Consider the following 53,077-nt stretch of genomic DNA (forward strand, 5'->3'; position numbering starts at 1 on the left):
GTCCACGGCATATTCTTGCATGACCGCATAATTCATCACGAGCGGCAAGCCGTAGATGAAGCCTTCCTCAGCGATGTTCTTGGCCTCTAACAGCCTGGGCCAATCGGCATTGTTCTGCGCAATTGCCGGGGTGGACTTCGCCATGGCTACGGTGAGCGCGCTCATTGCAGCAGAGCGAAGCAGATCGCGTTTCGTAAACATCAAAACAACTCCTTCCGGTTCACAGCTTGTAATCATGCACGTATAGGTAGCAGGAAACTGATAGCGCCCTGTGCGATGGTTGGCTATGCAAAAAGCGGTCAATCCAATGCGCGCCCAATGATAGGCTCCGCGATCCGGGGATGTTTAGATGCCCGGATGTCGCAGCGCTCATGCGGGCTACGAGCAACCTAGGCCGAGATGTCGACCGCCTGGCCGGCCTTGCCGGCGTTCTTCTGGAACGCCTGCTCGATCAGCTCCTTGATCTTCTGCTCGACCGCGGCGCGCTGATCCGGCGTCATGTTCTTGAGGTCTTCTTCCGACATGCCCATGCTTTTGAGGATGTTCGCACGCATCCGGTCCATCGGGCTCATCTGCGCGTATTTGAGAAACTTCTGCTCGACGGTGTCGCCGAGCGAGCTGCCGCCGGTGGCGTCGGCGGTCAGCGGTTTCTTCAATGTGCCAGTCGTCATGCTGGCGGTGACCGATCCAAGGGCCGAGATCGACGTCATCTGCGCGCGCAGTCCCCGTTGCAATGCTGCAATCGTGGAGCAAATGACGTGCCATCCGTTGCAGCCGTGATTTCAAGGGGATCGCGACGCCGCCACGCGCCTACGACGCGCCGCGGGCAGCTTCTGCCGGGTGAAGTTTGCCGGTTGCGGCCTTCAAGCTATGGTGTGCACGATCACGGGACCCGCAACCCCGGTTGCGGCCTTCAGGCTATGGTATGCACGATCACGGGACCCGCAACCGCGGTGGCCTGCCCAACCAGCAATGGGCCGAGATTGTCGTCGATCCAGGCCAGCGCGCGGCGGTTGGCCTCTTCGGCGCCGGCATGGTTGTTGAAGACGCTGATCGCGGTAACCGTATCGTCGCCGGCATAGACCACGTAATAGGCCATGAAGCCTTCGACGTCGCTGATGATCGGGATTGCGCCTTCCTTGATCCGGCGCGCGAGTTCTTCGGCGCTACCAGTCTTCGCCTTGGCGTGACGGATGGCGGCATACATGCGTTCCTCCTTCCGGCTGCATCGATCGGGCTGCGCTTCGCGCATGCGCGATCGTACGCCGGACCGGGTGGCGACGCCATCGGGATTGCGGACGGATTAGCTGAAACGCCTGCTCACGACCGTGCGCCGGTCGGGGAGTTTTGGCAGCCTCGCCACACCCGCGCGCGTTGTCGTGGTCCTTGGGCCGGGGGCGGGCTCCGGCTCCTGTTGCTGCAGAAACAGCGTGGCTTCGAACAGCACGCCGGGGGCCTGCTTGGCCGTGCCCGAGCACACCGCCCGGTTGCCGTTGAACGAGCCGGTCAGCTGCGCCTCGACCTCGTCGCATCCGAACACGGTCGTGAACGGGCCGTCGGCATAGCGGTGCGTCGTCAGCGTCGCCGTAAAGCGGTCCTGATCGAGCTGATAGGTGCCGCCATAGGTGAACATGGCGTCGCCGCCCGAGATCCTGCCATTTGCGAGCTGGACTATTCCGGTGCCTTCGCCCTGCGGCGTCCGGAACCACGCCGCATATTTTCCATCTCTTTGCATGACCGTCATACAAACAGAAAACCCTGCGTTGTCGTCTCCCTACGTTGCAAGCGCCGGGACTTCTACTATGCGCTGTTGCGAGGGTTAACGAACCGACAAGGCGATGGCGCGACTTTCGTGAAGCGGTATCGGACTGGCGCGCGGCGACCGCGCCGGCGCACGCCACCGGTCACAAAAAGCCACGGCCCTCGCCAGGGGAGCTAGCGAGGGCCGTGTTGGTACACCGCGCCGCGCCTAGGTTCGCGACGAGATGTGGGAGCTCGTAAAAAGTCCTACTCAGGCATGATCCGTTTCCAACCGGTTTCCACTTTGCGGGATCAGGCCGTTAGAAGGGCAGCAGCACGTCGAGAACCTGTTGGCCGTAGCGCGGCTGTTGCACGTCGGTGATCTGGCCGCGGCCGCCATAGGCGATGCGGGCCTGGGCGATCTTCGAGGAATCGATGGTGTTGTCGCTCTGGATGTCCTCCGGGCGCACGATGCCGGCCACGATCAGCTCGCGGATTTCGAAATTGACCCGGATCTCCTGCTTGCCCTCGACCACGAGATTGCCGTTCGGCAGCACCTGGGTGACGACCGCGGCGACGTTGGTCTGCAACGCTTCCTGACGGTTGACCGAGCCCTTGCCGTCGCTGGAGGCCGTGGAGTCGGCGGTCAGGATGCGGCCGGGCAGGATCTTGTTCGGCTGCGTGATGGTCTGCGAGCCCAGGAAATTGGTGACGCCCGAGTCTTCCGAATTGGTGCGGCTGCGCTGGGTCTCGTTGGCGATCGCGGCCTTATCTGTGAAGTTCACCGTGATGGTCAGGATGTCGCCGACGCGTGCGGCGCGCTGGTCCTTGAAGAAGGCGCGGGAGCCGCTGCGCCACAGCGAGTTCGGGCTGTAGGAGGCGACCTCGGGCTTCGGCATCGGCATCTGCACCGGCTTGTAGCCGGGCTGGGTGGTCGGATTGTCGATCGACGACAGCTTCGGCTGCTCGCCGATCTGGGAGAGACGGTCGATCGACGAGCAACCGCTGGCGATCGTTCCGAGTGCGAACAGCGCACCGGTCAGGACGAGGCGGTTGATGCGGTACTGGGACATGAACTTTACTCGGCGTTTGGTGCGACTGAACTCAGCTTGACGGAAGCGGAATTGGACTCGGTGGCGTCGGCGGTCGGCGCCGCGCGCGGGGTCGCGACCGAGATCGAGACCTCGCCGCGGCCGGTGACGACGCCGGAGACGGCGCGCTTGGACTGCAGATTCATGACGCTGACGGTGTCGCCCTCGGCGCCGCCATCCATCGCCTTGCCGCGGATCGTCAGGTAGAGGCCGGCGGTGCGGTAGATCAGCGTGACATTCTGGTCGCGGGTGACGAGATCGGGCTTGGCGAGGTCGGCGACGCGCAGCGCCTGGCCGGGGCGGAGCTGGCGGCGGACCTGCATGCCGACGGCGCTGTCGCGCACCGCCGCGTCGTTGCCGATTTCGGCTTTCGGGCGGCGCTCGACAATCACGTCGGAGGCCTTCAGCACGTCGCCGCGCTCGACATTGCGCGTCAGCACGGCGGCCTCGATGGTTTCGATCGCGGTTCCGGTGAAGCGCAGCTTCGACGGCGCGGCGCCGGCGTCGTTGCCGATCTCGAAGGTCAGGTCGAAACGCGTCGAGCGCGGGTCGTAGCGCACGGCGATCGGCTGCATCACGCCGGTATTGGTTGCCTCGAGGCGGATGTCGCCGGGATCGCGGTCGAAGGTCAGCGCGATGTTGCCGGCCCTGCCGAGTCCGTGGCGGCCCTCCAGCGCGCGCGACACCTGCTGCTCGATCTCCTTGCTGTCGATGGTGCGCGCCAGCCGGGTGACGGTGATCTCCTTCAGCTCGCGGGTATCGACGCCGATCACCTGGTGCGAGCGCAACACGTTCAGTACTTGCGCGACCGGCAGCGTGCCTGTCGTGCCGAGGTCCGGCGCGCGGTAGACCGCGACACTGCCGGCGGTGCCGGCATTGTCGATGAGGTCGCCGACCCGCACGATGTCGTCGGCGACCGTGATGCTGGCGCGCAGCGTCGGCACCGCGACGGTCTCGCGGCGGCTTTGCGCGGCAGCCGAAGTCATCGAGGCTGCAAGAAGCGCGGCTGCGATCAGGAGTGAGCGGGCAATCATCGACATCATCCTCAGCGGAACAGGTTGGAAGTCGACTGCATCATCTGGTCGGCGGCGGAGACCACCTTGGAGTTCATCTCATAGGCGCGCTGCGCGGCGATCAGGTCGGAGATTTCCGAGACCACCTCGACATTGGCCTGTTCGAGGCTGCTCTGCTGCATGTCGCCATAGCCGTCGGTGTTGGCGGTGCCGTCCTGCGGCTGGCCGGAGGCCGGCGTTTCCTGGAACAGGTTGTCGCCGATCGGCATCAGGCCGGCCTTGTTGATGAAGCGGGTCAGGCCGATCTGGCCGATGTTGGTCGATGCGGTCTGGCCCGGCAGCGTCACCGAGACCTGGCCCTGCGCATTGATGGTGAGGCCGGATGCGTTCTGCGGGATCGTGATCGTCGGCTGCAGCAAATTGCCCTGCGCGTTGACGATGCGGCCCTGATTGTCCATCTGGAACGAGCCGTCGCGGGTGTAGGTGAAGGTGCCGTCCGGCATCAGGATCTTGAAGAAGCCTTCGCCGCGGATCGCGATGTCGAGATCGTTGCCGGTCGGCGACAGCGTGCCCTGGGTCATCATGCGCGGGGTGCCGACGGTCTTCACGCCGCCGCCGAGGTCGATGCCCATCGGCATGATGGTGTTCTGGTCGGAGGCCTGCGCGCCGACCCGGCGCACATGGTCGTAGATCAGGTCCTGGAACGCGGCGCGCTGCTTCTTGTAGCCGGTGGTGCGCAGGTTCGCGATGTTGTTGGAGATCACCTGAACGCTGAGTTCCTGTGCCGCCATTCCGGTCGCAGCTGTATAAAGTGCGCGCATCGGTCAATCCCCCGGATCAATTCGGCACGTCGGCGAGCTTCTCGATCGCCGATTTGTGCAGGTCGCTCTGCTGCTGCAGCAGCGAGGCGATTTGGGTGTAGGTCCGCGTGATCTCGATCATGCGGCTCATCTCGACGACGGAATTGACGTTCGACTTCTCGATGAAGCCCTGGCGGATCTGCGCCTTGCTGTCCGGCAGCGCCTGCGTGCCTTCGCCCGGTGCGTAGAGGTTGGAGCCTTCCTTCAGCAGGCGCTGGGCCTGCGCGAACGAGACGAGGCGCAGCTTGCCGCGGATCGAGTCGAGGCGGGAGGTGCCCTCTAGCACGGTGATGTTGCCGTCGGCGGCGATCGAGACGTCGTGGTCGGTCTGCTGGAAGGTGATCGGGCCGGCGGTGCCGAGCACCTGGTAGCCCGAGGCGGTGACCAACTGGCCGCGATTGTTGATCTGCAGGCTGCCTTCGCGGGTGTAGCGCTCGCCGCCCGGCGTCTGCACCACCAGGAAGGCATTGCCGTCGATCGCGACGTCGAGCGGGTTCTTGGTCTCTTCGGTCGGGCCCTGCGAGAAATCGTGGAAGGTCGCGCGGTCCTGCACGAAGGAGACGCGGCGGTCGGAGGACGCGAAATTGTCCTCATGCGCGTTCGAGGACAGATATTCCTGGAACAGCGACCGGTCGGCCTTGTAGCCGTTGGTGTTCATGTTCGCGATGTTGTTGGAGACGACATCCATCTGCCGTTCCAGCACCATCTGCTTCGATAGGCCGACCAGAAGGGTATTCTGCATCGGTGGTTCTCCCCTGTGAGGCGATCCGAATGCAGGTTCTCCCAAACCTTCACGCCGGACCCGTCGGTAACCATTGGGTTCTCCCAAACCCTCGGGTCACGTCGTCCTCTCAGCGAAAGCCGTGCCAACTTGAAATAGCGTGTTATTTGAACGGCTTAGGTGTTTGGCAGTGGCGCGCAAGGGGCGGCAGAAAGGTCTTGTTGACCATGTTTGCCCGGCAGTTTTTTCCTAGTGGATGGTAAATCCTAAGCTTCCGTTAACCATTATGACCCTAGCGTTGCCATTATTGGGGCGCGTGTGCGCCGGCGGCATTTGTATCGCGTCTTCAAGCCAGGGCTGGTGCCAATCGCGTTCGCATCCTTCTGGGTGAAGCGAGCGGACGATGGCGGACGAGGAAAAGACTGAGAGCGGCGAGGGCGCGGCCGCTCCGAAGAAAGGCAAGCTCAAGCTGATCATTGCCGTCGTCGGCTTCCTCGTCGTGCTCGGCGCGGGCGCCGGCGGCTGGTTCTTCTTCATGCGCGGCCACGGCGAGGAGCAGCACGCCGAAGCGCCGCCGCCGAAGCCGCCGAGCTTCGTCGACGTGCCGGACATGCTAGTCAATCTGGTCGGCGCGCCCGGCGAGCGCGTGCAATATCTCAAGCTGAAGCTCGTGCTCGAGGTCAAGGAAGAGAAACAGGTCGAGGCGATCAAGCCGGCGCTGCCGCGCGTCACCGACCTGTTCCAGACCTACATGCGCGAGCTGCGCCCGAGCGACCTCAACGGCTCGGCCGGCCTGTTCCGCCTCAAGGAAGAACTGACCAAGCGCGTCAATCTCGCGCTGGCACCCAACCAGGTCAACGCGGTGCTGTTCAAGGAAGTCGTGATCCAGTGACGGGGTGGATGTAAAGCCATGGCCGGCAACGACCAGATGGACCAGGACGCCATTGCGGCCCAATGGGAAGCCTCGCTCGATTCCGAGGATCCCGAGGCGGCCGCGGCGGAAGCCGCCAAGAACGAGCTCACCGAGAACATGGCGCTGCAATGGGCCGCCATGGTCGAGGACGGCAGCCGCGACTTCGGCGGCAAGAACACCAATGGCGAGCGCGTGCTGTCGCAGGAGGAGATCGACAATCTCCTCGGCTTCACGGTCGGCGACGTCAGCCTCGACGACCATTCCGGCATTCGCGCCATCATCGATTCCGCGATGGTGTCCTACGAGCGTCTGCCGATGCTCGAAATCGTGTTCGACCGCCTGGTGCGGTTGATGACGACCAGCTTGCGCAATTTCACCTCCGACAACGTCGAAGTCTCGCTCGACCGCATCACCTCGGTGCGCTTCGGCGACTACATGAACTCGATCCCGCTGCCCGCGGTGCTCTCGGTGTTCAAGGCGGAGGAGTGGGAGAATTTCGGCCTCGCCATGGTCGACTCCAACCTGATCTATTCGATGATCGACGTGCTGCTCGGCGGCCGCCGCGGCCAGACCCAGCTCAAGATCGAGGGCCGGCCCTACACCACGATCGAGACCAACCTCGTCAAGCGGCTGGTCGAGGTGGTGCTGTCGGATGCCGAGCAGGCGTTCCGGCCGCTGTCGCCGGTGACCTTCACGATCGACCGGCTCGAGACCAACCCGCGCTTTGCCGCGATCAGCCGCCCGGCCAATGCCGCGATCCTGGTGCGCCTGCGCATCGACATGGAAGACCGCGGCGGCAATGTCGAATTGCTGCTGCCCTACGCCACCATCGAACCGATCCGCAACGTGCTGTTGCAGATGTTCATGGGCGAAAAATTCGGCCGCGATCCGATCTGGGAAGGCCATTTCGCCACCGAAGTGGCGCAGGCCGAGATCTCGGTCGACGCGGTGCTCTATGAAGCCGATATCCCGCTGAAGGAGCTGATGAAGCTCAAGGTCGGCGACACCCTGCCGCTGGATATCCGCTCCGACGCGCTGGTCTCGGTCCGCTGCGGCAACGTCACCCTGACGGAAGGGCGCATGGGCCGGGTCGGCGACCGCGTCGCGATCCGCGTCACCAAGAATTTGCGTAAACCCCAAACCACCTTCGCGATGTTCGAGAAGGCGGACGAGCGGACCAAGATGATGGAGGCACCATGAGTCATGTGCTTGGACTAGCAATCGAGAGTCTGGTAGCCGTGCTGCTGATGCTGACGATCGGCTATTGCTGGCTGCTCAACAAGCGCCTGCAGCGGCTGAAGGCCGACGAGCATTCGCTGAAGGCGACGATCGCCGAACTGATCACCGCGACCGAGATCGCGGAGCGGGCGATCGGCGGGTTGAAGCACGCGGTGCGTGACGTCAACGAGAACCTCGGCAACCAGCTCGATGCCGCGACGCAGATGTCGGGGCTGCTGAAGAGCCAGCTGGCGGAGGGCGACCACGTGGTGCGCCGCCTGTCCAAGATCGCGCTGGCCGCGCGGCCGTCGGAGCCCGCGCATGCACCGGCACAGGCGGCTGCGCCCGCCGCGCCAGCGGCGCCGGCGCCCAGGGTCTCGGCCGCGCACGCGGTTGCCGCGGCGGCTGAAGCCTTCACCGAGCGCAGGAGGGCCGGCGGCCTCGCTGCATGAAGTTGCTTCGTGACATCAGAGTGATGCCCGTGGTGCTGGTCGCGATCTTCGGCCTGATGGTGCTGAAGGTCGCCGGCCTCGTGCTCGATGGCGGTTACGTGTTTGCCGACGATACGCCGCCGGCCGGCCAGTCTTGGGCGCAGCAGAACTTCAACTTCCCCGGCGCCGGCAAGGCTGCGGTTGTTGACAGCAAGATCAAGGGCGATCCCGGCGACATCACGGGATCGGTCGAGCACAAGGAGGCCAAGAAGGACGAGGCGCCGAAGCCGGCCGCACCGGCCGCGGAGCCGTCAAAGCCCGATGGCGTTGTCGTCAATCTGGATGCACCCGCGCCGGTGTCGGCGTCGGAGCGCGCGATCCTGGAACGGTTGCAGTCGCGCCGCCAGGAGCTCGAGACGCGCGCGCGCGAGGTCGAGATCCGCGAAAGCCTGTTGAAGGCCGCCGAGAAACGCATCGAGGCCAAGGTCGAGGAGGCCAAGGCCAATGATGCCAAGGCGAATGCCGATGCCGCGGCAAAGGCGGAAGCCGATGCCGCGCGTTTCAAGGGCATCGTCACCATGTACGAGAACATGAAGCCGAAGGACGCCGCGAAGGTGTTCGATCGTCTGGAAATGAACGTGCTCTACCAGATTGCCTCGCAGATCCAGCCGCGCAAGATGTCCGACATCCTCGGCCTGATGCAGCCGGAAGCCGCCGAACGGCTCACGGTCGAACTCGCCCGCCGTGCCGGCGGCGACAAGTCGGCCTCGACCGACGACCTTCCCAAGATCGAAGGCAAGATGCTCACGCCGAAGACGAATTGACGGGTGCTATCGGGAGGTCCGTCAATTGGCGCTGGCCCGCTCAGCCGTAAGCCAGATCCGACTTAACGCCGGGTTGCCTGCATCTCATCCAGATCATCGCGATGAGGGTCGCACACATGAACGGACCGACGGGCACGAGTGCGACCGGATAGGTAAACCCCGCCAGGACAAGCACGCCGAACCCGATCCGGAGTTCGGAGCGATTCGAGAGCAGCGAGCCACGTTCGGCCATGGGCGCGTTCATGAGAAAGATGAGCGCGAGAGCCAGGAGCGCCGTATCGTAGATCGCGAAGTAGGGAGAGACGAGCAATGTTGCGACGAGCAGGCTCGCGGCCTTGACGGCGAAGCTGACGTTGCGGCGCCATATGATCAGCATCCACGTCGCGGCTGCCGCAGCGACCGCAACGTGCAATGCCATGGCCGATCCGTAGCCAAAGCCGGCAAACCGAAGCAAGCCGTAGACGCTCTGCAGCTTGTACCAAGCCAGTGTGCCGGTGAGATGGAACTGCGTCGTCGCGAAGATGGCTGCCTCACGGAACCCCTCAAAAGTGTCCCAGCCGAAGGTAAGCCCGGTGAGCAGCATGAGCACCGGTACCACCAAACTGGCTGTGATGAAGACGGTCCAGCGTCCAGTAGCTATCAGAACGAGGGGAAGCAGGACGCCATATTGCGGCTTGAAGATCAGCAGCGCGATCAGGAAGCCACTGACGATCGGACGCCTGTCCAGCGTCAGCAGAATGGCGCCGAGCAGCGATGCCGCGAGCAGGGAGCTCTGGCCGACAATGAAATCGTAAAGAACGGCCGGCACGGCGAATGCCAGCAGCAGTACGGCGAAGCGCGGCCGAATGGCGTAAACAACGACCGCCCAGCATAGCAGCTTTGTGGTGCTCCAGATCCAGAACGCGGTCGGAAACGGCAGCAGTGCCAGCAGTGCCGCCGCAAAGAAAAAAAACGGCGGGTAGAAAAACGGTATCGGCACCTCGTAAACGGGGAACGGAGCCTGGTTCAAGCTGGGGTGTATTTGAATGATCGCTTGCCGCAACCGCGGCCAATCGTAGGCGGTGGCGGCATGGCCATCGAGAGCCATCTGCCCCGCGCTCCAAAAGCATGAAAAGTCGAGCCCGGTCGCGCCGGTACCGTCAACGACTTTCGGTAGCACGCAGTACAGGGTAAAGCCCAACACGATGAGGCAGGCAATGGCCAACGCACGGTCGTATCCGCTGCGCTCCACACGGGCGCGCGCCATTCCAAATCCGTTCATGAAACTGCCAGAAACTAAGAATTGCTTGAAATGTAAGCGTTTGTATACCGCAACTGGCGGTGGCGCAAGCGAGTGGCCGATCTCCATGCGGCGTTGGGTTAATCGCCAGGAGTTCCGCGCATGCCCGGTGGATCGGGGGTGATCCTCTCGATGCAAAGGCGGAAGCCGACGCCATCCGCTTCAGGGATATCGTCATCACGTACGACAAAGGTGCAGTCGGAGGCGCTGCAGCGCCATGTGCCGGCTGGCAGACGGGGATGTTCGCTGTCTCCGGTCATGCGGGCTCGACGGGATCTCAGCGAAGCCAAACGCGTATCGACGCCGAGAGGTGTCTGATTGCGATCTTATCCCAATGCGAGATGCGGAGATCTTTTGCGCTCTGCCCGATGGGCACGATCGCCACCGGGCACCCGGGTTATGGTAGCCTTAACCGGTAGCGTTAAGTTGCAACCGATTTGTCATTCTGGAATTGAAGTCGCTATGTCTCAAGGTGGTGTTTCAGGAATTGCCGATGCTGAAAGACATGCCATGGCTCACCGCGCCGCGCGCCCGACTGTACGTGAGTGGCGTCGCTATTGTGCTGGTGCTGACCCTTGCGAGGTCGCTCTTGCTGTTTTACCGCGATGGCGGCTATGGCGCGAATAATTTTCTGCTCGGCTCGGACTTCCTGACGTTCTGGGCGGCCTCGCTCCAGGTGTTAGCCGGGCATCCCGCCGAGGTTTATGTACCCGAATTGCATCTGCTTGCGGAGGCTCCATACCTGCGAGAGGGCTACGAGGCGTTCTTCTATCCGCCGACGATGCTGCTCTTGTGCGTGCCGCTCGCGCTCGCGCCGTATTTCGTCTCGCTGTTCGTATTCATTGGTATGACGGCGGCGTCGTTCGCCGCGGTGATCTGGCGTATCTTGCGAACGCCCTGGTGCCTGGTCGCGATCCTCGCCTATGCGCCGGTCTATCTTAATGCCGTGGCAGGGCAGAACGCCTTTCTGACGGCATCGATCCTTGGGTGCGGTCTCAACATCATGGACCGGAGGCCAAAGCTCGCGGGCGCGATCCTCGGGCTGATGGTGATCAAGCCGCATTTGGCGCTGGCCGTGCCGATCGCCCTGATCGTCACAGGTCGCTGGCGCACGCTGATCTGGGCAGGTCTGTCGTCGATTTCGCTCGTCGTGCTGTCCGTGCTGCTGTTCGGCCTGGATACGTGGCTCAACTTCCTCGACGTCTCTCACTCGGCCCGACAGGCTCTGGAGAACGGCGACGTCGAGTTTTCATTGCTGCAGAGCGTGTACGCGACAGCGCGCCTGCTCGGGGCCGGCGTCAACACGGCCTTTATCATTCACGGCCTCGTGGCGCTGGGCATGACGTGTGTGCTGGTCTGGATGTTGCGTCAGAACATCAGTGCTGCGACCGAACGCTCGATCATCGTGCTCGCCTGCCTTCTGATTACGCCGTTCTGCCTGTTCTACGACATGCTCATCATGGCGCTGCCGCTGGCCTGGATGCTCCGCGAATGGTTGAAGGTCGGCTTTCCGGCCTGGTCGAAAATGGTGCTTGGCGTGACGTTTCTCGCGCCGATGGTCTTCTACCTACCTGTCCTCTATCAACTGTCGGTCGTGAAGCCGCTGCCTTTTGGTTCTCCGGTCATCATCCTGTTCTGTTGGTTGCTGGTCCGGGAGAGCACGCAGACGCGGCAAGCGGCGCATGGCGAGCGAGAGGTCGCGGCGGTCTGAGTTCGGAGCACCTCACTTTGCGCTAGGTCGCCAATCGCCGCGCCGGCGGCGACAAATCGGCCTCGACCGACGACCTTCCCAAGATCGAAGCCAAGATGCTCACGCCGAAGACGAATTGACGGGGCTGCCGTCAGGTTTTCGGGAGTGGAGACCGGTGCAGATGGACAATCTTCCAATCCGGGCCTTGCTTCGCGATCACGAATGTGACGCGGCCGAGGCTGCTATAAGGCTGGCCATCCTTCATGACCCCGGAGATGGTGTCGAACCCGGCGAGCACCACCGTCCTCTCGTCGATCAGGAGAGTCTCCGCGCTTTGCAGCGCCACGGTGTTGGGGCGCGAATTGAGGATTGTCGTTTTGAAGTATTTGCGGATTTGCTCCGGCGTCGTCATGACGACCTTGCCGAACGTTCCGATCATGGTCGCTTCCGGGGCATAGAAACTGACGATACCCTCAAGGTCGGCGTCAGCGAAGGCTTTGCTCCAGCGCTCAACGAGCTGCGCTGCGTCCTCCTTCGGATCGGCTTGGGCAATCGAGACACTCATTAAAAGAGCAAGAATTGATAGTGGCTTTCGCATGGGTGATCCTCTCAAAAGAATTATTGCAGAACAATCGGAAATCGAGTGAGGCAGCAGGGCTGCTTCCGCGTTGCGATAAATCATTAATGCCAATCAACAGGGCGGCTGGCCGCTTCGATGTCCGTCCGGCCGAGTTCGCCAAGTCGCCCCGATCCGGTGCAATGGACCAGCGGGCACAAGGCTTCCGCAAATCGCCGGCCTGATGGTCGCGATCCTTCGCCGACATAGGCGGAGCAGGGCGGCTTGTGGCCCCCCTTCTTGTGGCCCCTTGGCGTACATCCGCGCCGAACGCTTTCAACGCCATTGCAACAGAGCCATCGCAGACATTGCCAAATTGCTTGATGCGAGTCTAGCATTGGCGTGGGGAAGGCGAGCGCGACTTCGCTGTTTTGGAGCCTTCCGTGATTGCGGTCGCATGGACCGCGGCCTTAGTTGATTGATTGAATTGCTCATTTGTGCCGGGCGCGAAGCTGCGCCCGATCAGACATTGAATTTTTAGTCACCAAGAAATTTCGAGGAAACCAATATGCGTAGCCTGTTCATGATGCTTGTCGTCATCGCCACCACCAATCTGGCATGGGCCCAATCCGAACTGGTCAAACGGGGCGACTACCTCGTCAACGGCATTCTGGCTTGCGGCAATTGCCACACGCCCAAGGGACCGAACGGCGACGTTTTGGAGAAGGCGTTTTCGGGCGGAGGATACTGGGACGAGCCTCCGTTCACGGTGCATGCCGCCAACATCACGCAAGACAAGGAAACAGGCATCGGAAACTGGAGCGATGCCGATATCAAGAAACTGCTGCGGACCGGGCAAACCCCAAAGGGTGTGCATACCGCGATGGTCATGCCGACCAGCTTCTATCACATCCTGACGGAAAATGATCTCGACGCGGTCATTGCATATCTGCGTACGATTACGCCGGTCCACAACAAGGTGCCCGATCCGATCTACAAGGTCCCTCAAGTCGAGAACGTTCCGCCGGGCGGCGAGAACGCGTTCGCCGAACCGATGATGAGCGACAAGGTGCAGAAGGGATTCTACCTCGTCACGATCGCGCATTGCATGGCGTGCCATACGCCGATTGGACCGAGGGGACGAGAATACAAAAGCAGCCTTGGCACCGGTGGCGTCAAATTTTCCGGGCCGTGGGGAATCTCGGTCTCACGCAACATCACGCAGAACAAGACGAATGGGATCGGCACATGGAGCGACGACGAGATCAAGCGTGCGATCACCGAAGGTGTCAGCCGCGACGGCAGCCGTCTCGGTCGACCGATGGGATACCACTACTACGCCCGGATCAGTCCCGATGACCTCGATGCCATCGTGGCGTATTTGCGCACGGTACCGGGCAGCGCGGAGTAAGCCTCGTTGCAAGGACAAATCCTGTCCGGTCACAGTCGCGCAGCGGGCCTTTGGCTGACTCCAGTTCTGCGAGGATAGCCCGCACCGCTATCTGCGCAGCTAGGCGGCGCTCGGAACAAGCTTCAGCTTCAAACCGAGCGCTTTTGTCGCCTTGTTCAGGGTTTCAATAGTCGGATTGCCGCCGGGCCGGAATGACTTGTAGATCACTTCGCGGCTCAAGCCAGTTTCGCGTGAAAACTGCGATACGCCGCGAGCTCTGGCGATGTCGCCGATAGCTGTCGCGATGAACGAGGGATCGTCCTCTTCCAGCGCCGCTTCGAGATAGGCGATCTGCTGCTCCAGCGTCTTCAGATGATCCTTGATGTCGAACTTGGTCGTCTTGAGCGGCATCTCAAATCTCCTTCACCATCTTCTGGGCCGCCTTGACGTCCTTGCTTTGGGTTCGCTTGTCGCCACCGCAGAGCAGGAGCACGATGGTTTTGCCTCGACGCGTGAAATACACCCGGTAGCCGGGGCCGTAATCGATCCGCATTTCGCTTACGCCTTCGCCCACCGATTTAACATCGCCTGGATTTCCGAGTTCGAGACGCCGGATGCGTGCGCCGATCCGGGCGACCGCTTTCATGTCGGCTAGCGAGTTGAGCCAGTGCGCAAAAGCGTCGGTCTGAACGACCTGGATCATGTGTATTATCATACACGACGCGGTCGATTTGTCAACTATAGTACACAGCCATTCCGTGGCAGCGGCCGGGTCCGAAACAATCCGTTGACGTTAACAGGTCCTTAACGCCGCCCGATCCAAGATCGGGAGGCGTGGGCGAGGGCGCTTCGCGCTTGGTATGGCTGGGGTCCCGAGAAGACGTTTCGAGATGGCGCGAACCGCTGCCGCTGGAACATGGTCGCTAGGCCGCGCCTCGGCGCGGACCGCGCGTCTGTGCCTGCTTGCCACCGCCCTTGCGCTTACAACCCTTACCTATCCGACTGCGGCGCGGGCCGAAGACGCGGTGCCGGGTGAGGCGACATTCTCCGCCGCGAACGGCTATGCCCGGCTGGTGCTGAGGCTGAAGGAGGATGTCGAGTCGGAGGTCACGACCGCCGGCTCGATCATCGTGATCCGCTTCAAACGTCCGGTCGATATCCCCGTCGAGAAACTGCAGGATGCGGTGCCGGATTATGTCGGCGCCGCGCGCCGCGATCCCGACGGTTCGGCGATCCGCCTGTCGCTGGCGCGTCGCGTCAGCATCAACACCATGACCGCCGGCGAGCGCATCTTCATCGACTTCCTGCCCGACAGCTGGACCGGCCCGCCGCCGTCGCTGCCGCAGGAGGTGATCCGCGAGCTTGCCGAGCGCGCCCGCGCCGCCGAGCGCCTGCTGCGCATGCAGCGCGCCACCGACGCCGCCAGGAAGAAGCCGCCGGTGCGCGTTCGCGCGCTGGTGCAACCCACCTTCGTCCGCTTCGTGTTCGAGGTGCCTGACGGGGTCAGCGTCTCCTCGGTGCTGAACGAGCAGAAATTGACGCTGTCCTTCAATTCGGTCCTGACCTTCGACCTTGCCGATGCCAAGGTCGCCGCCCCGCCAAATGTCGCGTCGATCATCGCGCGCGCCGACACGGACACGTCGGCAGTCGACGTGTCGCTGATTGGCGATGTCGACGTGCATTCGTTCCGCGACGAGAAGAACTACATCGTCGATGTCGCCTTCCAGCAGAACGAGCAGCAGGCGGCAAAGCCCTCGCTGAGCTCATTGTTGCCGACGCCGCGCGTTAAACCGAAAGGCGCCGCGGCGATCGCGCCGGTGACATCGGAAAGCATCGCCCAGCAGGCCAAGATCGAGATCAAGCCCGAACAGTCCAAATCCGAGCCGGCGAAACCCGAACCGGCGAAGTCCGAACCTGCCAAGTCCGAACCGCAGCGCTCCGAGCCGCTCAAACCCGAGCAAGCCACAGGCGAGCAACCGGCGGCCGCGCCCGCCAAAACGGAGCAGCCCCGATCGGAACTCTCCGATCCGGAGCTGCCGAAAGTCGCGGCCGCACCTGCGGCCAACGCTGAGAACGCTGCTGCGCCGGCCCCGCCGCACGAGGGGGGCGCCGGCTCCCTGGCGGAGCCGACCACGGCGCCCGTGACCGACGCGCCGAAGCCGGTGCCCGCCGTCGCCGCTGCCGCGCCGGCGATGGAAGCGCCGAAGGCGGCCGCGGCGCCATCGCCGCCTGTCGCCGAGACCCGTTCCGGCGGCAAGCCCACTGTCGAAGCCCAGCGCGACAGCGACGGCTTGCGCGTGACGTTCTCATTCCCCGGCGCGACGCCGGCGGCGTTGTTCCGCCGCGCCGACACGGTTTGGATGGTGTTTGACACCGCTGAGGCAATCGACGTCGATCCGGTCCGCGCCAAGGCCGGCTCGCTGATATCAGATGTCAGCCGGATCGCGCTGGACAAGGGCCAGGCGGTGCGCTTCCGCCTCAACCGGCCGCAGATGCCGTCGCTCGAAAGCGACGACCGCTCGCGCGGCGTGAGCTGGACGCTGACCTTTGCCGACCGCGTGCAGAAGCCGCCATTGCCGCTCACCGTGGTGCGCAACATCTCGGAGCCCTCGCTCGCCAATGTCAGCGTGCCGCTCGCCAATCCGGGCCAGCTGCACAGACTGGTCGATCCCGACGCCGGCGATACGCTCTGGGTGGTGACGGCGCCGCCGCCGACCCGCGGCGTCATCAAGCGGCAGGATTTCGTCGAGCTGTCGCTGCTGGAATCGATCCACGGCGTCGTGGTTCATCCGAACGCGGACGACGTCAAGGCCGAGGTCGGCGCCGACAAGGTGATGCTGGGCCGGCCGGGGGGCCTGACGCTGTCATCGGCCGACGTCGCCGCCGAGCGTGCGACCGCGGCGGTGAAGCCGTTGTTCGATCCCGACGAGTGGCGCAAGAACCAGTCGGAGACTTTCCTCAAGCAGCTCGACGGCCTGATTGCGGCGGCCGCGTCGGCCAATGCCGAGCAGCTGCCGCAGGCACGGCTCGATCTCGCCGACTTCTACATGGCGCGCGGCATGTACCAGGAAGCTCATGGTGTCGCCAATCTGATCCTGTCCGAGAGCAAGCGCGGCAGCGAGACGGCGTCGGTGGTGATGGTACACGCGGTCGCCAGCATCCTGATCGGACACCCGGCGCAGGGCCTGAAGGATCTCGCCAATCCGGTGATCGGCAACGGTTACGATTCCCAATTGTGGAAGGGGCTCGCTTTCGCCCGCGAGGGCAAATGGGCCGAGGCGCGCGAGAAGTTCAAGAACGCCGAATTCGCGGTGGCGACTCTGCCGCCCGATTTGCAGCGCATCGTCACCATGGACTCGATGAAGGCCTCGCTCGAGGTCAAGGACTATGCCGGCGCCGCGCGGCGCAAGAGCGATCTCGACGTGGTCGGCGTTCCCGGCGAGCTGAAGCCCGCGGTTGCGGTGCTGCGCGGCCGGCTCGCCGAGGCCCTCGGCCAGGAGAAGGATGCGCTCGACGCCTATCGCTTCGCCGCCAATTCGGCCGATCGCCAGGCTGCCGCCGAAGGCAGGTTGCTGGAGACGCTGCTCAAGCAGAAGCGCGGCGAGATCGGCCGCGACGATGTGCTGAAGGAACTCGAACTGCTGTCGATGCTGTGGCGCGGCGACAATATCGAGCTGAAGACGCTGTATGTGCTGTCGAAGATCTACGCCGAGACGGCGCGCTATGCCGACGCCTTCGCGGTGACGCGTGCCGCGACCCGGCTGCAGCCGAACGCGCCGGAATCGCGCCAGGCGCAGGATGCCGCCTCGGCCTTGTTCGTGCAGCTCTATCTCGGCCCCAGGGGCGACGAGATGTCGCCGATCGATGCGCTCGGCACCTTCTACGAATATCGCGAACTGACGCCGATCGGCCGCCGCGGCGACGAGATGATCCGCCGTCTCGCCGACCGCCTGGTCGGTGTCGATCTGCTCGACCAGGCCGCCGACCTCTTGCAATACCAGGTCGAGAAGCGGCTCGAAGGCGCGGCCCGCGCCCAGGTCGCGGCGCGACTTGCGATGGTCTATCTGATGAACCGCAAGCCCGACCGCGCCATTGCCGCGCTGCGCTCGACGCGGATCGCGGATCTCTCCGGCGAACTGCGTCAGCAGCGTCTGCTGCTCGAGGCGCGCGCGCAGAGCGACGTCGGCCGGCACGATCTCGCGCTCGACATCATCTCGAACATCACCGGCCGCGAGGCAATCCGGCTGCGCTCCGACATCTATTGGGCGTCACGGCACTGGCGCGAGGCGTCCGAGCAGATCGAGCTCTATTATGGCGACCGCTGGCGCGACTTCGCCCCGCTCAATCCGGGCGAGAAGGCCGACATCATCCGCGCCGTGGTCGGCTACGCGCTTGCCGAGGACGCCATCGGGCTGTCCCGGTTCCGCGAGAAATACGCGCCGCTGATGTCCGGCGATGCCGACAAGCTCGCCTTCGACTCGGCCAGCAAGCCGGTCGCGACGTCCAGCGCCGAATTCGCCCAGATCGCGCGAATGGCCGCCAGCGTCGACACGCTCGACGGCTTCATCCGCGAGATGAAGACCCGCTTCCCCGACGCCACCGCCCGCGCGCCGTTGCCCGATCCGGTCGCAACCGGATCGGTGACTGACAAGCCAAAGGCCGCGCCGGTGAGCGCGCTGCCGGCGATCAAGGGCGAGCGCCGCGCCAGCGCGGTGCCGTAGCAGCGCAGGGGCTCACGGCCCGGCAGACACCCACGCGGTGGAAATGATCCCGGTGGCGTCGAGCGCGATCCGCCAATGCGAGGCGCCGTTGGCGTGTCGCACACTGTAGACATCCTCGCCCTGCGCGCCGACGCCGAGGAAACGTGTGGACTCGATCGTGCCGAGGTCGGCGAGGTAAGGCTGCAGGTGTGGCAATTGCTCGTGGGTCGCCGCGGCGAGCGCGGGGGTCATGTCCGCATAGTCGGGCTGTCCCGATGCGACCCCCTCGATCAGGCGGCGGAGTGCGGCCTCGGTTCCGGGAGCCGGCGACTGGTTCTTCACACGCTCCGCGGTGCGATCCGCAATCTGCTTCGCGCTTGCAGCGTCGATGCGCGGCATCGGCTGGTCGCCATTTTGATGCAGGATCAGTGACGTCGCCTGACCGTCAGCCGCGATGACAAAGCTGATCTGCGCGTTGACCTCCCTGGCGAAAAACTCAGTCTGGCTCTCCGCAAAGAACGCTACGGCACGCTGCCCGGTGAGCTGTACAGCCAGGTGGTGATCCTCGCGCAACACACTGAGGACGGCCTGCTCGCTGAGCTGGTAGAAGCCGGCATAGCCATCGAGCACCGCCGGAGCGACTGCGATCTCTTGCCGCACGACGCCCGGCGGCGATCGCGGAGCGGAAGCCGGGACATCGGCGGATCCGCCGGCGGCCTGTATCCGTGCCGCCAGCGTGTTCCAGTCGCGCTGGCCGAACAGTTTGGCGATCAGCTCCAGGCTGTCGCTGTGGGTGAGGGGGATCGATTTGGCGCCGAGCGCTTCGCGCAGCGTCTGCGCCATGGCCTTGGCATCACGAAAGTCGCGCATGGGATCAACCTTTGCATCGACGAACGGAAGGCGTCAGGGGCTTGCGTTGCTGACCCGTTCGTGCGGGCAAAGGAAGCCTGAAACACGGCTTGATACATTCACCGTCCCCGGGTGGGGTGCAAGCGGCGGGTGGTATCGACCCTGCCAAATGTTCGCCGGGGACGAGCATTTTGTCAATTGCAACTGGTTGTGATCGCACGCGTGCTCTCGACATCCTGCCGTCAAATCGGCAACCATGGCGTCCGTTGCAAAGCGCCGGGAGGACGTCCTTACATGAGCAAGCCGATCAAGACCGAAGCCGAACTCATCGAGATGGCGCGGGCCGAGTTGAAGGCCCATGCCGACTGCCCCGACGGCATCGACATCTCGGTGTTGCGCGACGGCGACAGCTGGGAGTTTCGCGCCAGCGCCAATGACACCACGGTGGCGAGGCCCGGCTATCCCGAATGCGTCGCGATGCTGGTGCAGATCGGCGACCATCTCAGCAAGCAGTATGACGTGACGGAGTAACGGCGGCCGCGAAGCGGGGGGATCGATGGACCGCATCGACGCCATGAAAGTCTTCGTCGCGGCGGTCGACGAGGGCAGCCTCGCCGGTGCCGGGCGGAAGTTGCGGCGCTCGCCGGCGGCGGTCAGCCGGGCGATCGCTTTCCTTGAGCATCATGTCGGCGCCGAGCTGTTACATCGCACCACGCGCTCCCTGAAGCTGAGCGATGCCGGCCAGCGCTATGCGGCCGCATGCCGTCGTATCCTCACCGAGCTCGAGGAGGCCGACATCTCGGCCGGCGGCGAGCGGTCGGTGCCGCGCGGCGCGCTGACCGTCACCGCGCCTGTCGTCGTCGGCGAGGACGTGCTCCGGCCGGTGCTCGATGCCTTCATGACGCAATATCCGGCCGTGTCGGTGCGGCTCGTGATGCTCGATCGTACCGTCAATCTGATCGACGAGGGGATCGACGTCGCGCTGCGCATCGCCCATCTCGCCGATTCCAATTTCATCGCGATCAAGCTCGGCGAGGTCCGCCGCGTGGTCGCGGCATCCCCCGGCTATCTCGCGCAGCATCCGGTGATCGGCGAGCCGGCGGACCTGGCGAAGCACCAGATCATCGCCATGACGCATTTCGGGCTCGACTCCTGGAGCTTCCCGCCGGCCGCGAAGTCGAAGATCGCGCGCGCGGTCCAGTTCGCGCCGCGGCTGGTGGTCAACACGGTGCGCGCGGCGGTCGCCTCGGCCAGCGAAGGACACGGCGTCACCCGGCTGTTCTCGTATCACATCGCCGAGGAAATCCGCGACGGGCGGCTGCGGATATTGCTTGCCAAGGACGAGCATCCGCCGTTGCCGGTGCATCTTTTGGCGCCGCAGGGCCGCTTCGACGTGCCCAAGGTGCGCGCCTTCGTCGATTTCGCGACGCCGCGGCTGAAGCGCTATTTCGAGCGGCTGTCGCGCGAGGCCAGCAAGGCTGGCGCGAAAGCCCGATGACGCCAGTCGTTCGCGCCGCGGAAGAGTGTCTGCCGAATAGCGGGCATTCGCGCGGAAAGCGGATGTATCTAGCTTGCTCTCCATCGAAGCGGCGCTAGGTCGCTTCAGCAACAGATGGAGAGAGATCATGGGTGCAGAGCAGAAGGTTGCCATCATCACCGGTGCGTCGCAGGGCCTCGGCGAGGCCATCGTCAAGGGCTATCGCGACCGCAACTGGCGCGTCGTCGCCAATTCCCGCAGCATCAAGCCGTCGACCGACAGTGACGTTCTGACCGTCGCAGGCGACATCGGCGATCCCGAAGTTGCCGACCGCATCGTCAAGCAGGCGCTCGGGCGCTTTGGCCGCATCGACACGCTGGTCAACAACGCCGGCATCTTCCTGGCCAAGCCGTTCACCGACTACACCGACCAGGACTACGCGCAGGTGCTGGCGACCAATCTCAACGGCTTCTTCTACATCACCCGGCGCGCCGCCAGGGAGATGGAGAAGCAGGGATCCGGGCACATCGTGCAGATCACGACCAGCCTGGTCGATCACGCCAACAGCAACGTTCCCTCGGTGCTGGCGTCGCTGACCAAGGGCGGCCTGAACGCCGCCACCAAGTCGCTCGCGATCGAATATGCCGCCAAGGGCATCCGCGTGAACGCGGTCTCGCCCGGTGTGATCAAGACGCCGATGCACGCGCCCGCGACGCACGACTTCCTCGCCAAGCAGCATCCCGTCGGGCGCATGGGTGAAGCCAAGGACATCGTCGACGCCGTGCTGTTCCTGGAAGGCGCGGGCTTCGTCACCGGCGAGATCCTGCATGTCGACGGCGGCCAGAGCGCCGGCCACTGACGAATGTGATCACGGCCTCGGCCCAACCGAACCGAGCACCTCTCCTGACCGGGAGCGGTGCGCCGCGATCGCCGTGAACGATTGCTGCGATCGCAACTAATCATTTTTCACGAACGGCCGGAGCGCCTACTGCGATGTCCATGTCAGCTAATGTCGATCATCACCGGCGCCATCATCACGCCGAGCCGCACCGGGATGCAGGCGGGCCGCTGTGGCTGTCCGCGGCCGCGGGGCTCTGCGCCTCGCTGGTCGGGCTCGGACTGGCGCGCTTCGCGTATACACCGCTGATCCCGGCTTTGATCGCCGCAAAGTGGTTCACGCCGGCGGAAACGGTCTATCTCGGTGCCGCCAACCTTGCCGGCTATCTCGCCGGCGCGCTGCTCGCCCGCGATCTCGGCGCGCGCATCGGCTCGGTGTGGGCGCTGCGCGGCATGATGGTGCTGGCCGCCATCACCTGCTTTGCCTGCGCGGTGCCGATCTCCTTCATCTGGTTCTTCGGTTTTCGCTTTCTCGCCGGCGTCAGCGGCGGCGTGATCATGGTGCTGGCGGCAACGGCAATCCTGCCGCATACCGCGCCCAGCAAGCGCGGCCTGGTCAGCGGCGTGATCTTTGCCGGTGTTGGCCTCGGCGTCGCCGCGTCAGGCACGCTGGTGCCGCTGTTGCTGAAGCAGGGCGTCAAGCAGGCCTGGTACGGTCTTGGCGTGTTGTCGGCGGTGCTGACACTGATCAGCTGGAAGGCGTGGCCCACCGAAGCTCCTGCCACGCGTAACGTGGCGGAGCAGGCCGTCGCGTCGCACGGCGTGCGCTCGCCGCTGGTGATCGCGCTGTGCCTGGAATATGGCCTCAACGCGCTGGCGCTGGTGCCGCACATGGTGTTCCTGGTCGATTTCGTCGCGCGCGGGCTCGGGCAGGGGATCGCGGCGGGATCGCATTACTGGGTGCTGTACGGCATCGGCGCCGTGGTCGGACCGTTGCTCACGGGACACCTCGCCGATCGCGCCGGCTTCGCCGCGGCGCTGCGCGCGGCGTTCCTGATCGAGGCCGTTGCGGTTGCGCTGCCCGCCGTGACGAATTCGCCTGCTGCGCTGATCGTGTCGAGCCTGATCGTCGGCGGCTTCACGCCCGGCATCGTGCCGCTGGTGATCGGCCGCATCCACGAGCTGATCCCGCATTCGGCGGCGAGCCAGCGTTCAGCCTGGGCGCAGGCCACCACGACCTTCGCGCTGTTCCAGGCGGCGGGTGCCTACGGCCTGTCGTATCTGTTCGCGCACAGCGGCGGCGACTATGCGCTGCTGTTCCTGATCGGCGCGGCCGGAGTGGCTGTCGCGCTGGCGATTGAATTATTCAGCGTCGTCGGACTGCGGCACAAGTCTACCTAGCCGCGCAGCGCTTTCGTGAGCACCGCGGCGAGGCGATCGACATCGGCCTCGTCGTTGAAAACGTGCGGCGAGATCCGCATCCGGCCAAGCCGCAGCGCGACATGGATGCTCTCGGCGGCGAGCCGCGCGATCAGCTCCTTCGGTATGCCGCCCGGCATGCCGAGGCTCAGGATGTGCGGCGCGCGCATGCTGCGCGCCGGCACGTCGAGTCCGAGGTCACGCACGCCGCCCGCGATCCGCTCGTTGAGCATCGCGAGCCGCGCGCTGACGGCAGCGGCGCCCCATTCCGCCATCATCTCCATGCCGATCGAGGCCATCTCCAGCGTGATGAAATGATCGCGCTCGCCCATGTCGTAACGCGTGGCGTTGTCGACATAGGCGAGATCGCCGAAATAGACCGGGTTCTCTGAGTTCACGTTGCGGCGGCCGCTGGAGGTCTGCTCCAGCGGCACGCCGTTCTGGTGGCGTTTTGCAATGTAGAGGAAGGCGCGGCCGTAGGGGCCGATCAGCCATTTGTAGGTCGGAAACATCACGCCGTCGGGGTCGAGCCTTGTCACGTCCATAGCCACGACACCCGCGCTCTGCGTTGCGTCGATCACGAACATCGCGCCATGCTGCCGCAGCGCGGCCTGCACCTTGTCGACGTCGATCATGCCGCCGTCCGACCAGTGCACCGACGAGATCGAGGCGAGCCCCGCCGGCGGCGCGCCTGGCCGCTCGATCGCCCCGAGCACGGCCGATGTCCAGTCGCCGTCGGCGGGCTGGCGCACGGTGTCGACGACAAAACCCTGCGCCTCGGCGCGGGCGTGCCATTCGAGGACCGGCGAGGAATGGTCGTTCTCCAGCACGATGACGCGCGTGCCGCGCGGAATGTTCAGCGCTTTGGCGACCGTCGCGACGCCGTAGCTGATCGCGGGGATCAGCGCGACATCGTCCGGATCGGCGTTGATCAGGCGGGCTGCCGCACGGCGGGCGCGCTCATGCTGGCGGCTAGCGAAGCCGGGATCGATCGTCCACGGCTGGCCCTTGCGTCCCACCGCCGCGCGGCCGGCGTCGAGCGTCTTCAGCGGCAGCGGACTGTAGGACGCCGAGTTCAGGTAGCAGACCTCGCGTGGAATCTCGAACAGATGGCGCTGGGAAGGAAGCATGTCGTCTCGTTGCTGGAATTTGCGAGGGATGGCGTGACGCGGAGGTGTGCGCTCAGCCGTCATACTGGTCCGGTCCCATCGCCCATGGCGCCTGGTCGTAGCCGTTGGCGAAGGTGCGGTTGGTCTGCGCCGGATTGCGGTTGATCAGCGACCGCAGATACATCGGATGGGTGGCGCTGCGCACCTCATGCTCGACGGTGAACAGATGCCGGCCGTCGGCCGGATCGACGATGTCGCAGAAGCGGTACTGGTATTGATTGTCCTCGCGCGAGATCAGATTGCGTTCGCGCAGCCGCTGGTAGGGGCCCGAGAAGTCCGTGATGTAGATCTGGATGTGATGGCCGTCGAATTCGCCCGGCGCCGCGTCGCTCTCGCGGAATTGCAGATACTGATCCTTGCCGACTTTGGCGCGCGCGACGACGCCGTCGCCGTTCACGACGCTGGCGGGGATGCCCATGATCTCAGGATAGAACCGGCTGATCGCCTCAGCGGTGCCGCGCGGCACCTCGAACTCGACATAGGGCATGCCGAGCGCGATACGCCCGAACCGACCGGCGTCCGGTTCAAAGCAGCGTAGCCGGTTGCCCCACGGGCAGGTGGCCTCGACGTGATCGTTGCGCTCGCGATAGCTGAACGCGGTACCCTCGAGCTTGGGCGCGACCGAAGCGAGCCGTTGCAGCAGGGCCTGCCGCCCGCCAATCACGATGCCGGTGTGGCCGCGCAGCACCTGCGGCCGGCCGCTCGGCAGATGAAACTGGCTGCGGCCGACATTCACCCACATGTTGCTGTCGGAGACCATCAGATAGGGATCGCGGGTCAGCCCGATGCCGGCGACGTAGAACAGCGTGGCGAGGCGCTGGTCCGGCACCTGCACGTTGACATGTTCGAGATGGATGGCGTTGCCGAGGTCTTCTGCGGCGCGGTCGAATGGCTGCTGCACGGCGCGGCTCCCTGGATGCGGTGCCGCGCATGATAGTGCAACGGTGTGGCCGATCCAGCTGACGGGCCATGAATGTTTCGCAGGGCGCTACCCCCCGTAGCTCTGCACCAGGCTGCCGGCGACCAGGGCCCAGCCGTCGACCAGCACGAAGAAGATCAGCTTGAACGGCAGCGAGACCACCACCGGCGGCAGCATCATCATGCCCATCGACATCAGGACCGAGGCGACCACGAGGTCGATGATCAAAAACGGCAGGAACAGCAGGAAGCCGATCTCGAAGGCGCGTTTCAGCTCGGAGATCATGAAGGCCGGGACCAGGATGCGCAGCGACATCGCCTCCGGCGTTGCCGGCGGCGGCTCGCCGGAGAGATCCATGAACAGCTTCAAATCCTTCTCGCGGACGTTCTTCTGCATGAAGCCGCGCAAGGGGACCGAGGCGCGCTGCAAGGCGTCCTCGACGCCGATCTGGTTGGCGACCAGCGGCTTGATGCCGTCGTCATAGGATTTCTGCAGCACCGGCCCCATCACGAAGGCGGTGAGGAACATCGCAAGCGCGATCATCACCGAGTTCGGCGGCGCGGTGGCAGTGCCGAGCGCGGTGCGCAGCAGCGACAGCACGACCACGATGCGCGTGAACGACGTCATCATGATCAGGATTGACGGAGCAATCGACAGCACCGTGAGCAGCGCGATCAGCTGGATCGCGCGCTCGGTCACGCCGCCATTGCCGCCGCCGAGATTGATGCTGATATCCTGCGCCATCGCCGGATCAGCGAGGGATCCGGCGGCGATCAGGACAGCGATAAAAAAAACTCTACGCGGGACTGCCCCTGGTCTCACGAAGGATTCTTCGGTCGGCCGAGCAGCGAGGCCATCTCGTCCTCGAGATTTTCGAACCCGCTCTTCTGTCCGCCGGCGGGCGGGGCGGGCGGCTCGCTGCGCTGCGGGCGCGCCGGCGGCGCCTCGGGCGCAACCGGCGGCGCGACGGTCTCGCCGGCGCCGGTCGGGCGGCGCAGCGCCGCTTCGAGCCGTTGCGCCATCTCGGCGAGATTGGCGTCGGCGTTCGATGGAGGCGGCGCGGCCGAAGGCGCTTGCGTTGCAGCCGGCGGCGGTGCCTGGGGAGGCGGTGGCGGCGGCGTCACGGCGCGCTCGGTTGTGCGCAGCGGTGGCGGGGCCTTCGGCGGCTCGGCGGCGCGCGGCGGACGCGGGACGACCGGCTCGGAGCGCGGCGGCAGGCGCGGCGGCATCGGATCGGGCCGCGGCTCGCCGCGCTCGGGCGTGAAGCCCGCGAGCGGATCGCTGCGACGCTCGGCGAGCGGCGGCGGGGGCCGGCGCAGTTCGTCGGCGAAGGAGGGCCGCGCCTGACGCGGCGGTAGCTCCGGCTCGGGAAGCTCGAAATTGTCGGAGCGGGCGGCTTCGCTCTCGTTCCAGGCTGCATCCGGAAGCGGCGCCACGCGCGGCGGCGCGGCATCGGCTGCGACCGCGGGGCGGGTCGACATTTGATCGCGCGCGGGCATCGCGCGGACGATATTCGGCTCGACGACGATATCGGTGGGGCCGCCGATCATCAGGAGATGCTCGATATTGTCGCGGCGGACCAGCACCAGGCGGCGCCGCCCGTCGACGGCGGCAGCGTCGATCACCGCCAGGCGCGGCATGCGTCCTCGGTTGGCGTTGGCCCCGAGGCGGTTTCCGGCGAAGCGGCGGACGAGCCATGCGGTCACGCCGATCAGCGCCAGCACGACAACGAATGCCAAGACGAATGTAATGACCTGCATATTGGAGTCCCCGGCCATCTTGGCCTTCCTCAGCTTTCGCCATCAACGGGCGCGGATTGACAGGTGCGGTTTGCGCAGCGAATCGCGCCCGAGATTCGCCTTATTTCTTAATTCCCAGCGGCTTGCAGCCCACTGTTCTATTAATAAACCAAGAATCGCTTGTCCCAAAACGACTTCTCAGTGCCCCACACTGTCTTGGTTCGTGCTGGTTAACGCAGCATTCGTGGCGAAAATGCGCTCGCAGGCTGCAGTTGCGGCGTTCTCCACGGATCCGTCCGGCATTTTAACCACCCGTTAACCATACACCGGGCAAATTCTGCCTACCTCGGAAGAGCCCAGAGGTTAACGGAGCCGCGGCGATGGCCATGAACGATCTCCCGATCCTGTCGGCGTTGCGCACCAAGATGCAGTGGCACCAGGAGCGCCAGCGGGTGCTCGCCGAGAACATTTCCAATTCCGACACGCCGAGCTTCCGGCCGCGCGACCTGGTCGAGCCGAAGTTCGACCGCGCCGGCGCCACGGTCGGCGGCGGCGTGGGGACGCTGCCGATGATGCAGACCAGCGCTACCCACATGGCGGCGTCCGGCGCGCCCGACAGCTTCGACAACGATCGCGGCAAGAGCGGGTTCCAGACCCGTCCGGCCGGCAACGCAGTCAATCTCGAGGAGCAGATGCTGAAAGTGTCGGCCAACCAGATGGATTATGCGGCCGTCACCTCGCTCTACAGCCGCAGCCTGCATCTGCTGAAGACTGCGATCGGCAAGGGCTAGAGCAAGGGTTAGCCCGCCTGACGGCGGCAGGAGGATCCCATGGCAGATGGAACAAGCGATTTCGCCCGCTCGATGAGCATCGCGACCTCAGGCCTGCGGGCGCAAGCGGGGCGCATGCGGGTGATCTCGGAAAATATCGCCAATGCCGATTCGACGGCGCAGACCGCGGGCGGCGACCCCTACCGCCGCAAGGTGCCGACCTTTTCCTCGACGCTCGATCGCACGCTCGACGCCCAGGTCGTGGCGCTGGGCCGGATCCGCCCCGACCAGTCTTCGTTCCGGGTCAAGCACGAGCCGGGCAATCCGGCGGCGGACGCCTCGGGCAACGTCAAATATCCGAACGTCAATGCGATGGTCGAAATGACCGACATGCGCGACGCCCAGCGCTCCTACGAGGCCAACCTCAACATCATCAGCGCGACGCGGCGGATGATCCAGCGCACGCTCGACATCCTCAAGTCCTGACGCAACAAGAACAGGGAACGTAAATCATGGCTTCACCGACAGTCGCCGCCAACGCCTACGCCAACCTCGCCAAGATGATGGAGCGCGGCGGCGCCGAGAAGGCCGGGCAGGCCGTCGCCGGCCCATCCTTCAGCGCGCTGCTGAAGGACACCGTCGGCAGCGTCCTGGAGGCGGGCAAGAAGTCCGACGCACAGACCATGGCGATGGCCTCCGGCAAGGCGAACGTGATGGACGTGGTGACGGCGGTCGCCGACACCGACGTTGCGGTGTCGACGCTGGTTTCGGTGCGCGACCGCGTGATCCAGGCCTACGAAGACATCATGAAGATGCCGATCTGATTTCACTGTCGTTCCGGGGCGCGAAGCGAACCCGGAACCTCGAGATTCCGGGTTCGCGCTACGCGCGCCCCGGAATGACGAAACAAGTTGCAAGAAGCGAGAACTCAACAATGACCGGCCCCGAAACCCTCGACGTGGCGCGCGATGCGATCTGGACCATCGTGGTGGTGTCGTCGCCCCTGATGGTGGTCGGCCTCGTGGTCGGCGTCGTGGTGTCGCTGTTCCAGGCGCTGACGCAGATCCAGGAACAGACCCTGATTTTCGTGCCGAAGATCCTCGCGATCTTCGTCACATTGCTGCTGGCGCTGCCGTTCATGGCGGACTCGCTCTCCAGCCACATGATGCGGATTTCATCGCGAATCATCGGCGGTTGATGCACTAATGCCGCGGTCATGCGCATCGATGTCTCCCTGCTGCCGGCGCTGGCCGCGATCTTCGTGCTGGTCTTCGCGCGCGTGGGCGCGATGGTGATGCTGCTGCCCGGTTTCGGCGAGAGCAACATCCCGGCGCGGGTCAAGCTGTCGATCGCGCTGTTGCTGACCCTGATCATCCTTCCCCTGCATCGCAACGCCTATCATGTCGACCTGACGTCGATCTCCTCGCTCGGGGTCCTGATGGTGCATGAGCTCATCATCGGCATTGTGCTCGGCGCGACCGCGCGGGTGACGCTGTCAGCGCTCAACGTCGCGGGCTCCGTGATCGCGCAGCAGCTCGGCCTCGGCTTCGTCACCGCTGTCGATCCGACCCAGGGGCAGCAGGGCCAGATCATCGGCAACTTCCTCACGATCCTCGGCCTCACGCTGCTGTTTGCGACCGATAGCCACTATCTCGTCATTGCGGCGCTGAGCGAGAGCTACCGCATCTTCTCGCCGGGCGAGATCATGCCGACCGGCGATGTCGCCGCGCTTGCGACCTCGGCTTTCTCCGCCGCCTTCAAGATCGGCCTGCAGCTGTCCGCGCCGTTCCTGGTGTTCGGCCTGGTCTTCAACATCGGGCTTGGCGTGCTGGCGCGGCTGATGCCGCAGATGCAGGTCTATTTCGTCGGCGTGCCGCTCTCGATCATGGTCGGGTTCCTGATCTTCGGCGTCGTGCTCGCGGCGATGATGAACACCTATCTCGACTATTTCCTCGGCGTCATGCGCCAGCTCGCTCCGATGAATTAGGGGGAGAAGAAGTGGCGGACGATACCGAAGACAAAACAGAAGACCCTACGCAAAAACGTCTCGATGAAGCGCTCGAGAAAGGTGACGTCGTCAAGAGCCAGGAGGTCAACACCTGGTTCGTGATCGCCGGCGGCACCTTGGTGCTGTCGACCTTCTCGGGCTCGATCGGCAGCGGCATCTTGATGCCGCTGCGCAACCTGATCGCCAATTCATGGATGATCCGCACCGACGGCGCCGGCCTGCTGGCGCTGACACAGTCGCTCGGCTACGCGGTGGTCGCCGCGATCGGCGTGCCGTTCCTGTTGCTGGCGCTGGCCGCGATCGCGGGCAACATGGTGCAGCATCAGCTGGTGTGGTCGGGCGAGCAGCTGAAGCCGAAATTCTCCAAGATCTCGCCGGCTGCCGGCTTCAAGCGGCTGTTCGGCAAGCAGGCGGTGGCGAATTTCCTGAAGGGCCTGTTCAAGCTGATTGCTCTCGGCGCCGTGATGGTCGCGGTGCTGTGGCCCGACCGGATGCGGATGGAATCCTTCCTGCGGGTCGATCCGGCCGAGCTGCTGCCCGCCATCACCGGCATGACGGTGCACCTGTTGGCGGCGGTGGTGGCCATCCTCGCTGCGGTCGCGATCGCCGATTACTTCTTCCAGTACCGGACCTGGTACGAGCGTCACAAGATGTCGCTGCAGGAGATGAAGGAGGAGTTCAAGCAGTCGGAAGGCGACCCGCACGTCAAGGGCAGGATCAAGCAATTGCGGGTCCAGCGCGCCAAGAAGCGGATGATGGCCCAGGTTCCGAAGGCCTCGGTGATCATCACCAACCCGACCCACTATTCGGTGGCGCTGGCCTACGACCGCAGCATGTCGGCGCCGATCTGCGTCGCCAAGGGCGTCGACAATCTTGCCTTCAAGATCCGGGAGATCGCCAAGGAGCACGACATTCCGATCGTGGAGAACGTGCCGCTGGCCCGGGCGCTTTATGCGACGGTCGAGATCGACCGGGAGATCCCGGTCGAGCACTATCACGCGGTTGCCGAAATCATCGGCTACGTGATGCGGCTGAGGCGCGGCCTGTCCGGCCTGCGTCAGTAAGGGGCGGAAAACCCGCTTGAAATGCGCGTAACTTGCGAAATTGCCGCCTGATGGACTTGCGTTTTCGGGTCCGATTCAGGCACTCAGGGGCGAGGTGGCCGGCCGGTCGCCTTCGTGATGCAGACGAGCCATGTCTCTCCAGATGACCGCCGATAGCAACGATCCTTCCGTGACCGAGCCGTTCGTGGCCCATGGACCAGCGCGGCGGAACGGCAGCATCCTGCTGGTGGTCCTGATCGCGGCCGGCATCGTCGCGGTGGCGGTCTGGCTGATGACCATCGGCCGCACCGAGGCGCAGCCCTATATCCTGGGCGTGCTGGCGCTGCTCGCTACCGTCGGGCTGTTCAACCTGTTCGCCCTTGCCGCCGGCATCATCCGCTTCTCCGACCGCGCCACCGATGATCCGGTGATGGCGCGGATCGCCGACCAGGCCCAGGAAGGGCTCGTCGTCACCGACTCCCGCGGCCACGTGGTCTATTCCAACGCCGCCTATCTCACGCTGACCGGCGCGGCCGGGCCGCAGGACGTCCGTCCGGTCGAGCGCGTCTTCATCGGCAACCCCGACGTCTCCGAGGCGGTGTTCCGCCTTTTGAAGGCTGCCCGCGAGGGCAAGCGGCAGCAGGAGGAGGTCCGCGTCGCCGGCCAGGAGGCCGGCCAGGGCCGCTGGCTGCGCCTGCGGGTACGCCCGCTCGGCGAGGGCAAGCGCGATGCGAAATATGCGGTTTGGTCGATCGCCGACGTCACCCGCGACCGCGAGCGCCAGGAAGACGTGTTCCAGGAGCTGCGGCACGCGATCGAATATCTCGATCACGCGCCATGCGGCTTCTTCTCGGTCAATCCGGCCGGCGAGATCGCCTATGTCAACGCCACGCTGGCCAACTGGCTGGACTACGATCTGGCCGAGATCGGCTCGGGTGGCCTGAAACTGACCGACATCGTCTCGGGCGACGGCGCCGCGCTGTTGACCTCGATTGCGGCGGTGCCAGGCGAGGTCAAGACCGAGGTGTTCGACATCGACCTGCGGATGCGCGGCGGCAAGACCGTGCCGGTGCGGCTCTATCACAAGCTCGCCTTCGGCGCCGACGGCGCGGCGGGCGCCTCGCGCACGCTGGTGATCAGCCGCGCCCGCGACGAGCATTCCGATCCGGAGCGCGCCGCCGAGGTGCGCTTCATGCGCTTCTTCGACCATACGCCGATGGCGATCGCGACCGTCGATCGCGGCGGCAATGTGGTCGGCGCCAATGCGCGCTATGCCAAGCTGGCGCAGGGCCTGAACGGCGACGGCGGCGCCGCCAAGTCGATCTTCCGCGCTGTCAATCCGCGCGACCGCGGCCTCCTGATCGCCGCGATCAACCAGGCGGCCGAGGGCCAGGGCGACATCGCGCCGGTCGAGGTGATGCTCGACGGGCCCAAGGAGCGCTTTGCCCAGTTCTTCGTCACCACCGTCGAGAAAGACGAGCGCGACGCCGAGACCGCGATCGTCTACATGCTCGAGACCACCGAGCGGCGCGCGCTGGAAAACCAGATCAACCAGTCGCAGAAGATGGAGATGGTCGGCCAGCTCGCCGGCGGCATCGCGCACGACTTCAACAACGTGCTGTCGGCCATCATGATGGCCAACGACTTCCTGCTGAACGCGCACAAGCCGACCGACCCGTCGTTCCAGGACATCATGCAGATCAAACAGAACGCCACCCGCGCCGCGACGCTGGTGCGGCAGCTGCTTGCATTCTCGCGCCGCCAGACGCTGCGGCCGCAGGTGCTCGATCTCGGCGATGCATTGAGCGACCTCACCATGCTGCTGCGCCGGCTGATCGGCGAGAAGGTCAAGCTGGACCTCGTGCATGGCCGCGACCTGTGGCCGGTGAAGGTCGACGTCTCGCAGTTCGAGCAGGTGGTGGTCAATCTTGCGGTCAACGCGCGCGATGCGATGCCCGACGGCGGCAAGCTGATCATCCGCACCGCCAATGTGCCGACCGAGGAAGCCGCCCAGCTCGCCAACAAGGGCATGCCGGCGGCGGACTATGTGAAGATCGAGATCGCCGACACCGGCACCGGCATTCCGGCCGAGATCATCGACAAGATCTTCGAGCCGTTCTTCTCGACCAAGGAGGTCGGCAAGGGAACCGGCCTCGGCCTGTCCACGGTCTACGGCATCGTCAAGCAGACCGGCGGCTTCGTCTATGTCGATTCCGTGCCGGGCGGCGGCACCACGTTCCGGATCTATCTGCCGCGGCATCGCCAGGAGCAGGAGGTCGCGCCCGAGGCCCAGGTCGGCAACGGTGCGGCCAAGGAAACCGCCGTGGAAGCCGCCAAGCCGAAGCCCGATCTCACCGGGCAGGGCACCATCCTGCTGGTGGAGGACGAGGACGGCCTGCGCTCGCTCAATGCGCGCGGCCTGCGTTCGCGCGGCTACAGCGTGATCGAGGCGGCGAACGGCGTCGAGGCGCTGGAGGCGTTCGAGGAGAAGAACGGCGCCGTCGATCTCGTCGTCTCCGACGTCGTGATGCCGGAGATGGACGGCCCGACGCTGCTGAAGGAAATGCGCAGCCGCAACGCAGAGCTGAAGATCATCTTCGTCTCAGGCTATGCCGAGGACGCGTTCGAGAAGAGCTTGCCGGAGAACCAGCAGTTCGCGTTCCTGCCGAAGCCCTTCACGTTGACGCAGCTGGTCGCCGCGGTGAAGGAAACCATGACGGCGAATTAGCCGCGCGGCGAAGCGCGTTAAGGATTCAGCTGTTCCAGAGACGTGGCGAGCGGGTGCTGTTCCGGTTGAACCTCGGCCGCATCTCGGGGTAGGACGCGCCGTCGCATCCACAAGGACCATAGTGTCACATCTCCGCGACCGAGGGCCGCAGCCGCGGTTCCCGTTTCCCGCTTCACTTTTAACCGGCCCTGCCCATCTTAGGGGCGTTTCCCCATGCCGGGGAATCCTTCGAGGAAACCAACATGAATTTCTCGCAACGCACGCGTGGAATTGTTCGGGCGATCGCCGTCGCGATGGCGCTGGCGCTGCCCGTGATGATGACCGTTTCGGCGGCCGACGCCCGCGTTGGCGGTGGCGGCTCGCGCGGCTCGCGGACGTTCTCCGCGCCGCCCTCGACCAACACGGCGCCGGGCTCGGTTGCGCCGATGAACCGCACCTTCAGCCAGCCTGGTAGCCCGAACATGGGCGCGCCGGCGGCGGCGAACTCCGGCGGCCTCTTCGGTCGCGGCGGAATGGGCCGCGGCCTGCTCGGCGGCCTGGCCGCGGGCTTCCTTGGCGCCGGCCTGTTCGGCATGCTGTTCGGCGGCGGGCTGTTCTCGGGTCTCGGCGGCCTGTCGTCGATGCTCGGCCTCTTGCTGCAGATCGGCCTGATCGTGCTCGTGGTTCGCCTTGCGATGTCGTGGTGGCAGCGCCGCAACACGCCGGCGGCCGCCTATGCCGGTGGCCCCGACGTCGGCCCCGGTCCGCAGGCGAACGCCCGCTCGGGCTTCGGCTTCGGCCTCGGCGGCGGATCGAATGCGCCGGTCGAGATCGCGCCTGGCGACTACGAGACGTTCGAACGGCTGCTCGGCGACATCCAGACCGCGTGGTCGAACGAGGACATCGCGAAGCTGCACACGCTCGCGACGCCGGAGATGGTGTCGTACTTCTCGAAGGATCTCGAGGAGAACAAGGCGCGCAACGTCATCAACAAGGTGACCAATGTGAAGCTGCTGCAGGGCGATCTGGCGGAAGCCTGGCGCGAAGGCGACAGCGAGTATGCGACGGTCGCGATGCGCTACTCGCTGGTCGACACCGTGCTCGAGCGCGGCACCGGCCGTCAGGTCGGCGGCAGCACGCAGCCGGAGGAGGTCACTGAGGTCTGGACCTTCGTGCGCCAGCGTGGCGGCAATTGGGAACTTTCGGCGATCCAGCAGACCAACTGATCGGTTGCCGGAGATGACAGAATACAAGGCGCCGCGGCCTGGTCCGCGGCGCCTTTGTTTTGTGCCTTCATTCACATGTCGCGGCGCCGGAATATCCGGAGGGCCTGCGGGTTGATCTCAGCGGACCATAACAACCATCGGGAGGATTGAGATGAAGATCGTTGCGCAGATCGCGGTTCCGGCCTGTCTTGCGTTCGTCGTCGTGGCCGCGCCGCCGGCGGCGGCGCAGACCGCCGACACCAGCTTCTTCCTGACCAGCAACGGCATCGGCAACGGCGGCAATCTCGGCGGGCTCGCCGGCGCCGACAATCATTGCCAGACGCTGGCGCAGGCCGCCGGCTTCGGTGCGCCGAAGACCTGGCGCGCCTATCTCTCGACCCAGGCGGCCGACGGCAAGGCAGCGGAGAATGCGCGCGATCGCATCGGCAAGGGACCGTGGAAGAATGTAAAGGGCGTCGTGGTCGCCAAGGACGTCGCCGACCTGCACAGCGCCGGCAACAATCTCACCAAGCAGACCGCCCTGTCCGAGAAGGGCGAGGTCGTCAACGGTGCCGGCGACACGCCGAACCGCCACGACGTGCTGACGGGATCGCAGGCAGACGGTACGGCATTTGCGGCCGGCGAGGACCGCACCTGCAAGAACTGGACAAGCAGCACACAAGGCGCCGCCATGCTCGGGCATTTCGACCGCAAGGGCCTGCGCGACGACGAGCCGTCCAAATCCTGGAACACGTCGCATCCCTCGCGTGGTCCCGATGGCGGCTGCTCGCAGGCCGACCTGAAGAGCACCGGCGGCGATGGCCTGCTGTACTGCTTCGCGGCGAATTGAGGGGAGCGCATCTGCTCCGTCATTGCGAGCGCAGCGAAGCAATCCATCCTGCCGTACGCGCGGAGCGATGGATTGCTTCGTCGCTCCGCTCCTCGCAATGACGGGATCGTCCGGCCGCGCTCAGCTCTTCTTGCGCTTGACGGTCTTCTTAACTGTCTTCTTGGCGGTCTTCTTCTTCGCGGTTTTCTTCTTCGCCGCGAAGTAGGCTTCGACCTTCTTCGAGGAATGCCCGACGGATGCGACTGCGGTCTTGAGCCGAGCAGGGGTCACCTTGAACTTCTTCGACCAGTAGCGGACCTCGTAGGGCTCGCTGATCGCGATCCGCGCGCGGTCGGCGGCCTTGTGGCGTTGCTCCTTGAAATGGGCTTCGACCTTCTTGGCGGAATGCCCGACCTTCTTGACGGCAGCTTTCAGCTTCGCCGGCGTGACCTTGAACTTCTTGGACCAGTACGCAACTTCGTAGGACTCGCTCAACGCGATCAGAGCGCGATCTGCCGCGCCCCGCTTCTTCTTGCTATCCGCCATAAGATGATCCCTCATCGAAGATTCGACGTTGGAACCTTAGCAGCCTCCGCGCGGTTCGCACAGGCGGCCGCGCGCGGTGGACGATCTGACCGCGGCGCGGCTACGATCGAGCTGAAGCGAACCGATGCGGCGAAGTTTTCGGAGGTAAGTGCATGCACTATCAGCTTTACTACTGGCCGATGATCCAGGGCCGCGGCGAATATGTCCGCCTCGCGCTCGAGGATGCGGGCGCTGGCTACACCGATGTCGCGCGGGCCAAGGGCGGCACGGGCGCCATGATGAAGATGATGGAGGCACACAAGGGCACGCCGCCCTTCGCGCCGCCGTTCCTCAAGGCCGGCAGTCTCGTGATCGGGCAGACCGCCAACATCCTGCTCTATCTCGGCGCGCGCCACGGCCTGGCGCCGAAGGCGGAGGGCGGAAAGCTCTGGGTGCACCAGCTGCAGCTGACGATCGCCGACTTCGTGGTGGAGATCCACGACACCCATCATCCGCTCGGGCCGTCGCTGTATTACGAGGACCAGAAGGCTCCGGCGAAGAAGCGCACCGAGGAGTTCTGGGATTCGCGGGTGCCCAAACATCTCGGCTATTTCGAGGACCTCGTGCAGGCCAACCGTGGTGCGTTCGTCACCGGCCGCCGGCTGACCTATGCCGACCTGTCGCTGTTCCAGATCGTGGAAGGTTTGCGCTATGCGTTTCCGAAGCGGATGGCGGCGTTCGAGAAGAAGATCCCGCGCCTGATCGCGCTGCGCGATCGCGTCGCCGAGCGGCCGAACATCAAGGCGTATCTGGCCAGCGAGCGGCGGATTCCCTTCAACGAAGAGGGGATTTTCCGGCGCTACAAAGCGCTGGATTTGTAGGCACCGTCATTCCGGGGCGCGAAGCGAACCCGGAATCTCGCGCCACAATCTCTGGATTCCGGGTTCACGCTCCGCGTGCTCCGGAATGACGGCGTCCAAGGCTACCGGCTCCGCCCATCCACTGGCGTCATCGCGATCTTTGAGAGATCGATGCCATCGATGCAGCTGACATTCAGCGCCACGATGTCGGTGCCATCGGGCTTCTTGCCGCGCGCGAACACGTCGACGCCGCAATCGACGCAAAGCTGATGGCGGATCGCATGGCGGTTGAAGAGATATTCCTTGAGGTTCTCGGCGCCGGCGCGAAGCTGGAAGCTCGACGGCGGCATGAACACGAAGTGCAGGCCCTTCTTGGTGCAGATCGAGCAGTTGCAGGCCGTCACCATGGCCATATCGGTGGTGCATTCGAAGCGGACCTGTCCGCAATGGCAACCGCCGGTGTAGGTCTTGCTCTCCGCCATGATGATTCCTCACCACAGCCCGGGCACGAGGCGGTAGCGCACCCGTGCCGCATAATCGGCGTAGCCTGACAATCCCGTCACCAGCGTGCGCTCCTCAATCCGGGTGCGGATCGCAAACATCACGAAGAACACCGGCACGAAGGCGAGGCCCCACCAGGAGCCGAGCGTCAGCGGCACGCCGATGAAGAACAGCATCACGCTCGTATACATCGGATGGCGGACCAGCGCGTAGGGACCGGTCGAGATGACGTGATGGTCGCGCTCGGTCTGCACCTTCACGACCGGCGCGGCGAACGAGTTGGTGCGGAACACCCAGAGGATCAGCACGGTCGACAACAGGTACAGCGCAAGGCCGAGCACGATCAGCGGCACGCCGTCATTGACGCCGTCAAAGCGCCGGTCGAGCCCCATCGCGACGAACCACAGCACGGCAACGACCAGGAACACCAGCATGAACCGCTTGTCCTCGGTGGGCTGACCTTCACGCGCGGTGAGGCGCATGCGCTCGGCCAGCAGCCCGGGATCGACCTTGGCGAGCCACAGCCCGCAGGCCGGGCCGATCACGGCCGAGGCGATCAGATAGGCCCATGCGCCGGGCCAGTGCAGCGTACCTGCGAAGGCAAACAGCAGCACGGCCATGGCGATGACGAAGAAGGTATTCTGCAGAAGGAGCTTTGCGATCATGAGCGGCTCCGCGCGATTCCAGTCGATATTATCGCACCCTTTTCCCGGCAAACATGCGACCGCAGCGATCAACTTTCGGAGCAGGCGGGACGTTCCTGCGTCACGACTGTATTGACAATCATATAAGCAATTGCTTATATATTTTCATGCCAGCCGCCACGCAGCTGACCGATGTGTTGAAGACCCTCGCGGACCCGACGCGGCGGGCGGTGTTTGAGCGGATTGCGCGGGAAGGCGAGATCGCCGCGACCGGCCTGGTGCAGGGTTCAAAGGTGTCGCAGCCGGCGGTGTCGCAGCATCTGCGCGCGCTGCGCGATGCCGGGCTGGTCGCCGAGCGGCGCGAGGGCCGGCATATCCATTATCGCATCGCGCCGAAGGGGCTCGGCCCGCTGATCGACTGGCTCGGCCACTACGAGACGTTCTGGGCCGAGCGCTTCGCAAACCTGGAACGGCTGCTGAAGGAGAGTGAGTGATGGGTGAGACGCACGCGATCACGGTCGAGAAGGTGCTGCCCTACGCGGCCGAGAAGATCTGGCGGACGCTGACGACGAGCGATCGGATCGCGAAATGGCTGATGCCGAACGATTTCGCGCCGGCCGTTGGCCATCGCTTCAATTTCCACACCAAGCCGATGGGCGACTGGGACGGTGTCGTGCATTGCGAGGTGCTGGATTGCGATCCGCCGCGTCTGTTGCGCTACTCCTGGAAGGGCGGCGCTGATACCAATCCGGAATACGGCTCGAAGCTCGATACGATCGTCACCTGGACGCTGACGCCGGTCGAAGGCGGCACCCATCTGCGGATGGTGCATGATGGCTTCGTGCTGCCGGGCAACCGCTTCGCCTTCGACATGATGAGCCCGGGATGGGGCAGGGTGCTCGACGCCATCGCGCGCATCACCAGCGAAGGCTGATCACTCGTTGTTGCCGCGGCGAACCGTGATCGAGGCGTCGGTCTTGTTGCGGGTGCATTCGAGGTTGAGGCGGCGATAGCGCATCGTGATGGTGTTGCCGCGCAGGATGCCCATCCGCTTCAGGCAGCGCGAGGTGCCGGTGACGGCGTCGTCCTTCGGCACAGTGAAGATCAGCGCCGTGGCGGAGCCGACCAGGTTGAAGAACTCCGGCTTCATCTTGCGATCGGTCTTGGCGTAGAGCTCGATCGAATAATCCTTGCCGCGGCAACCGAGCGACAATTCCTTTGCCGCCGGATGCGTGAGGTAGGTGATGTTGGCGGCGCTGAAATTGACCTTCAGCCCGTCGATCTGGCCGGCGAGCTGCTTGGCGATGTCCACGCAGGGATCGGCATGCGCAGGCGCTGCGACGAAAACCGTCGCCAGCGCGATCAGCGCGGCCGGCAGAGTGGAGCGGATGCTCAAAGGCAAGCGTCGGCGCAACGATGCTGTCACGAAATACCCCCGCGGTATGAAAATACGCAAAGCTACATGCAGGCTCACGCGGAGCCCGTCAATATGGCCGCGTCAGGACGAGCACTTGCCGTCCTGCGCCTTGGAAACTCCGGCGGCCCGGCGCTCGCAATCATTGCCGTAGGTCTTGCCGTCGCAGCCGCAGACGGGCTTGAAGATCTTGTTGCAGATCGTCGGGCGGAACGCGCAGGTGCCGGTCTGGTCGAAGCGGCCGCAGGTCCCGGGCTTGAACTGGCAGAACTGGCCGCGACTGCTGCATTGCAGGCCGGCAAGGCCGCCGCACGGCTTGCCGAGGCGGGCGGCATCGGCGCCGGTCGGGACCGCAATCAGCAAGGCCAGCGCCGCGAACCAGATGAAGAGCGCTGTCTTCATGAAGGTCTCCTGATGGTTTCCTGATGGTTTCCCTGGCCGTTTCGCGGCTTGCCGGCGTTGTGGCAACCTGGGATTACGATGCCATGAAACATAGCACGTGGATTGCCGGTCCCGCGCATGGCTGGAAGGCGGCCGGCTTCCCTTTCCTTTGTCGGAAAAAGGCTTAGAACGGCTCTACATTGCCGGCGGCCTCGCGGCCGGCATCGGCCTTTCGAAACCGACGAGCAGCTCATGAACGCCCCCTCAGCCTTCCCCGACCAGCAGAAGCCCGTTCCGCCCTACAAGCACACGCCTCTGTTCCCGCTTGGTGCCGACACCACGCCCTACAAGAAGGTCACGAGCGATGGCGTCCGGGTCGAGAAGGTGTTGGGCAAGGACATGCTCGTGGTGTCGCGGGAAGCGCTGCGCGCACTTTCCGAGGCCGCCTTCGGCGACATCAACCACTATCTGCGGCCGGGCCACCTGAAGCAGCTCCGCTCGATCCTCGAGGACAAGGAAGCCAGCGACAACGACAAGTTCGTCGCCTTCGACTTCCTGAAGAACGCCAACATCGCGGCCGGCGGCGTGCTGCCGATGTGCCAGGACACCGGCACCGCGATCATCATGGGCAAGAAGGGATGCAACGTCATCACCGACGGTGACGACGAGGCCGCGCTGTCCGAAGGCGCGCGCGATGCCTATCTGCGCCGCAATCTGCGCTACTCGCAGGTAGCTCCCTTGTCGATGTATGAGGAGAAGAACACCGCCAACAACATGCCGGCGCAGTGCGAGATCTACGCCGAGGGCGACGACGCCTACAAGTTCATGTTCATGGCCAAGGGCGGCGGCTCGGCCAACAAGAGCTTCCTGTTCCAGGCGACGCCGTCGGTGCTGACCAAGGACCGGCTGCTCGCCTTCCTGAAGGAGAAGGTGCTGACGCTGGGCACCGCGGCGTGTCCCCCTTATCACCTTGCGATCGTGATCGGCGGCACCTCGGCCGAGCTCTGCATGAAGACCGTGAAGCTTGCCTCGGCGCGCTATCTCGACGCGCTGCCGACCCACGGCTCGGCCGACGGCAATGCGTTCCGCGATCTCGAGATGGAGCAGGAAATCCTCAAGATGACGCAAAGCTTGGGGGTGGGCGCGCAGTTCGGCGGCAAATATTTCTGCCACGACGTGCGCGTGATCCGGATGCCGCGCCACGGCGCCTCGCTGCCGATCGGGTTAGGGGTCTCCTGTTCGGCGGACCGCCAGGTGCTCGGCAAGATCACCAGGGACGGCGTCTATCTCGAGGAGCTCGAGCACAACCCGGCGCAGTATCTGCCCGCGGTCGAGCAGTCGCTCGGCGGCGAGGTCGTCAAGATCGACCTCAACAAGCCGATGAAGGAGATCCTTGCGACGCTGTCGCAATATCCGATCAAGACCCGCGTCTCGATGACCGGCACGATGATCGTCGCGCGCGACTCCGCGCACGCCAAGCTGCGTGAGCGGCTGGAGAAGGGTGAGCCGCTGCCGGATTACTTCAAGAACCATCCGGTCTACTACGCGGGGCCCGCCAAGACGCCCGATGGCTATGCCTCGGGCGCATTCGGCCCGACCACGGCGGGGCGCATGGATTCCTTCGTCGACCAGTTCCAGGCCGCGGGCGGATCGATGGTGATGGTCGCGAAGGGCAACCGTGCGGTCGCGGTGCGCGAGGCCTGCAAGAAGCACGGCGGCTTCTATCTCGGCTCGATCGGCGGCGCCGCGGCGAACCTCGCCGAGCACTGCATCAAGAAGGTCGAGGTGGTCGAGTATCCCGAGCTCGGCATGGAAGCGATCTGGCGCATCGAGGTGGTGGACTTCCCGGCCTTCATCATCATCGACGACAAGGGCAACGACTTCTTCAAGGAATTGAATCTCGGTTGAGGATCCGGGTTGATTGCGGTCGGCCTCGACGGATTTTCCAAGGGCTGGGTCGCCGTCACCATCGACGGCGACCGGCGCACGGTTTCCTTTCACAGTGACATTGTGGACGCGCTGGCGCGTCCGTTCGATCGCGCCGGGATCGATATCCCGATCGGTCTGACCGATGACGGCGAGCGCGATTGCGACTTTCTTGCGCGCGTGAGATTGCGCCCGCACGCCTCGCGCGTCTTCACCGGCGCGCGGCGCTGGCTGTGGCAGCAGTTTGACGATCCCGATCTCGCGAATGCGGAAGCGGTGCGCCGCAGCCAGACCCGCGTGTCGCGCCAGCTCTGGCATCTCGGCAAGAAGATCATGGAGGTCGACGCGTTCGTGCGCGCGAACGCCACGCGCGATATCCGCGAGGCGCATCCCGAACTGGTGTTCCTGCGGCTGAACCGCGGCGAGCCTTTGCCGCGCAAGAAGTCGGAGGAGGGCGATGCGCTCCGCTGCAGGCTGCTGAAACGATCGGGCTTTCGCGAGATCGATCGATGGCTCACCGAGATGCGGACCGGCACAGGCGCGAAGCGCGACGATGTGCTGGATGCGTGTGCAGTGGCGCTGGCTGCGCGCGAACCTTGCGGAAGCGTTCCCGAAGCGCCGCCGCGAGACGTGTACGGTCTGCCGATGCAGATCTGGTTCTAACTGCAGTTGGTCACCTGGTTGGAGCACAGGCTGCGCCACCAGCCGCGCACGCCGTCATGGCTCTCCACCAGCGCCCAGTGCCCGCTGCAGGCGAGGATGCGTTTCGGACCGTCGTCGGTATCGAACTCACCGCCGAGCTTGCGCAGCGCCGGCGTCCACTTGGCATCGACGAAGGGTGCCTGGAACAGCCCGCCCATGCGGGTGTAGCCGTTGGCGTAGCTCGCGCCGACCTTGTTGGCGGCAACCCATCCGCGCCCGGCATAAGGCTTTGGCGCGTTGCGCGGATAGCGCTTGTCATCCTCGTAGGCCTTGCCCGGCGGCATCGCGCCCTCGATCAGAAACCAGCCGTCCTTGAAGCCGATGATACGAAACTCGGTGAGCCAGCCGCCCTCCGGCGTGTTCTCGGCCCCTCCCATCTTGAGATGGTAGGGCGGCGGCAGCTTGCCGAGCAAGCGTGCCTTCGCCGACGGCTCCGCGCGCACGTTGAGGCCTGCGAGGTCCTTGTCCTCCGACCAGGCGCCGAGGTCGCATGGTTCGGTGCCACCGGGCAGTGTGTTTCGCTTCGCGTCAAGTTCGGTCTGGCGCGCGGCAAAATCATTGTCCGCGCCGTCGGCATTTTTGGTCGCGATATCGCTGGGACCGCGCGGCTTCAGTTCGGCCGACAGGGCGCGCGTACCATCCTTGCTGAGCGTCACGACCATCATCTGACGCGGCGCGAAGACGCTTGCTGGCGTCTTCGGGTCGTCTGCGTTCGCGGCATAGACCGCGAGATAGCCGGTGGTGCCGGCGGCATCCGTGCTGGAAGAGGTGCCCGCAACATATCCGGCCGGCACCAGCGCGACCGCGCTCGCGCGCCAGGCCGGTTCGGCTTCGCTTGCTTGCTGCGCGGAAGCCGTCGCGGCTGATAACGCCATGACGGCAACGGATGTCAGGATGCGCATGCGTGTGCGCTTGCTGCGGTTACGCCCGCGTGCCGGTGAACGGGAAGCTGCCCATCGGGCCGATGCCCATCTCGCCGGAAATGCCGTCGCCGGAGACCTTGCCGGTGAATTCGAGCGTCAGCGGCATCGGGTTGGTGATGGAAACCTTCCAGGCGACGTCGTCGCCGTTCACGGTGCCGTCGAAGATTTCGGTGGAGTTGCCCTCGGCGCCCTGCGTGCCGGTGAGCGTGCCGCCCGAGCTTGCCAGCGATAGCGTCGCCTTGCGCTCGCCCATCGGGGTCGTCATCGTGAGATTCCAGTTTCCGTCCACCGCCATTGATGTCTCCCCTCCAGGTAAAGCGCTTTCAAGCGAAATGGCTACCGGTTCGCGTGAAGAAAACGCGTGCGCGGGTATAGCCCATCTTGCCGCGCGCGCCTAGTTCGCGGCTGCGGCGATCAGGCGCGGGCGGCGGCGCGCAGCCGGCTTCCGACCAGGAAGCGGAAGGCGACATACTGGATCGCGAAGGCGGCGATCTTGGCGCCGACCAGCACCACCGACACGTAGAACGCCCACAGCTTTATGTCGCCGGTCGCCGCGATCGCAATGGTGCCGGCGGCGAGGATGAACATCAGCCCGGCCCAGGCGTAGCCGGCGAGGGTGGCGTATTCCGGAATCGTCTCGGTCACGATCGGCGGCAAATAGCGCAGCATCCAGCCGCGCTTGAGCATGATCGCGCCGATCGCGATGTGGCCGATCGCGGGCTTCGCCAGCACGAAGCGCGGATCGTTGGTGAAAAGCGTCGCACCGCCGAGCACGATCACCAGCCCAAGGCTCGCCCAGGTCATGTAGCCGAGCGCCTGTCCCTTGACGCGCGCATAGACCACTTGCGCAATCGCGCCCGCGATCGCGACGCCGGTGGCGATCAGCACATTGTCGGTGGCGAAATAGACCACCAGGAAGACGATGGTGGAGAGGAAGTCGCTCGCAAGCCTGGCAAATACGCTCTTCATCGTCTTGGTTTCCGTTTCCTCGGGATGATGGTTGTGATGATGGCTGCGTCTAGCGTGAAGGCAGCGCGCCGGCCGGCGGCGCCGCGTCCTTGGCCGCGCGATGGTGCGGATACCAGTGGGTGAAGCCGACCGCGGCATTGCGTGCGGCGAAGGCGATCAACAGGCCCGTCCACAGCGGCAGTGCCGGGACGTAAAGCACCGCAATGTTGCCGATCAGCATGAGCAGCATCGCGACGGTCCATGCGCCGGTGATCAGGTAGTTGGCGTGGTGGAAGCCGGGCAGCTTCGCGGTCTCGGCATCGACCTGCTCCAGCGCGTATTGCCGCGTGAAGGGACGGCCGATCATGATCGAGCCGAGCGACACCAGCAGGATGCCGGCATCGACCGCGATCTTCACCGCGGTGCTGCTCGGCGTCGCGTCGATGAAGGTGAGGTAGAAGCCGATCGCGGCGAATATGACGACCGAACCGACGCCGAGGATCTTGATGCTGCGGCCGCGAGCGATGTCGAATGCGATCACGGCAAGGCAGATTAGCGCGGCACAGAGCAGGCTCACCGTGGCCGAGGTCACCAGCATCAGCATGGCGAAGGCGCCGTAGGGAGCGAGGATCAGGAAGATCGTCATGGTGAGCCTCATCGGCTGATCTTTACATCGTAAAGATACCCTAGAGGCGAGCAATGGAAGCGTCAAGCGAAATCTTTACAGTGTCAAAATCGTGAGGTGATTGGGAAAAATCAAGGTTAGGCAAGAACATAAAGGTGGCTCTCGCACTTGGCGCTCGCCGTCCCGCATCGTCACCGCCGGGCTCGTCCCGGCCATGACAGTCTTTCCGGTGAACAAAGACGTGGATGCCCGGGACAAAGCCCGGGCATGACGATTGGCGCTCTGATGCGGAGCGATCGTTCGCTACTCCGCCCCCACCCAATTGCCGTGGAATCCATCCGGCACGCGGTGGCCGAGATGGACCAGCGCGGTAGGGCCCGCTTCGACATCTTGCGCGTTGAACACAGCGAGGTCGCTGCGGTTTTCGCGGGCGCGCCAGACCACCGCGAGCAGCCAGCCGTCGCCTTCCGCGGCGTCAGCGCCGCGCTCGACGAAGACAGGCTCGGAGATCGTATCGCCGGCGGGCAGCAGATAATGGCCAAGCCGCTTGCCATGGCCGTCGACATGCACGATGCCCGACAGCGCGCCGAACATCGGCAGATCGGGGTTGGCGCAGGCGTACCAGCCGTGATTGCTGGCAAACCCGGCGCGGCGATCGTCGACGCGGGGGAATTCGCCGGTGAGGTCGTCGAGATAGGTTTGCGTGAACCGGTCGGTGTTGCCGGAGAGGTCGAAGGTCCAGCGGCAATAGCGCGCGCGGTTCTTCCGCGGGTCGGTCGGCGAGCCGTCGGGATGATTGAACAGCGGCGCTTCCTCGAACTGCATCACGTCGGCGATGATGCGATTGCCGTCTTCCCACGCGTTCATGACATGGAAGACGTAGCAGGTCTCGGCACGGAACCAGACGATGTCCTTCGACGTACCGCTGCGCTTCATGACGCCGACATAGGCGCCTTTCTCCGGCTCCCAGGCATAGGGCGCCTGTCCGCGCATCGCGCGCTGCATGCTGCCGGTGATCGGCAGGATCGGAAACAGCACATGGTTTTCGGTGACGATGAAGTCGTGCACCATGCTGGCATAGGGCGCCTCGAAACGCTCGAACCGTGTCACCACGCCGGACGAGCTCACCGCACCGAACGACAGTGCCGGCGTCAGCGGGCCCGCGGCGTTGTAGCCGAAGAACACCATCTCGCCGGTGACCGGATCGATCTTGGGATGCGCGGTGAAGGGGCCGGAGATCGCGCCCTTGTAGTCGCAATAGCCAAGGCGTTTGAGCGTGCCGGGCTCGATCTCGGTCGGCAGATGGCCTTCCTCCAGTGCGAGCAGCCGGCCGCCATGGAAGATGATGTTGGTGTTGGCGACGCCGCCGTCGGTCGTGGTCGTCGCCGGCGTATCCGGCATCTTGCGGCCGAAGCCGCCGAACAGCGCGCGGCCGGCATCGTGCTCGGCCTGCCATTTCGGCGTGCGGACCCAGCGGTTGCGGTAGCTGGCGCGGCCGTTCTCGAGATGGAAGGCGTGCAGCATGCCGTCGCCGACGAACCAGTGCGCACCGGGCGCCTCGAATTGCGGATTGGGGCCGTTGCGATAGAGCGTGCCGTTCAGCTCGCGCGGCAATTCGCCCGAGATCTTCAGGAATGGCGCGTCGGCTTCGAATGGGATCGGCGCCAGATTGGTGCGCGCCGCATTGGATGTGACCTGGTCGAGCATTCCGCATCTCCCTGCATTATGATCTTTACATCGTAAAGATATCAGTAGGGATGACGCCGCCGATCGTCAAGCAAAATCTTTACAGTGTAAAAATTGCGACATATAAGGGCCCGATGGCAAGAATCTCCAAAGAAAACAAGGCGACTCGCCCGGCACGGGCCCCGACCCGCCGGGTTGCACGGACCGCGGCGGCTCGTCCGGCCCCACGGCGCCGCGCCAACGACACGCCGTATCATCACGGCGATCTGCATGAGGCACTGTTGAAGGCCGCCGAGCGCGTGCTCGAGCGTGATGGATTGGCGGGACTGACATTGCGTGCGGTGGCGCGCGAGGCCGGCGTGTCGCACGCCGCTCCGACGCATCATTTCGGCGATCTCACCGGTTTGCTCAGCGAACTCGCGGCGATCGGTTTCCGGCAATTTGGCCTCGCGATGGCGGCTGCGGACGCTTCGGCGGCCACGACGCCCGAGAAGGGCGTGGCGAGCGCCAAGGCTTATGTTGCCTATGCGCAGGCACATCCCGGCATGTACGGGCTGATGTTCCGCAGTGAGCGGCTCGATCATTCGCGGCCCTCGCTGCACGAGGCGTCCGAGGCTTCGTTCGCAGGGCTGACCCGCGGCGTCGGCGCCAGCCGGCATGAGCAGATTTCCAAGGAGCAGCTTACGCTGGACCAGGCCGCTGCGATCGCGTCCGCCTGGTCGCTGGTGCATGGTTTCACCATGCTGCTGCTCGACGGACGCCTCAAGACGATTCTGGATCGGTCGCCCGAGGGCACGTCCGCGGAAATGTTGTTGACCGCGATGCTGCGATTGTCCGCGGGCCGCTCGGCGCGGCAATAACCAGTGCTGCCCGTGGGCTAGCGCTTCACAAGCGACGTGGTCCGGCCGCTCTGTCCGATCGTCTTCACCGTGTCCGTGCCGCATTTGAAATCGCGGGCGAAATCGTCGGCGGCCTGCCGCGCCAGCGCGTTGGCGTTGGGATTGGCCGCGACGTCGACATAGGCGACATGACAGACATCGCCCGGCGGCAGCCGGGTCACGGCGAGCATTGCCCGCGAGACAGGGCCGCCGCGCTTGTCCTGCTCGCTGTTGTCGGCGATCTGCCAGCGCTGGATGATCGCAAACGGCTTGCCGCCGGCTGCACGCCATTCGACCTTATCGCCGGTCGAGCTGAATGGGCCGAACCAGGCCTGCGCCGCCGGTTCCCTGGCTGCCGCCTCGCGGTTTCGGCCCACCGAGACCACTTCGCGCAGATCGCCCTCGTTGATCAGCACCACGAGCCCGGATTTTCCCGGACAGACCCTCGTGGTGCTGCCGTCCTCCTCGCTGGGCTTGCCGATCATGCGGCAGGCCTTCGGCGCGGTCGATGTGTAGCTGCTGCTGATCGTCTCGGCGCCGGCCTGACCAGGATTTGCACCGGCAAGCGCCATAACGATCGTTGCAAAAGCAAGGTATTTCATCGGGGGAAACCTGGGATCCGGACGTTACTTTGTGTCTGACATATGCAATCTGGGGAAGGTTCAATAGACACGCGGGAAACACCTGACAGGCGCGCGGAATCGTCCTAGAAGGGCGGCTTCGCAACTTCTGTCGCGTGCACTTGCGTGCCGTAACCTTGATCGTCATGTCCACGATATCATCCAACAAGCCCTATCGCGTCGGCCGTTCCCGTACCGGTCTTGGCCTTTTCGCCACCAAGCCGATCAAGAAAGGCACCAAGATCATCCGTTATTTCGGGCCGTTGCTCGACTCGAAGAAGAAGGATGAGGACGCGATCGAGAACAAATATCTGTTCGAGCTCACCAACCGCTGGACCATCGACGGCTCGATCCGCGAGAACGTCGCCCGCTATATCAACCACGCCTGCAGGCCGAACGCGGAATCCGACGTTCGCCCACGCAAGCGCAAGGTGTTCATCCGCGCCATCAAGGACATCGAGCCGGGCGACGAAATCAATTACGACTACGGAACCGACTATTTCAAAGCCTATCTGAAGCCGATCGGCTGCAAGTGCGATGCCTGCGAGAAGAAGCGCAAGAAGAAGCGCGCGGAGGCGAGGGCGGAGCGGGTGCGGCTGAAGGAAAGGGCCGAGCGGAAGGCACAGCGCAAGGCCGAGAAGCTCGCCGAGGAGCGGGCCAGGCAGCGGAAGGCGAAGAAGGCTGCCAAAGCAAACGGCAAGCTCGCCAACGGAACGACGCTGAACGGCAGTCACCTCAATGGTCACAGCCTGATCAACACGGCGGGCAAGAAGGCCGCCTCGTCGAAGCGGGGCACCGCTCGGGCGCTGAACGCCTGATACCCACGTCGCTCGAAAACGCTCTAGCCGCTCGGCCGGTGCGCCGCGCGTGGTAGCGGGGAATTGCCGAAATCCAGCGTCGAGCGCTGGATGATCGTGCCGTGCTCGTCGATGACGAGACGGAAACGCTTGCTCCCCGAGAAGAATGTGAGGCGATGGCGCCCCTGATCAGCGTCGAGCCCGCGCTCCGAACGCGTCGTGATTGCGCCCGAGCGCATCCCGGCCTGCAGCAGCGGAACCGCGATGCCGAGGCCTTCGGCGACGATATTGGCGTCGACCTCGAACGCGCCGTCCGCGAATGTGATCGTCGTCATGATGCCCTCGCGGGATGGCGGACGGGACGCGGCAGGTAGGCGCATTCGGCGAGCGTCGTCCCGTCGAGCTCGCGCATGAAGGCCTCGCGCGCCGCGGCAAGCTTCGCCTTCAGCCGGCAGCGCGGCAGCAGCAGGCAGTCTCCGCCATCATCCCTGAAACATTCGACCAGCGCGCTGCCGCCTTCCAGCGCGCGCACCACCTGGCCGAGGGTGATGGTCTCCGCCGGCCGCGCCAGCGAAAAGCCGCCGCCGGCGCCGCGCTGGGTGGCAATGAAGCCGGCCTCGGCAAGATCGCGCACCACCTTGGCGAGGTGGTTGCGGGAAATGTCGAACTCGGCCGCGATCTCGCTGGTGGCAAACGACCGGTCCGGCTCGCCGGCCAGCCGCATCAGGGCGCGGAGCGCAAAATCCGTGAACGATGTCAGGCGCATGGAAGCCCTTCGAAATCAGCACTTGGCGGATCAGCTATAGCAGGCTAAATAGGTATTTGAAATGCATATTTAGGGTGAGCCATGACAGGAGCAGAGCGCCGCGAGCAGATCACCGCCGGGATCGTCGCGCGGACCGGGATCACCGAGGCCATGATCGAGCAGCTGGTGCATGCGTTCTACGCCGAGGTCCGCAAGGACCCGATGATCGGGCCGGTGTTCGAGAACAGGATCAGCAATTGGGCGCCGCATCTGGCCCAGATGTGCGCGTTCTGGTCCTCGGTCGCGCTGATGACCGGGCGCTATCACGGCACGCCGATGGTCAAGCATATGCCGCTGCCGATCGACGCCGCGCATTTCGACCGCTGGCTCGAACTGTTCGAGGCGACCGCAGCCGAGCTGTGCCCGCCTGAGGCGGCGGCGCATTTCATCGATCGCGCGCGGCGCATCGCCTCGAGCCTCGAGATGGGTGTCGCCAGCGGGCAGGGCGTGATGCTGGCGGTCGGCGAGCGTTACAGGCGAAGCGAAGCAGGAGCAGTGCAATGAGGAACAGGGCGAAGGCGATCGCGCGCGCCATCGACGGCGCATGGTTTCATCAGGATCAGGCCGATCCGTTGTCCGGCAGCAGCCTCATGCCGATGCTGATCATCGGCGTGGCGCTGACCTTTGCCGGCATGATTGTCGCGGTGGTGCTGAGCTGACAGAAACGGCCGCCGCGTTTGCCGCGACGGCCGGTCGTCACGTCTGGCATTCGGTTTACGCCGCGACCGCCTCACCGCTGCGGCGCAGCCCGATATATTGCAGCTCGGCGAACACGCCGGTGGCGATCGCCTGGGCGAGGATCATGATGGTCCCGAAGAGGGTCGGCGATATCGCGCCCGACAGCAGCAGCGCGATGCTGGCGAGCGTCCAGGCCGCGTTGCCGACGACCACCAGCATCACCAGCGGCTTCGACACCGACATGCGCGTGCCGAGCCAGCCGACCAGCGCGGTATAGGCGATCAGGAACAGCCCGGTCTCGCGCAGCAGCGCTTCCGGCAGGCCGAGCAGTGATGCCAGCGCGCCGGCGTCGAGCACCATCGCTATGGCGGATACGCCGCTGAACACGGCGTCGGCAAGCAAAGCGCGGCGCAGCAGCTGGGACGAGTGGATCATGGCAGTGTCTCCTCGGGTTGGGATGGGGATGGTCAGCGGAACAGCGACTGCAGCTGACGCCACAGCCGGAGCGGACACAGCGCCTTGCCGACCCTCATCTCGGCCGCATAGACCTGCGCGAACACGAACACGCCGGTCGCGTGCACGAGCGGCTGGGGCATGTTGAGCGAGCGCGCGACGAGCCAGGTGGCCAGATGGATCAGCCACGGGAGCAGGACGGCGAAGGCGCGGACAAGGGACAGCATCAGCATGGTCATCTCCTGTGCCATGGAAGATGACGCGGCCCGCGCGCCAATTCGATTACCTCGCATGTAATGGAACGGGCGAATTTCGCATGGTAGGTTTTGCACCATGAACGCACATGCATCCATGGCGCGGGCCGAGCCCGCCAAACCCGTCCTGATCGGCGAGCACCTGCGCGATTGGCGGCAGCGCCGTCATCTCAGCCAGCTCGACCTTGCCGTCGATGCCGAGATCTCGGCGCGGCATTTGAGCTTCGTCGAGACCGGCCGCTCGGCGCCGTCGCGCGACATGGTCCTCAAACTGGCGGAGCGCCTCGACGTGCCCCTACGCGAACGCAACGTGCTGCTGGTCGCCGCGGGTTTCGCGCCCGCATTCCCGCAACGCTCGCTGGATGATCCTGCGCTGAAATCGGCGCGCGAGGCCATCAACCTGGTGCTGAAAGCGCACGAGCCCAATCCGGCGCTGGCCTATGACCGGCACTGGAATCTGGTCTCTGCCAACCGCATGGTGGCGCCGCTGCTCGAGGGCGTGCCGCAGCGGCTGCTCGGCCAGCCCTTCAACATCCTGCGGCTTGCCTTTCACCCCGAGGGCCTCGCGCCGCGCACCGTGAACCTCGCGGAATGGGCCGCGCATCTACTGGAGCGGCTGCATCGGCAATGCGAGGCAACGGCCGATCCGGAGCTGCTCAAGCTCTATCAGGACCTGAAGTCCTATCCGATCCCGGCGCGGTCGGCCCCGATCACCACCGACAACAACGTCGCGCTTCCCTTCAAGCTCCGCCTCAATGGCGAGATCCTGAGCTTCATCTCGACCACCATGGTGTTCGGCACGCCGGTCGACATCACGCTGCAGGAATTGGCGCTGGAGACCTTCTTCCCGGCCGATGAGCTGACCGCCGAGCGGATGCGGCAGATGGCAGCCAGTATGAAATAGCGGCTTGTCTCGGAGCGCTTTCGGCCTACCTTTGGGGTTCCATTTCCGCCGGGAACCCTGCCATGAGCGATCTGAAGCCGCTTCGCCTCGACATCGTCTCCGACGTCGTTTGCCCCTGGTGCTATATCGGCAAGCATCGCATCGAGGATGCGCTCAAGCTGGTGCCCGATGTGCCGGTCGAGGTGCATTGGCGGCCGTTCTTCCTCAACAACTGGGTGCCGCGCGAGGGCATCAGCCGCGAGGAATATCTCACTGCCAAGTTCGGTTCGGTCGATGCCTACAAGGGCATTGCCGGTCGCGTGGTCGCCGCCGCCAATGAGGAGGGGCTCACCTACCATCCCGAGCTCGTCAAGCGGCAGCCCAACACGATCGACTGCCATCGCCTGATCCACTGGGCCGAGGCCAAGGGCAAGGCGGCTGAGATGAAGCAACGGCTGATGGAGCTGTATTTCCGCGACGGCGGCGATCTCACCGACAGCAACGTGCTGGTGCAGGCGGCAAGCGACGTCGGGCTCGATGCCGACGACGTGCGCAAGCGCCTTGCTACCGACGAAGATGTCGCCCTGGTCTCGGCGCAGGCCCAGGAAGCCGCCGAGAAGGGGATTTCGGGCGTGCCGACCTTCGTGTTTGCGCAGAAATACGCGGTGTCCGGTGCCCAGCCGGCCGAGCAGCTCGCCCGCGCCATCCGCCAGGTCTCGGCTGAGATCAACGCGCAGGCGGCGCAGTAGTCCGCAATCCACATCGAAAGCCCGGCTTATGCCGGGCTTTTTCGTTTGCCCACATCATCCATCGGAAACAATCAGGGAGACCATCATGATCTATGAGCTGCGCACCTACACGGTACGTCCAGGCGCCGTCGGCGAGATGGTGAAGGCCGCGAGCACGATCTCGCGCGATATCCGCGCCGACAATTTCGGCAAGCTGGAAGGCTACTGGATCACCGAGATCGGTCCGCTCAATCAGGTCATGCATATGTGGAGCTACGCCGATCTCAACGAGCGGACTCGGCTGCGCGCCGAGCTCGCCAAGAATCCGCGCTGGACCGGCGAGTATATTCCGGTGATCCGTCCGCTGCTGGTGCGGCAGGAGGTGCGGCTGCTCAATGCCGTGATCCCGCCGGTGGCGCCGGCGACCAAGGGCAACATCTACGAATTCC

The 53,077-nt window shown here is 64.8% G+C and carries 63 protein-coding genes and 1 pseudogene (1 of these 64 cut by a window edge); 32 read left to right on the forward strand and 32 right to left on the reverse strand.

The genetic code is table 11. From position 1 onward, the window contains the following. The 8 genes and pseudogenes from QJT82_RS21675 to flgF all read right to left on the reverse strand — a co-directional run. Window positions 1-201: pseudogene (locus QJT82_RS21675) on the reverse strand (cell envelope protein); the annotation flags it as partial. Window positions 202-389: 188 nt separating this feature from the next. Then, a complete protein-coding gene (locus tag QJT82_RS21680; RefSeq protein ID WP_281446655.1) occupies window positions 390-734 on the reverse strand; it encodes a hypothetical protein in 345 nt (114 codons plus the stop codon). Window positions 735-913: 179 nt separating this feature from the next. Next, window positions 914-1,207 (reverse strand): hypothetical protein, encoded by a 294-nt coding sequence (locus QJT82_RS21685; protein WP_026193017.1) that lies wholly within the window; start codon window positions 1,205-1,207, stop codon window positions 914-916. Window positions 1,208-1,303: 96 nt separating this feature from the next. Beyond that, on the reverse strand, window positions 1,304-1,735 hold the full coding sequence (locus tag QJT82_RS21690) for a hypothetical protein (protein ID WP_035631216.1): 432 nt from the start codon (window positions 1,733-1,735) through the stop codon (window positions 1,304-1,306). Window positions 1,736-2,060: 325 nt separating this feature from the next. After that, window positions 2,061-2,813 carry a flagellar basal body L-ring protein FlgH gene (gene flgH, locus QJT82_RS21695; protein WP_028339789.1) on the reverse strand — a complete coding sequence of 251 codons (753 nt, stop codon included), beginning with the start codon at window positions 2,811-2,813 and terminating at the stop codon, window positions 2,061-2,063. A 5-nt stretch (window positions 2,814-2,818) separates the two neighbouring features. Then, window positions 2,819-3,874 carry a flagellar basal body P-ring formation chaperone FlgA gene (gene flgA / locus QJT82_RS21700; protein ID WP_028339790.1) on the reverse strand — a complete coding sequence of 352 codons (1,056 nt, stop codon included), beginning with the start codon at window positions 3,872-3,874 and terminating at the stop codon, window positions 2,819-2,821. 2 nt (window positions 3,875-3,876) lie between these two features. Next, window positions 3,877-4,665 (reverse strand): flagellar basal-body rod protein FlgG, encoded by a 789-nt coding sequence (gene flgG, locus QJT82_RS21705; RefSeq protein ID WP_028339791.1) that lies wholly within the window; start codon window positions 4,663-4,665, stop codon window positions 3,877-3,879. A 16-nt stretch (window positions 4,666-4,681) separates the two neighbouring features. Then, window positions 4,682-5,446: a flagellar basal-body rod protein FlgF gene (flgF, locus tag QJT82_RS21710; protein WP_028339792.1), complete on the reverse strand. Its 765-nt coding sequence runs from the start codon at window positions 5,444-5,446 to the stop codon at window positions 4,682-4,684. 382 nt (window positions 5,447-5,828) lie between these two features. Here flgF and fliL point away from each other — a divergent pair, with 382 nt between their 5' ends. The 4 genes from fliL to QJT82_RS21730 are packed head-to-tail and all read left to right on the forward strand — an operon-like array spanning window position 5,829 to window position 8,811. Further along, the gene (gene fliL / locus QJT82_RS21715) at window positions 5,829-6,317 is read left to right on the forward strand and encodes a flagellar basal body-associated protein FliL (RefSeq protein ID WP_028339793.1); all 489 of its coding nucleotides are present in this window, start codon (window positions 5,829-5,831) and stop codon (window positions 6,315-6,317) included. A gap of 18 nt (window positions 6,318-6,335) precedes the next feature. Then, on the forward strand, window positions 6,336-7,538 hold the full coding sequence (gene fliM, locus QJT82_RS21720) for a flagellar motor switch protein FliM (RefSeq protein WP_028339794.1): 1,203 nt from the start codon (window positions 6,336-6,338) through the stop codon (window positions 7,536-7,538). Next, window positions 7,535-8,008 carry a DUF6468 domain-containing protein gene (locus QJT82_RS21725; protein ID WP_028339795.1) on the forward strand — a complete coding sequence of 158 codons (474 nt, stop codon included), beginning with the start codon at window positions 7,535-7,537 and terminating at the stop codon, window positions 8,006-8,008. The genes fliM and QJT82_RS21725 overlap by 4 nt, the downstream gene beginning before the upstream one ends. Next, the gene (locus QJT82_RS21730; protein WP_028339796.1) at window positions 8,005-8,811 is read left to right on the forward strand and encodes a flagellar protein FlbB; all 807 of its coding nucleotides are present in this window, start codon (window positions 8,005-8,007) and stop codon (window positions 8,809-8,811) included. The genes QJT82_RS21725 and QJT82_RS21730 overlap by 4 nt, the downstream gene beginning before the upstream one ends. Window positions 8,812-8,851: 40 nt before the next feature. Here QJT82_RS21730 and QJT82_RS21735 read toward each other — a convergent pair whose 3' ends face one another. Beyond that, window positions 8,852-10,057 (reverse strand): glycosyltransferase family 87 protein, encoded by a 1,206-nt coding sequence (locus tag QJT82_RS21735; RefSeq protein WP_028339797.1) that lies wholly within the window; start codon window positions 10,055-10,057, stop codon window positions 8,852-8,854. A 526-nt stretch (window positions 10,058-10,583) separates the two neighbouring features. Between QJT82_RS21735 and QJT82_RS21740 the strand changes: the two genes are divergently transcribed. Then, a complete protein-coding gene (locus tag QJT82_RS21740) occupies window positions 10,584-11,801 on the forward strand; it encodes a glycosyltransferase family 87 protein (RefSeq protein WP_155258405.1) in 1,218 nt (405 codons plus the stop codon). Between the two features lie 130 nt (window positions 11,802-11,931). Here QJT82_RS21740 and QJT82_RS21745 read toward each other — a convergent pair whose 3' ends face one another. Continuing rightward, window positions 11,932-12,378 (reverse strand): SgcJ/EcaC family oxidoreductase, encoded by a 447-nt coding sequence (locus tag QJT82_RS21745; protein WP_259242399.1) that lies wholly within the window; start codon window positions 12,376-12,378, stop codon window positions 11,932-11,934. A 526-nt stretch (window positions 12,379-12,904) separates the two neighbouring features. Between QJT82_RS21745 and QJT82_RS21750 the strand changes: the two genes are divergently transcribed. Further along, on the forward strand, window positions 12,905-13,747 hold the full coding sequence (locus QJT82_RS21750) for a c-type cytochrome (protein ID WP_028339800.1): 843 nt from the start codon (window positions 12,905-12,907) through the stop codon (window positions 13,745-13,747). Between the two features lie 99 nt (window positions 13,748-13,846). On the opposite strand, the gene QJT82_RS21755 is transcribed toward QJT82_RS21750, so the two are convergent. Next, window positions 13,847-14,137 (reverse strand): addiction module antidote protein, encoded by a 291-nt coding sequence (locus QJT82_RS21755; RefSeq protein ID WP_028339801.1) that lies wholly within the window; start codon window positions 14,135-14,137, stop codon window positions 13,847-13,849. Between the two features lies 1 nt (window position 14,138). Then, window positions 14,139-14,429 (reverse strand): type II toxin-antitoxin system RelE/ParE family toxin, encoded by a 291-nt coding sequence (locus QJT82_RS21760; protein ID WP_028339802.1) that lies wholly within the window; start codon window positions 14,427-14,429, stop codon window positions 14,139-14,141. Between the two features lie 187 nt (window positions 14,430-14,616). Here QJT82_RS21760 and QJT82_RS21765 point away from each other — a divergent pair, with 187 nt between their 5' ends. Continuing rightward, a complete protein-coding gene (locus tag QJT82_RS21765; RefSeq protein WP_028339803.1) occupies window positions 14,617-18,447 on the forward strand; it encodes a hypothetical protein in 3,831 nt (1,276 codons plus the stop codon). Between the two features lie 12 nt (window positions 18,448-18,459). Here the strand turns inward: QJT82_RS21765 and QJT82_RS21770 are convergent, their stop codons facing one another. Continuing rightward, the gene (locus tag QJT82_RS21770) at window positions 18,460-19,296 is read right to left on the reverse strand and encodes a glyoxalase superfamily protein (RefSeq protein ID WP_028339804.1); all 837 of its coding nucleotides are present in this window, start codon (window positions 19,294-19,296) and stop codon (window positions 18,460-18,462) included. 273 nt (window positions 19,297-19,569) lie between these two features. On the opposite strand from QJT82_RS21770, the gene QJT82_RS21775 reads away from it, so the two are divergent. From QJT82_RS21775 to QJT82_RS21790, 4 genes are all read left to right on the forward strand, one after another. Beyond that, window positions 19,570-19,806, forward strand: a complete 237-nt coding sequence (locus QJT82_RS21775; protein ID WP_028339805.1) for a hypothetical protein — start codon at window positions 19,570-19,572, stop codon at window positions 19,804-19,806. A gap of 25 nt (window positions 19,807-19,831) precedes the next feature. Continuing rightward, a complete protein-coding gene (locus QJT82_RS21780; protein ID WP_028339806.1) occupies window positions 19,832-20,773 on the forward strand; it encodes a LysR family transcriptional regulator in 942 nt (313 codons plus the stop codon). 127 nt (window positions 20,774-20,900) lie between these two features. Continuing rightward, on the forward strand, window positions 20,901-21,611 hold the full coding sequence (locus QJT82_RS21785) for an SDR family oxidoreductase (RefSeq protein ID WP_028339807.1): 711 nt from the start codon (window positions 20,901-20,903) through the stop codon (window positions 21,609-21,611). 134 nt (window positions 21,612-21,745) lie between these two features. Further along, window positions 21,746-22,990 carry an MFS transporter gene (locus QJT82_RS21790; protein WP_264641791.1) on the forward strand — a complete coding sequence of 415 codons (1,245 nt, stop codon included), beginning with the start codon at window positions 21,746-21,748 and terminating at the stop codon, window positions 22,988-22,990. Here the strand turns inward: QJT82_RS21790 and QJT82_RS21795 are convergent. The 4 genes from QJT82_RS21795 to QJT82_RS21810 form a co-directional block, all read right to left on the reverse strand. Further along, window positions 22,987-24,138: an aminotransferase class V-fold PLP-dependent enzyme gene (locus tag QJT82_RS21795; RefSeq protein ID WP_028339809.1), complete on the reverse strand. Its 1,152-nt coding sequence runs from the start codon at window positions 24,136-24,138 to the stop codon at window positions 22,987-22,989. The genes QJT82_RS21790 and QJT82_RS21795 overlap by 4 nt on opposite strands. A gap of 52 nt (window positions 24,139-24,190) precedes the next feature. Further along, entirely contained in the window at window positions 24,191-25,078 is an 888-nt protein-coding gene (locus QJT82_RS21800) for a hypothetical protein (RefSeq protein WP_028339810.1), read from the reverse strand. 87 nt (window positions 25,079-25,165) lie between these two features. After that, on the reverse strand, window positions 25,166-25,918 hold the full coding sequence (fliP, locus tag QJT82_RS21805; protein ID WP_028339811.1) for a flagellar type III secretion system pore protein FliP: 753 nt from the start codon (window positions 25,916-25,918) through the stop codon (window positions 25,166-25,168). Next, a complete protein-coding gene (locus QJT82_RS21810) occupies window positions 25,915-26,856 on the reverse strand; it encodes a flagellar biosynthetic protein FliO (protein ID WP_028339812.1) in 942 nt (313 codons plus the stop codon). Before QJT82_RS21810 ends, fliP begins: the two co-directional genes overlap by 4 nt. Window positions 26,857-27,215: 359 nt before the next feature. On the opposite strand from QJT82_RS21810, the gene flgB reads away from it, so the two are divergent. From flgB to QJT82_RS21855, 9 genes are all read left to right on the forward strand, one after another. Further along, entirely contained in the window at window positions 27,216-27,626 is a 411-nt protein-coding gene (gene flgB, locus QJT82_RS21815; RefSeq protein ID WP_016844763.1) for a flagellar basal body rod protein FlgB, read from the forward strand. Window positions 27,627-27,665: 39 nt separating this feature from the next. Next, window positions 27,666-28,091 (forward strand): flagellar basal body rod protein FlgC, encoded by a 426-nt coding sequence (gene flgC, locus QJT82_RS21820; protein WP_018272466.1) that lies wholly within the window; start codon window positions 27,666-27,668, stop codon window positions 28,089-28,091. A gap of 26 nt (window positions 28,092-28,117) precedes the next feature. Further along, window positions 28,118-28,429 carry a flagellar hook-basal body complex protein FliE gene (gene fliE, locus QJT82_RS21825; protein ID WP_028339813.1) on the forward strand — a complete coding sequence of 104 codons (312 nt, stop codon included), beginning with the start codon at window positions 28,118-28,120 and terminating at the stop codon, window positions 28,427-28,429. A 110-nt stretch (window positions 28,430-28,539) separates the two neighbouring features. Beyond that, complete coding sequence (gene fliQ, locus QJT82_RS21830; RefSeq protein WP_016844766.1) at window positions 28,540-28,803, forward strand: flagellar biosynthesis protein FliQ; 264 nt, start codon at window positions 28,540-28,542, stop codon at window positions 28,801-28,803. 18 nt (window positions 28,804-28,821) lie between these two features. Further along, the gene (fliR, locus tag QJT82_RS21835; RefSeq protein WP_016844767.1) at window positions 28,822-29,592 is read left to right on the forward strand and encodes a flagellar biosynthetic protein FliR; all 771 of its coding nucleotides are present in this window, start codon (window positions 28,822-28,824) and stop codon (window positions 29,590-29,592) included. Window positions 29,593-29,603: 11 nt separating this feature from the next. Then, window positions 29,604-30,677, forward strand: a complete 1,074-nt coding sequence (gene flhB / locus QJT82_RS21840; protein WP_028339814.1) for a flagellar biosynthesis protein FlhB — start codon at window positions 29,604-29,606, stop codon at window positions 30,675-30,677. 142 nt (window positions 30,678-30,819) lie between these two features. Continuing rightward, window positions 30,820-33,384: a PAS domain-containing protein gene (locus QJT82_RS21845; protein WP_028339815.1), complete on the forward strand. Its 2,565-nt coding sequence runs from the start codon at window positions 30,820-30,822 to the stop codon at window positions 33,382-33,384. Window positions 33,385-33,626: 242 nt separating this feature from the next. Beyond that, window positions 33,627-34,589: a Tim44-like domain-containing protein gene (locus tag QJT82_RS21850; protein WP_028339816.1), complete on the forward strand. Its 963-nt coding sequence runs from the start codon at window positions 33,627-33,629 to the stop codon at window positions 34,587-34,589. Between the two features lie 151 nt (window positions 34,590-34,740). Next, window positions 34,741-35,418: a hypothetical protein gene (locus QJT82_RS21855; protein ID WP_018272461.1), complete on the forward strand. Its 678-nt coding sequence runs from the start codon at window positions 34,741-34,743 to the stop codon at window positions 35,416-35,418. 120 nt (window positions 35,419-35,538) lie between these two features. Here QJT82_RS21855 and QJT82_RS21860 read toward each other — a convergent pair whose 3' ends face one another. Further along, a complete protein-coding gene (locus QJT82_RS21860) occupies window positions 35,539-35,943 on the reverse strand; it encodes a DUF3606 domain-containing protein (RefSeq protein ID WP_028339817.1) in 405 nt (134 codons plus the stop codon). 152 nt (window positions 35,944-36,095) lie between these two features. Here QJT82_RS21860 and QJT82_RS21865 point away from each other — a divergent pair, with 152 nt between their 5' ends. Next, window positions 36,096-36,803 carry a glutathione S-transferase gene (locus tag QJT82_RS21865; protein WP_028339818.1) on the forward strand — a complete coding sequence of 236 codons (708 nt, stop codon included), beginning with the start codon at window positions 36,096-36,098 and terminating at the stop codon, window positions 36,801-36,803. Between the two features lie 101 nt (window positions 36,804-36,904). Here the strand turns inward: QJT82_RS21865 and QJT82_RS21870 are convergent, their stop codons facing one another. Together QJT82_RS21870 and QJT82_RS21875 are read right to left on the reverse strand one after the other, a co-directional pair. Further along, window positions 36,905-37,264: a GFA family protein gene (locus QJT82_RS21870; RefSeq protein ID WP_016844775.1), complete on the reverse strand. Its 360-nt coding sequence runs from the start codon at window positions 37,262-37,264 to the stop codon at window positions 36,905-36,907. Between the two features lie 9 nt (window positions 37,265-37,273). Continuing rightward, complete coding sequence (locus tag QJT82_RS21875; protein ID WP_028339819.1) at window positions 37,274-37,948, reverse strand: isoprenylcysteine carboxylmethyltransferase family protein; 675 nt, start codon at window positions 37,946-37,948, stop codon at window positions 37,274-37,276. A 146-nt stretch (window positions 37,949-38,094) separates the two neighbouring features. On the opposite strand from QJT82_RS21875, the gene QJT82_RS21880 reads away from it, so the two are divergent. Continuing rightward, window positions 38,095-38,421, forward strand: a complete 327-nt coding sequence (locus QJT82_RS21880; protein WP_028339820.1) for a metalloregulator ArsR/SmtB family transcription factor — start codon at window positions 38,095-38,097, stop codon at window positions 38,419-38,421. After that, a complete protein-coding gene (locus tag QJT82_RS21885) occupies window positions 38,421-38,861 on the forward strand; it encodes an SRPBCC domain-containing protein (RefSeq protein WP_028339821.1) in 441 nt (146 codons plus the stop codon). The genes QJT82_RS21880 and QJT82_RS21885 overlap by 1 nt, the downstream gene beginning before the upstream one ends. On the opposite strand, the gene QJT82_RS21890 is transcribed toward QJT82_RS21885, so the two are convergent. Both QJT82_RS21890 and QJT82_RS21895 read right to left on the reverse strand, forming a co-directional pair. After that, window positions 38,862-39,323, reverse strand: coding sequence for a hypothetical protein (locus tag QJT82_RS21890; RefSeq protein WP_016844779.1), 462 nt, complete (start codon window positions 39,321-39,323; stop codon window positions 38,862-38,864). 102 nt (window positions 39,324-39,425) lie between these two features. Further along, window positions 39,426-39,743, reverse strand: a complete 318-nt coding sequence (locus QJT82_RS21895; RefSeq protein WP_028339822.1) for a Kazal-type serine protease inhibitor family protein — start codon at window positions 39,741-39,743, stop codon at window positions 39,426-39,428. 231 nt (window positions 39,744-39,974) lie between these two features. Here QJT82_RS21895 and QJT82_RS21900 point away from each other — a divergent pair, with 231 nt between their 5' ends. Both QJT82_RS21900 and QJT82_RS21905 read left to right on the forward strand, forming a co-directional pair. After that, on the forward strand, window positions 39,975-41,630 hold the full coding sequence (locus tag QJT82_RS21900) for a fumarate hydratase (protein WP_028339823.1): 1,656 nt from the start codon (window positions 39,975-39,977) through the stop codon (window positions 41,628-41,630). Window positions 41,631-41,639: 9 nt separating this feature from the next. Further along, entirely contained in the window at window positions 41,640-42,311 is a 672-nt protein-coding gene (locus QJT82_RS21905; RefSeq protein WP_028339824.1) for a DUF429 domain-containing protein, read from the forward strand. Here the strand turns inward: QJT82_RS21905 and QJT82_RS21910 are convergent. From QJT82_RS21910 to QJT82_RS21930, 5 genes are all read right to left on the reverse strand, one after another. Next, window positions 42,308-43,252: a hypothetical protein gene (locus QJT82_RS21910; protein ID WP_028339825.1), complete on the reverse strand. Its 945-nt coding sequence runs from the start codon at window positions 43,250-43,252 to the stop codon at window positions 42,308-42,310. The genes QJT82_RS21905 and QJT82_RS21910 overlap by 4 nt on opposite strands. Before the next feature lie 19 nt (window positions 43,253-43,271). Beyond that, window positions 43,272-43,568, reverse strand: a complete 297-nt coding sequence (locus QJT82_RS21915) for a hypothetical protein (protein WP_028337138.1) — start codon at window positions 43,566-43,568, stop codon at window positions 43,272-43,274. Window positions 43,569-43,687: 119 nt separating this feature from the next. After that, window positions 43,688-44,242: a septation protein IspZ gene (locus QJT82_RS21920; protein ID WP_028339826.1), complete on the reverse strand. Its 555-nt coding sequence runs from the start codon at window positions 44,240-44,242 to the stop codon at window positions 43,688-43,690. Between the two features lie 49 nt (window positions 44,243-44,291). After that, window positions 44,292-44,879, reverse strand: a complete 588-nt coding sequence (locus QJT82_RS21925; protein ID WP_155258406.1) for a hypothetical protein — start codon at window positions 44,877-44,879, stop codon at window positions 44,292-44,294. Between the two features lie 270 nt (window positions 44,880-45,149). Continuing rightward, on the reverse strand, window positions 45,150-46,553 hold the full coding sequence (locus QJT82_RS21930; RefSeq protein WP_028339828.1) for a carotenoid oxygenase family protein: 1,404 nt from the start codon (window positions 46,551-46,553) through the stop codon (window positions 45,150-45,152). Between the two features lie 113 nt (window positions 46,554-46,666). Here QJT82_RS21930 and QJT82_RS21935 point away from each other — a divergent pair, with 113 nt between their 5' ends. Beyond that, window positions 46,667-47,392, forward strand: coding sequence for a TetR/AcrR family transcriptional regulator (locus QJT82_RS21935; protein WP_028339829.1), 726 nt, complete (start codon window positions 46,667-46,669; stop codon window positions 47,390-47,392). 17 nt (window positions 47,393-47,409) lie between these two features. On the opposite strand, the gene QJT82_RS21940 is transcribed toward QJT82_RS21935, so the two are convergent. Beyond that, window positions 47,410-48,012 carry a hypothetical protein gene (locus QJT82_RS21940; protein ID WP_035631192.1) on the reverse strand — a complete coding sequence of 201 codons (603 nt, stop codon included), beginning with the start codon at window positions 48,010-48,012 and terminating at the stop codon, window positions 47,410-47,412. A gap of 164 nt (window positions 48,013-48,176) precedes the next feature. Here QJT82_RS21940 and QJT82_RS21945 point away from each other — a divergent pair, with 164 nt between their 5' ends. Then, window positions 48,177-48,848 (forward strand): SET domain-containing protein, encoded by a 672-nt coding sequence (locus tag QJT82_RS21945; protein ID WP_028339831.1) that lies wholly within the window; start codon window positions 48,177-48,179, stop codon window positions 48,846-48,848. A gap of 23 nt (window positions 48,849-48,871) precedes the next feature. On the opposite strand, the gene QJT82_RS21950 is transcribed toward QJT82_RS21945, so the two are convergent. Together QJT82_RS21950 and QJT82_RS21955 are read right to left on the reverse strand one after the other, a co-directional pair. Continuing rightward, window positions 48,872-49,162, reverse strand: coding sequence for a DUF6522 family protein (locus QJT82_RS21950; RefSeq protein WP_028339832.1), 291 nt, complete (start codon window positions 49,160-49,162; stop codon window positions 48,872-48,874). Next, complete coding sequence (locus tag QJT82_RS21955; protein ID WP_028339833.1) at window positions 49,159-49,593, reverse strand: Rrf2 family transcriptional regulator; 435 nt, start codon at window positions 49,591-49,593, stop codon at window positions 49,159-49,161. The genes QJT82_RS21950 and QJT82_RS21955 overlap by 4 nt, the downstream gene beginning before the upstream one ends. A gap of 81 nt (window positions 49,594-49,674) precedes the next feature. Between QJT82_RS21955 and QJT82_RS21960 the strand changes: the two genes are divergently transcribed. After that, complete coding sequence (locus tag QJT82_RS21960; RefSeq protein WP_028339834.1) at window positions 49,675-50,136, forward strand: group III truncated hemoglobin; 462 nt, start codon at window positions 49,675-49,677, stop codon at window positions 50,134-50,136. Continuing rightward, window positions 50,133-50,291 carry a hypothetical protein gene (locus tag QJT82_RS21965; protein ID WP_196238138.1) on the forward strand — a complete coding sequence of 53 codons (159 nt, stop codon included), beginning with the start codon at window positions 50,133-50,135 and terminating at the stop codon, window positions 50,289-50,291. Before QJT82_RS21960 ends, QJT82_RS21965 begins: the two co-directional genes overlap by 4 nt. Window positions 50,292-50,346: 55 nt before the next feature. On the opposite strand, the gene QJT82_RS21970 is transcribed toward QJT82_RS21965, so the two are convergent. Both QJT82_RS21970 and QJT82_RS21975 read right to left on the reverse strand, forming a co-directional pair. Continuing rightward, window positions 50,347-50,745: a hypothetical protein gene (locus QJT82_RS21970; protein ID WP_028339835.1), complete on the reverse strand. Its 399-nt coding sequence runs from the start codon at window positions 50,743-50,745 to the stop codon at window positions 50,347-50,349. Window positions 50,746-50,777: 32 nt separating this feature from the next. After that, window positions 50,778-51,002 (reverse strand): hypothetical protein, encoded by a 225-nt coding sequence (locus QJT82_RS21975; protein WP_028339836.1) that lies wholly within the window; start codon window positions 51,000-51,002, stop codon window positions 50,778-50,780. 94 nt (window positions 51,003-51,096) lie between these two features. Here QJT82_RS21975 and QJT82_RS21980 point away from each other — a divergent pair, with 94 nt between their 5' ends. The 3 genes from QJT82_RS21980 to QJT82_RS21990 all read left to right on the forward strand — a co-directional run. Continuing rightward, window positions 51,097-51,921: a helix-turn-helix transcriptional regulator gene (locus tag QJT82_RS21980; RefSeq protein ID WP_028339837.1), complete on the forward strand. Its 825-nt coding sequence runs from the start codon at window positions 51,097-51,099 to the stop codon at window positions 51,919-51,921. 62 nt (window positions 51,922-51,983) lie between these two features. Continuing rightward, window positions 51,984-52,649, forward strand: a complete 666-nt coding sequence (locus QJT82_RS21985; RefSeq protein WP_028339838.1) for a DsbA family oxidoreductase — start codon at window positions 51,984-51,986, stop codon at window positions 52,647-52,649. An 85-nt stretch (window positions 52,650-52,734) separates the two neighbouring features. Beyond that, window positions 52,735-53,077, forward strand: the 5' portion of a protein-coding gene (locus QJT82_RS21990; protein WP_035631194.1) for an NIPSNAP family protein. It continues 296 nt past the right edge of the window; 343 of the gene's 639 nt are visible here — the first part of the coding sequence; the start codon lies at window positions 52,735-52,737; the stop codon falls past the right edge of the window.

This window comes from Bradyrhizobium sp. Mp19, from assembly GCF_029952935.1.
GTDB lineage: Bacteria > Pseudomonadota > Alphaproteobacteria > Rhizobiales > Xanthobacteraceae > Bradyrhizobium > Bradyrhizobium elkanii.

Excerpts from the sequence above, each read along its gene's own strand:
- QJT82_RS21855 (WP_018272461.1), top strand. The coding sequence starts at position 34,741 with ATGAAGATCGTTGCGCAGATCGCGGTTCCGGCCTGTCTTGCGTTCGTC.
- QJT82_RS21850 (WP_028339816.1), top strand. The coding sequence starts at position 33,627 with ATGAATTTCTCGCAACGCACGCGTGGAATTGTTCGGGCGATCGCCGTC.
- QJT82_RS21935 (WP_028339829.1), top strand. The coding sequence starts at position 46,667 with ATGGCAAGAATCTCCAAAGAAAACAAGGCGACTCGCCCGGCACGGGCC.
- QJT82_RS21740 (WP_155258405.1), top strand. The coding sequence starts at position 10,584 with ATGCTGAAAGACATGCCATGGCTCACCGCGCCGCGCGCCCGACTGTAC.
- flgB (WP_016844763.1), top strand. The coding sequence starts at position 27,216 with ATGGCCATGAACGATCTCCCGATCCTGTCGGCGTTGCGCACCAAGATG.
- QJT82_RS21735 (WP_028339797.1), bottom strand. The coding sequence starts at position 10,057 with ATGGCGCGCGCCCGTGTGGAGCGCAGCGGATACGACCGTGCGTTGGCC.
- flgF (WP_028339792.1), bottom strand. The coding sequence starts at position 5,446 with ATGCAGAATACCCTTCTGGTCGGCCTATCGAAGCAGATGGTGCTGGAA.
- QJT82_RS21730 (WP_028339796.1), top strand. The coding sequence starts at position 8,005 with ATGAAGTTGCTTCGTGACATCAGAGTGATGCCCGTGGTGCTGGTCGCG.
- QJT82_RS21770 (WP_028339804.1), bottom strand. The coding sequence starts at position 19,296 with ATGCGCGACTTTCGTGATGCCAAGGCCATGGCGCAGACGCTGCGCGAA.
- QJT82_RS21965 (WP_196238138.1), top strand. The coding sequence starts at position 50,133 with ATGAGGAACAGGGCGAAGGCGATCGCGCGCGCCATCGACGGCGCATGG.
- QJT82_RS21690 (WP_035631216.1), bottom strand. The coding sequence starts at position 1,735 with ATGCAAAGAGATGGAAAATATGCGGCGTGGTTCCGGACGCCGCAGGGC.
- QJT82_RS21930 (WP_028339828.1), bottom strand. The coding sequence starts at position 46,553 with ATGCTCGACCAGGTCACATCCAATGCGGCGCGCACCAATCTGGCGCCG.
- QJT82_RS21885 (WP_028339821.1), top strand. The coding sequence starts at position 38,421 with ATGGGTGAGACGCACGCGATCACGGTCGAGAAGGTGCTGCCCTACGCG.
- QJT82_RS21860 (WP_028339817.1), bottom strand. The coding sequence starts at position 35,943 with ATGGCGGATAGCAAGAAGAAGCGGGGCGCGGCAGATCGCGCTCTGATC.
- QJT82_RS21950 (WP_028339832.1), bottom strand. The coding sequence starts at position 49,162 with ATGACGACGATCACATTCGCGGACGGCGCGTTCGAGGTCGACGCCAAT.
- QJT82_RS21900 (WP_028339823.1), top strand. The coding sequence starts at position 39,975 with ATGAACGCCCCCTCAGCCTTCCCCGACCAGCAGAAGCCCGTTCCGCCC.
- flgG (WP_028339791.1), bottom strand. The coding sequence starts at position 4,665 with ATGCGCGCACTTTATACAGCTGCGACCGGAATGGCGGCACAGGAACTC.
- QJT82_RS21865 (WP_028339818.1), top strand. The coding sequence starts at position 36,096 with ATGCACTATCAGCTTTACTACTGGCCGATGATCCAGGGCCGCGGCGAA.
- QJT82_RS21925 (WP_155258406.1), bottom strand. The coding sequence starts at position 44,879 with ATGAGGCTCACCATGACGATCTTCCTGATCCTCGCTCCCTACGGCGCC.
- flgA (WP_028339790.1), bottom strand. The coding sequence starts at position 3,874 with ATGATGTCGATGATTGCCCGCTCACTCCTGATCGCAGCCGCGCTTCTT.
- fliR (WP_016844767.1), top strand. The coding sequence starts at position 28,822 with ATGCGCATCGATGTCTCCCTGCTGCCGGCGCTGGCCGCGATCTTCGTG.
- QJT82_RS21845 (WP_028339815.1), top strand. The coding sequence starts at position 30,820 with ATGACCGCCGATAGCAACGATCCTTCCGTGACCGAGCCGTTCGTGGCC.
- QJT82_RS21895 (WP_028339822.1), bottom strand. The coding sequence starts at position 39,743 with ATGAAGACAGCGCTCTTCATCTGGTTCGCGGCGCTGGCCTTGCTGATT.
- fliL (WP_028339793.1), top strand. The coding sequence starts at position 5,829 with ATGGCGGACGAGGAAAAGACTGAGAGCGGCGAGGGCGCGGCCGCTCCG.
- QJT82_RS21880 (WP_028339820.1), top strand. The coding sequence starts at position 38,095 with ATGCCAGCCGCCACGCAGCTGACCGATGTGTTGAAGACCCTCGCGGAC.
- QJT82_RS21685 (WP_026193017.1), bottom strand. The coding sequence starts at position 1,207 with ATGTATGCCGCCATCCGTCACGCCAAGGCGAAGACTGGTAGCGCCGAA.
- QJT82_RS21910 (WP_028339825.1), bottom strand. The coding sequence starts at position 43,252 with ATGCGCATCCTGACATCCGTTGCCGTCATGGCGTTATCAGCCGCGACG.
- QJT82_RS21790 (WP_264641791.1), top strand. The coding sequence starts at position 21,746 with ATGTCCATGTCAGCTAATGTCGATCATCACCGGCGCCATCATCACGCC.
- QJT82_RS21870 (WP_016844775.1), bottom strand. The coding sequence starts at position 37,264 with ATGGCGGAGAGCAAGACCTACACCGGCGGTTGCCATTGCGGACAGGTC.
- QJT82_RS21750 (WP_028339800.1), top strand. The coding sequence starts at position 12,905 with ATGCGTAGCCTGTTCATGATGCTTGTCGTCATCGCCACCACCAATCTG.
- QJT82_RS21945 (WP_028339831.1), top strand. The coding sequence starts at position 48,177 with ATGTCCACGATATCATCCAACAAGCCCTATCGCGTCGGCCGTTCCCGT.
- fliQ (WP_016844766.1), top strand. The coding sequence starts at position 28,540 with ATGACCGGCCCCGAAACCCTCGACGTGGCGCGCGATGCGATCTGGACC.
- QJT82_RS21920 (WP_028339826.1), bottom strand. The coding sequence starts at position 44,242 with ATGAAGAGCGTATTTGCCAGGCTTGCGAGCGACTTCCTCTCCACCATC.
- QJT82_RS21975 (WP_028339836.1), bottom strand. The coding sequence starts at position 51,002 with ATGACCATGCTGATGCTGTCCCTTGTCCGCGCCTTCGCCGTCCTGCTC.
- fliE (WP_028339813.1), top strand. The coding sequence starts at position 28,118 with ATGGCTTCACCGACAGTCGCCGCCAACGCCTACGCCAACCTCGCCAAG.
- QJT82_RS21765 (WP_028339803.1), top strand. The coding sequence starts at position 14,617 with ATGGCGCGAACCGCTGCCGCTGGAACATGGTCGCTAGGCCGCGCCTCG.
- QJT82_RS21875 (WP_028339819.1), bottom strand. The coding sequence starts at position 37,948 with ATGATCGCAAAGCTCCTTCTGCAGAATACCTTCTTCGTCATCGCCATG.
- QJT82_RS21745 (WP_259242399.1), bottom strand. The coding sequence starts at position 12,378 with ATGCGAAAGCCACTATCAATTCTTGCTCTTTTAATGAGTGTCTCGATT.
- QJT82_RS21755 (WP_028339801.1), bottom strand. The coding sequence starts at position 14,137 with ATGCCGCTCAAGACGACCAAGTTCGACATCAAGGATCATCTGAAGACG.
- QJT82_RS21785 (WP_028339807.1), top strand. The coding sequence starts at position 20,901 with ATGGGTGCAGAGCAGAAGGTTGCCATCATCACCGGTGCGTCGCAGGGC.
- QJT82_RS21980 (WP_028339837.1), top strand. The coding sequence starts at position 51,097 with ATGAACGCACATGCATCCATGGCGCGGGCCGAGCCCGCCAAACCCGTC.
- QJT82_RS21760 (WP_028339802.1), bottom strand. The coding sequence starts at position 14,429 with ATGATCCAGGTCGTTCAGACCGACGCTTTTGCGCACTGGCTCAACTCG.
- QJT82_RS21940 (WP_035631192.1), bottom strand. The coding sequence starts at position 48,012 with ATGAAATACCTTGCTTTTGCAACGATCGTTATGGCGCTTGCCGGTGCA.
- QJT82_RS21985 (WP_028339838.1), top strand. The coding sequence starts at position 51,984 with ATGAGCGATCTGAAGCCGCTTCGCCTCGACATCGTCTCCGACGTCGTT.
- QJT82_RS21960 (WP_028339834.1), top strand. The coding sequence starts at position 49,675 with ATGACAGGAGCAGAGCGCCGCGAGCAGATCACCGCCGGGATCGTCGCG.
- QJT82_RS21725 (WP_028339795.1), top strand. The coding sequence starts at position 7,535 with ATGAGTCATGTGCTTGGACTAGCAATCGAGAGTCTGGTAGCCGTGCTG.
- QJT82_RS21810 (WP_028339812.1), bottom strand. The coding sequence starts at position 26,856 with ATGCAGGTCATTACATTCGTCTTGGCATTCGTTGTCGTGCTGGCGCTG.
- QJT82_RS21795 (WP_028339809.1), bottom strand. The coding sequence starts at position 24,138 with ATGCTTCCTTCCCAGCGCCATCTGTTCGAGATTCCACGCGAGGTCTGC.
- QJT82_RS21780 (WP_028339806.1), top strand. The coding sequence starts at position 19,832 with ATGGACCGCATCGACGCCATGAAAGTCTTCGTCGCGGCGGTCGACGAG.
- QJT82_RS21775 (WP_028339805.1), top strand. The coding sequence starts at position 19,570 with ATGAGCAAGCCGATCAAGACCGAAGCCGAACTCATCGAGATGGCGCGG.
- QJT82_RS21955 (WP_028339833.1), bottom strand. The coding sequence starts at position 49,593 with ATGCGCCTGACATCGTTCACGGATTTTGCGCTCCGCGCCCTGATGCGG.
- QJT82_RS21970 (WP_028339835.1), bottom strand. The coding sequence starts at position 50,745 with ATGATCCACTCGTCCCAGCTGCTGCGCCGCGCTTTGCTTGCCGACGCC.
- flgH (WP_028339789.1), bottom strand. The coding sequence starts at position 2,813 with ATGTCCCAGTACCGCATCAACCGCCTCGTCCTGACCGGTGCGCTGTTC.
- fliM (WP_028339794.1), top strand. The coding sequence starts at position 6,336 with ATGGCCGGCAACGACCAGATGGACCAGGACGCCATTGCGGCCCAATGG.
- QJT82_RS21915 (WP_028337138.1), bottom strand. The coding sequence starts at position 43,568 with ATGGCGGTGGACGGAAACTGGAATCTCACGATGACGACCCCGATGGGC.
- flgC (WP_018272466.1), top strand. The coding sequence starts at position 27,666 with ATGGCAGATGGAACAAGCGATTTCGCCCGCTCGATGAGCATCGCGACC.